Raw genomic sequence first — 56,992 nt, 5'->3', positions numbered from 1 at the left:
CGCTGCCAGCGCAGCGAGGCGCCCAGGCGCTGCACCGGCACCAGCGGGTCTTCGAAGACGCCCGGCAGCAGCAGCGCACCGTCGGCGATGGCCAGGCTGGCGGTGCCGCCGGTCTGCGTCAGGTCGAAGTCCACCGTGGCGCCGCGCACGCCCTCCACGCGCGGGATCGCGCTGGTGCCCTGCTCGGGCGCGGCCAGCGCCAGGCCGGAGACCCTGCCGCGCGCCTGGTATTGCAGGGGCGCGGTGAGCGGCCCGCGCCAGCTGGCCTGCACCGAGTCCACCAGGCCCTCGGGCGCGTAGGTGGCCAGCACGCGGTGGGCCTCCTCGCCCAGCGGCAGGCGGCTGGCGATCTCCGAGAGCGCGGCCAGGTCCAGCCGGTCGGCCTGCAGCTCGCCGCGGTCCTGCTGGCCTGCGGCGCCGCCCATGTGGCGCAGCATGAGGTTGCCGCCCGGCCAGCGCAGGCCGTCGTCGGTGAGGAACTGCAGTCCGGTGGTGGAGACCTCGAAGCCGTCGGCGAAGCGCCGCCCGCCCACGCGCCCGGCGACCGAGCGCAGCTCCAGCGGCTGCAGCCGTGCGCCCAGCGTGGTGTTGACGCCGGCCAGGGCCAGGTCGGCCGTGCCGCCCGCGAGCTGGCCGCGCTGCACGTCGGCCCAGGCGCGCACCGCGCCATGGCCGCCGGCCACGCGCGCGCCCAGCAGGTCCACGTAGCGGTTCAGGCGGGAGACGTCCACCCGGGCGAAGTCGGCGTAGAACTGGCCGCTCCAGCGTTCCCAGGCGCCCGCGTGGGCGCTCAGGAGCGGCGAGCGGAACTTGCCGCGCAGCGTGAAGCGGTCGCCCCATTCGGCCGGGGGCGTGGCGTCCAGCCGCATGTCGTGGCGCCAGTGGCCGTTGCGCAGCACCAGATCGACCTGCGAGAGCGCCAGCGGCGGCGCGCCGCGCAGCTCGTCGGTCCAGCGCACGGTGCCGCCGCGGATGGCGACTTCCTTTTGCGAGAAGAGCCAGTCGGCCGCGCTGCTGTTGCCGCTGCCGTCGTCGGCCGGGCTGCCGCCGAAGGCCATGCCGGCCACGAAGATCCGCCCGCGCGCATCGCGCCGCACATCGAGTTCAGGGCCTTCCAGATAGAGCTGCTCGAAGCCGAGCTTGAGCAGCGAGCGCGGCGAGATGGCCGCGACCACGCGCGGCAGCCGCAGCGCCTCGCGGCCCTGGGCGTCGAGCAGGGCAACATCCTGCAGCTCGATGGTGGGTATCAGCCCGTCCGATCGGGCGGCCAGCGCGCCGATGCGCACGGGAACCCCCAAGGCCCGCATGGCCCGGCTTTCCAGCTCGGGACGGAAATCTCCGATTCGCGGCACAATCCAGCCATGAAGCACGCCCCAAGCGGCTGCCAGCAGCAACCAGAAGGCCAGCAGCAGTCCCAGCGACCATCGAGCGAACACCGCAACGCATCTCAGCAGGCGTGTGGGGTGTGGTGGCGTCTCGGCGTCGGTCATGGTGGGTGTTGGCGGTGTCTGGAATTATGACCCGCGCCCTTCCCCCCGGTTCAGCGCAGAACCGTGTCAATCCGTACGCTCCGGCGCAGGCCCGGACTGCCACCGGACGTTCCCGCACCGCTTCCTGATCCTTTTCCATGCAGCAGTCGCCTCCGAACCCGCCCGGCAAGGGATTTGCCGAACATTCGCGTTTCCTGCAGCGTCTGCATCGCCGCTACGCGGACGAATTGCCCCTGCTCCCCGAGGGCCTACCCACGCGCGAGACCATGGCCGCCGCGCTGGAGGCCCTGGCCGCCCGCGGGCATGAAACCGGCGCCGCGCTGCGCATCCTGCGCCAGCTGGTGATGGAGCGGCTGATGCGGCTCGACTGCGAGCAGCAGGCCCCGCTGCAGGACATCACCCGCGCCATGACCTGGCTGGCCGAGCTGGCGCTGGACCGCGCCTGCGTGCAGGTGCGCGCCGAGCTGGACGCCCGCCACGGCACGCCGCGCGGCCCCGACGGCCAGCCGGTGGAGCTGTGGATCGTGGGCATGGGCAAGCTGGGGGCACGCGAGCTGAACGTCTCCAGCGACATCGACCTGATCTACGTCTACGAGCACGACGGCGAGACCGCCGGCAACGCCGAGGGGCGCGGGCGCATCTCCAACCACGAATACTTCGGCCAGGCGGTCAAGGCCATCTACACGCTGGTGGGCGACACCACCGAGCACGGCTTCGTCTTCCGGGTGGACCTGGCCCTGCGGCCCAACGGCAACTCGGGCCCGGCGGCCGTATCGCTCGCCGCGCTGGAGGAATACCTGCAGGTGCAGGGCCGCGAATGGGAACGCTTCGCCTGGCTCAAGAGCCGCGTGGTGGCCCCGCGCGACGCGGTGATCGGCGAGCCCGTGCAGGCGCTGCGCGGCGTGGTGCTGCCCTTCGTCTTCCGCCGCTACCTGGACTACAGCGTGTTCGACGCGCTGCGCTCGCTGCACCGCCAGATCCGCGAACACGCCGCCAAACGCAGCGCCGGCCACCCGGAGCGCGCCAACGACGTGAAGCTCTCGCGCGGCGGCATCCGCGAGATCGAATTCACCGTGCAGCTGCTGCAGGTGGTGCGCGGCGGGCAGTTCCCCGAGCTGCGCTGCCGCCCCACGCTGGAGGCGCTGCAGCGCATCGCCCGCGCCGGCCTGATGCCGCAGGAAACCGCCGACGCACTGGCCGACGCCTACACCTTCCTGCGCCAGGTGGAGCACCGCATCCAGTACCTGGACGACCAGCAGACCCACGTGCTGCCCACGCGCGACGACGACCTGGCCTGGATCGCCCAGAGCCTGGGCCTGGGCACCTGCGCCTTCCTGCACCAGCTGGATGCGCACCGCGAACTGGTGGCGCAGGAATTCGACACCCTGCTGGGCGGCGCCGGCAAGAAGCAGTGCAGCGGCGGCGGCTGCGGCGGCCCGCGCGCCGGCACCCCGCCCCCGCCGGAACTCGAATCGCTGCTGAACCAGCTGCCCCCCGCCGTGCGCGAGCGGCTGGCCGAGTGGCGCACCCACCCGCGCGTGCAGTCGCTCAGCGACGAATCGCGCGAACGGCTGCTGCGGCTGGTGCAGCGCACCGCGCGCTGGCTGGCCGACGGCCAGGTCAACGAAGACGCCGTGGTGCGGCTGATCGGCTGGCTCGAATCGCTGCTGCGGCGCGACATCTACCTGGCGCTGCTGCTGGAGCGCCCCTCGGTGCACGAACACCTGCTGCACCTGCTGGGCGCGGCCAAATGGCCTGCGCGCTACATGCTGCAGCACCCCGGCGTGATCGACGAGCTGGCGGGCGAAGCGCTGCTGGCCGAGCGCTTCGTGCCGCAGGATTTCGAGCGCGAACTGGCGCTGCGGCTGCAGTCCCTGCGCACCACCGGCGAGGACGACGACGAAACCCTGCTGAACCTGCTGCGCCGCGCCCAGCATGCCGAGACCTTCCGCACCCTGGCGCGCGACGTGGAGCACCGCATCACCGTCGAGCAGGTGGCCGACGACCTCTCCGCCCTGGCCGACAGCGTGCTGCGCGTGACCGCGCAGTGGTGCTGGAGCCGCCTGAAGAACCGCCACCGCGAGGTGCCGCAGTTCGCCATCATCGGCTACGGCAAGCTGGGCGGAAAGGAGCTGGGCTACGGCAGCGACCTGGACATCGTCTTCGTCTTCGACGACGACGACGAGCGCGCCTCCGAGGTCTATGCCGCCTTCGTGCGCAAGCTCATCAACTGGCTCACGGTGAAGACCGCCGAGGGCGACCTGTTCGAGATCGACACGGCCCTGCGGCCCAACGGCAACTCCGGCCTGCTGGTGACCAGCTTCACGGCCTATTCCAACTACCAGCAGCGGCGCGGCAGCAACACCGCCTGGACCTGGGAACACCAGGCCATGACGCGCGCGCGCTTCCTGCTGGGCACCGAAGACCTCGCGCCGCCCGGCGCCCTGCCGCTCGGGCCCGAGGGCACCGACGCACCCGCCGGCAGCGGACGCGGCCTGCGCGAACGCTTCGACGCCGTGCGCGAGGCCGTCATCACCGCGCCGCGCGACCCCGCCGCGCTGCGCGAGGAGATCGTCACCATGCGCGAACGCGTGCGTGCCGCGCACCCGGTGCCCGCCGGGCAGTTCGACGTCAAGCACAGCGCGGGCGGCATGGTGGACGCCGAATTCGCCGTGCAGTACCTGGTGCTGTCGCAGTCGGCCAGCCACCCCAGCCTGCGCGAGAACGTGGGCAACATCGCCCTGCTGCAGCGCGCCGAGGCCGCGGGCTTCCTGCCCGACGGCGTGGGCGCCGCCGCCGCCGCGGCCTACCGCACGCTGCGCCAGGTGCAGCACCGCGCCCGCCTGAACGAGCAGCCCACCCGCGTGGACCCGGCCACGCTCGCCGCCGAGCGGGACACCATCCTGGCGCTCTGGCGGGCGGTGTTCACGCCGGCCTGATCCAGGCCTGATACGAGCCTGGCCCGCGCCGGGCATCAGGCCGTATCGCCGCGTAGCCCTTGATCCGCAAGGGCTTTCAGCTACACAAACCATAGCAATCCGCCACCCCACCCGCGTGGGGCGCGGCGCGCGGCTGCGCGCGGCCCGCGCGGCGGCTGCGCGCGGCCCGCGCGGCGGCTGCGGCGCACGTGCGAATTTTCCGAATAAGCATGCGCCGAATCCTTTGCTGCACTCGCGCGGCAAACGGGCTTCAATGCACCTCAACCACCCGGCACGGCGGTCGTGCCGGGGTCTCTTACCGCATTCAAGGAAGGTGCTTTCCCATGACCCGCAAATACAAGGTAGTGGCCGTCTCCGGCAACGTGCAACGCCCCTCGCGCACGCTGGTGCTCGTCGAGGAACTGATCGCCGCCATCAGCGACGTGCTGCCCATCGAGGCGCGCACCATCGAGCTGGGCCCGCTCGCACCGCAGATCGGCGGCGCGCTCTACCGCAGCCAGCTGCCCGCGAGCGTGGAGGCGGATCTGGCCGCCATCGAATCGGCCGACCTGCTGATCGTGGCGAGCCCGGTCTATCGCGGCTCCTACACGGGCCTCTTCAAGCACCTGTTCGACTTCGTCCACCACGAGGCGCTGATCGACGTGCCCGTGCTGCTGGCCGCCACCGGCGGCAGCGACCGCCACGCGCTGGTGATCGACCACCAGCTGCGCCCGCTCTTCAGCTTCTTCCAGGCACGCACGCTGCCGCTGGGCGTGTATGCGTCGGAGCAGGACTTCGCGGGCTACGCCATCGGCAGCGAGGCGCTGAAGGCGCGCATCGCGCTGACCGCGCAGCGCGCCGCGCCGCTGATCGGCCTCGCCCAGGCCGAGGCGGCACCGGCCGCGCGGCTCGCCCGGGTGGCCTGAAGCCGCTGCGCGCCACCAGCCCGCCCCGCCCGATCACCGCCGCACCGCCGCACCGCCGCAGACCCAAGGAGCATGGCCATGAGCCAAGACCAAGACATCCACGCGCTCTCTTCGTCCAACCCTCTGAAGTTCGCCTACTGGGTGCCCAACGTCAGCGGCGGCCTGGTGGTCAGCACCATCGCGCAGCGCACCGACTGGAGCCTCGAATACAACCAGCGGCTGGCGCAGGTGGCCGAGCGGGCGGGCTTCGACTACGCCCTGAGCCAGATCCGCTTCACGGCCGGCTACGGTGCCGAGCACCAGCATGAATCGGTGTCGTTCAGCCAGGCCCTGCTGCACGCCACCACCAGGCTCAAGGTGCTGGCCGCCATCCTGCCCGGCCCCTGGAGCCCCGCCGTGGTGGCCAAGCAGATCGCCACCATCGATCACATCTCGCAGGGGCGCATCGGCATCAACGTGGTGAGCGGCTGGTTCAAGGGCGAGTTCCAGGCCATCGGCGAGCCCTGGCTGGAGCATGACGAACGCTACCGCCGTTCGGAGGAGTTCATCCGCGCGCTCAAGGGCATCTGGACGCAGGACGAATTCACCTTCAAGGGCGACTTCTACCGCTTCAACCGCTACACGCTCAGCCCCAAGCCCGTGCAGCGGCCCCACCCGGAGATCTTCCAGGGCGGCAGCTCGCGCGCCGCGCGCGACATGGCGGCGCGCGTGTCGGACTGGTACCTCACCAACGGCAACACGCCCGAGGGCGTGAAGCAGCAGATCGACGACATCCGCGCCAAGGCGGCCGAGACGGGCCACTACGTACGCATCGGCATCAACGCCTTCGTCATCGCCCGCGACACCGAGGAAGAGGCCCGTGCCGTGCTGAAGGACATCATCGACCACGCCCATGTGGAAGCCGTGCACGCCTTCGGCGAAGCGGCCCGGCAGGCCGGCCGCTCGTCGCCCGAGGGCGAGGGCAACTGGGCGAAGTCCACCTTCGAGGACCTGGTGCAATACAACGACGGCTTCCGCACCAACCTGATCGGCACGCCGCGGCAGGTGGCCGAACGCATCGTGGCGCTCAAGGCCGTGGGCGTGGACCTGATCCTCGCCGGCTTCCTGCACTTCATCGAAGAGGTGGAGTACTTCGGCCAGAAGGTGCTGCCGCTGGTGCGCGAGCTGGAGCTCGAAGCGGATCGCAAGCAGCAGCAGCAACAGCAGCACGCAGGCGGCAACCCCGCCGGCGCAGCGCGGGAACCCGCCGAGGCCGTCGCCGCCTGAGGGGGCGCGCGCTTTCCCCGTCACCTTCTCCTCACCAGCCCACAACCACCCATCAACGGCCCTGGCGCCACCCCACGCCGCCTGCCCTGCGCAGCGGCGCCGGGCGCAGCCTTGCCCGCCAGAACGCACAACACCATGTCCAGCACCATCCTGTTCGAAGGCTCGCTGGCGCCCCTGGGGGGCGCCGTCACTGCCGAAAAACGCACTACGGCCCTGCGCGGCCGCCCTGACGCACCCGCCCGGCAAGACGCCGCGGCGCTGGAGCTGCAGGGCATCGACCTTTCCTTCGGCGGCGTGCATGCGCTGAGCGGCATCGACCTGCGCGTGGCGCCGGGCGAGCTGCGCGCCATCATCGGGCCCAACGGCGCGGGCAAGAGCTCGCTCGTCAACGTCATCAGCGGGCTGTACCGGCCCCAGGCCGGGCAGATCCGCATCGCGGGCCAGGCCTTCGCGCAGGTGCCCACGGCACGGCTCGCGCAGCTGGGCGTGGCGCGCACCTTCCAGAACCTGGCGCTCTTCAAGGGCCTTTCCGTGCGCGACAACATCGCGCTGGGCCGCGTGCATGCGGCCCGCGCCAGCTTCGCCGAGCAGCTGCTGGGCTGGGGCCGGGCGCGGCGCGAATGGAACGCCGCGCGCGAAGAGGCGCGCGAGGCCATCGACCTGCTGGGCCTGGCCGCCGTGCAGGACCGGCTCGCGGGCGGCCTGCCCTATGGCCTGCAAAAGCGCGTGGAGCTGGGCCGCGCCCTGGTGGCGCGCCCCGGCCTGCTGCTGCTGGACGAGCCCCTGGCCGGCACCACCGTGTCGGAAAAGAACGAGATGGCCGCGCTGATCCGCCTGGCACGCGACCAGCACGGCGCGGCCGTGGTGCTCATCGAGCACGACATCGGCATCGTGCTGGGCCTGTCGGACCGCGTCGCGGTGCTGGACCATGGCCGCAAGATCGCCGACGGCACGCCCGCCGAGGTGCAGGCCGACCAGGCGGTGATCGACGCCTACCTGGGCGTGGCGCACGCGGAGGAAGCGTGATGGCCCAGGGCTTCGACTTCGCTTTCCTGGCCGAGGTGCTGATCGGCGGGCTGCTCTCGGGCGTGATGTATTCGCTGGTGGCGATCGGCTTCGTGCTGATCTACAAGACCTCGGGCGTGCTCAACTTCGCGCAGGGCGCGCAGCTGCTCTTCGCGGCGCTCACCTTCGTGAGCCTGGTCGAGCGCGGCCTGCCCTTCGTGCTGGCGCTGGGCATCACCTTCGCGCTGATGGTGGCGCTGGGCCTGGCCATCGAGCGCACCGTGCTGCGCCCGCTGGTCAACCAGCCGCCCATCACGCTCTTCATGGCGACGCTGGGCCTCTCCTACGTGATCGAGGGCGTGGCCCAGCTGGTGTGGGGCACGCAGGTGCATTCGCTGGAGCTGGGCGTGGCCGACGAGCCCATCGAGTTCGCGGGCGTGCTGGTGTCCACGTTCGATCTGTTCGCGGCCGGCGTGGCGGCGCTGATGGTGATCGCGCTCTCGGCCTTCTTCCGCTACACCCGCGTGGGCCTGGCCTTCCGCGCCGTGGCCGACGACACCTTCGCCGCGCTGGCCGTGGGCCTGCGCCTGCCGGTGATCTGGGCCACGGTGTGGTCCGCCGCCGGCGTGATCGCGCTGGTGGCCGGGCTGCTCTGGGGGGCGCGCCTGGGCGTGCAGTTCTCGCTCTCGCTGGTGGTGCTCAAGGCGCTGCCGGTGCTGGTGCTGGGCGGCTTCGATTCGATCCTGGGCGCCATCGTGGGCGGCCTGCTGATCGGCGCGCTGGAAAAGCTGGCCGAGGTCTATCTGGGCCCCTATGTGGGCGGCGGCATCGAAAGCTGGTTCGCCTATGCGGCGGCGCTGCTCTTCCTGCTCGTGCGGCCCGGCGGCCTCTTCGGGCAACGGCTGGTGGAAAGGGCCTGAAATCATGGCAACGCATACCGTGCAACTCTCCGGCAACTCCGCGCGCTGGCCGCTCTGGGCCACCCCCGTCCTCGTGCTGGCGCTGGCCTACGGCCTGGTGCCGCTGGTGGCCTCCGACTACGTCTTCGACGCGCTGCTGATTCCCTTCCTCGCGCTGTCGCTCGCCGCCGTGGGGCTCAACCTGCTCACCGGCTACGCGGGCCAGCTCTCGCTGGGCTCGGCCGCCTTCATGGCGGTGGGCGTCTATGCCGCCTACAACTTCCAGCTGCGCGTGCAGGGCCTGCCGCTGCTGGCGGCCATCGCCCTCGGCGGCGTGGCAGCCACGCTGGTGGGCGTGGTGTTCGGCCTGCCCAGCCTGCGGCTGCGCGGCTTCTACCTGGCGGTCTCGACGCTGGCGGCGCAGTTCTTCGTGCAGTGGGCGTTGACCAAGTTCGGCTGGTTCAGCAACGACAACCCCTCGGGCGTGATCGACGCGCCGCCGCTCGCCGTGGCGGGCGTGGCCTTCGACACGCCTGCGGGCCGCTACCTCTTCGCGCTCAGCGTGGTGGCCGTGCTCACCGCCGTGGTCTGGCGCGTGACGCGCACGCCCACCGGCCACCACTTCATCGCCGTGCGCGACAACGAACTGGCCGCCCGCGTGATCGGCGTGCCGGTGCTGCGCACCAAGCTGCTGGCGTTCGCGCTCTCGTCCTTCGTGATCGGCGTGGCGGGCGTGCTCTGGGGCTTCGTCTATCTGCGCACGGTGGAGCCGGCGGGCTTCAACCTGGACCGCTCGTTCCAGATCCTCTTCATCGTCATCATCGGCGGGCTGGCCACGCTGCGCGGCGCCTTCCTGGGCGCGGCGCTGATCGTGCTCTTCCCGCTGCTGCTCTCGCGCCTGGGCAGCCTGCTGCTGGGCCAGTGGTTCGATTCGGGCGTGCTGGAGCTGTGCCAGCGCATCGCCCTGGGCGCGCTCATCGTGGGCTTTCTCATCGCCGAGCCGCGCGGCCTGGCGGCGCTCTGGGAACGGCTGGTGGCGCGCTGCTGTCGCCGGCCCGCTGCCGCCCAGGGCGCCTGAGCGCTTCGGCGCCGCCCCTTTCCTTTCTTCCCCCTTTTTTCCGTTTCCTTTTTTTCCATCCTTCTTTCGACAGGAGCGCTTCGCATGTCTTTCGTTCGCCATCTGAAAACCGCCGCGCTGGCCAGTGCCATCGCGCTCACCGGGCTGCAGGCCGCGCAGGCCCAGACGGCCGCAGCCCCGGCCAAGCCGGCGCAGCAGCAGGAACAGTTCTTTCCGCTGCAGAGCTACCGCGTGGGGCCCTATGCCGCCGGCGGCACGGGCTTCTTCGGCGGCTTCATCGACTACCTGAACCTCATCAACACCCGCGACGGCGGCGTGGGCGGCGTCAAGCTGACCTGGGAGGAAGGCGAGACGCAGTACGAGGTCGAGCGCGGCGTGGAGGTCTATGAACGCCTGAAGACGCGCCCCGGCATCGCCGCGTGGAACCCGATGTCGGTGGGCATCGCCTACGCGCTGATCGACCGCGTGACGGCCGACAAGGTGCCGCTCATCACCATCAACCACGGCCGCACGGACACCACCGACGGCGCCGTGTTCAAGTACATCTTCCCGCTGCTGGTCAACCCGTACAGCGAGACCTCGGGCATCGTGAACTACCTGGGCACCAAGGTGGGCGGCATCGACCAGCTCAAGGGCAAGAAGATCGTGGTGCTCTACCACGGCTCGCCCTACGGCAAGGAGACGATCCCGATCTACGAGCTGCTGGCCAAGAAGTACGGCTTCACCGTGCAGCAGATCGAGGTGCCGCACCCGGGCAACGAGCAGCAGTCGCAATGGCTGGCCATCCGCCGCGCCAAGCCCGACTTCGTGGTGCTGCGCGGCTGGGGCGTGATGAACCCGGTGGCGCTCAAGACGGCGCAGAAGACCGGCTTTCCGGCCGACCGCATCGTGGGCAACATCTGGTCCAACTCCGAGGAAGACGTGATCCCCGCGGGCGACGCCGCCAAGGGCTACGTCGCCATCACCTCGGTGGCGCCCGGCACGCAGTACCCGGTGCTGCAGGACATCATCAAGACCGTCTATGGCGGCGGCCTGGGCAACCTGCAGGACAAGAAGCGCATCGGCACCGTCTATCACAACCTGGGCGTGGTCAACGGCATCCTGAGCGTGGAGGCCCTGCGCATCGCGCAGGCCAAGTTCGGCAAGCGCACCCTCACCGGCGACGAGGTGCGCTGGGGCCTGGAGAACCTGAAGATCGACCAGGCCCGCGCCGCAGCCCTGGGCGCCAAGGGGCTCTTCCACTCCATCAACGTGACGTGGGACAACCATGAGGGCGACGGCCTGGTGGCCTTCCAGCAGTGGGACGGCACGCAGTGGAAGGTCGTCTCCGACTGGATCGCCCCGGACTGGAAGCTGCTGCGCCCGATCATCGAAAAGTCCGCCCTGGCCTATGCCAAGGAAAAGAACATCAAGGTGCGCAAGAGCATCGACGACTGAGCGCGGCTGGCAGAACCCTTGCGGCGCCGTCGCCGCATCGGGCCGTGCGGCCCGTACTGCCTGCGATGCAGCGGCTCGCCAGAACCGCTTCGCTGGGTTTTGCCATCCGCCCATGAACCACCCTTCATCCGCAAGCATCAGGAGCGACACCATGACCGACGCCTACCGCGCCCCCTCTCCCTCCATCCTCGGCCCGGCCTACGAGGCCATCGCCGCCAAGTACCGCCCCATCTTCGCCCGCATCCAGGCCACGGCGCTCGAACGCGAGCAGCAGCGCCGCCTGGGCCATGAGGCCATCCAGTGGCTGAAGGAGGCGCGCTTCGGCGCCCTGCGCGTGCCCGTGGAGCACGGCGGCGACGGCGCCACGCTGCCGCAGCTCTTCCAGCTGCTGGTGGAGCTGGCCGAGGCCGATTCCAACATCGTGCAGGCGCTGCGCGGGCACTTCGCCTTCGTCGAGGACCGCCTCAACGCCCCGCTCGATGCGGCCAACGCCGTCTGGCTGCGGCGCTTCGCCGAAGGCGATCTGGCCGGCAATGCCTGGACCGAAGTGGGCAACGTGGCCATCGGCGACGTCATCACCCGCGTCACGCAAAAAGAAGACGGCCGCTGGGTCGTCAACGGCCGCAAGTTCTACAGCACCGGCAGCATCTTCGCGGACTGGATCGACCTCTACGCCCGCCGCGACGGCCCGGGCGATGGCGACGGGCTGGACGTGATCGCCGCCGTGCGCGCCCGCCAGCCGGGCGTGGCGCACCACGACGACTGGGACGGCTTCGGCCAGCGCACCACGGGCAGCGGCACCTCCGTCTATCAGGACGCCGAGGTCGATCCCGAGAACATCTTCCCCTTCACCGGCCGCTTCAAGTACCAGACGGCCTTCTACCAGCTCTTCCACCTCGCCACGCTGGCCGGCATCGCCCGCGCCATCACGCGCGACGCCGCCGCCCAGGTGCGCGCGCGCAAGCGCATCTTCAGCACCGGCAACGCGCCCAGCGTGGCGCAGGACCCGCAGGTGCTGCAGGTGGTGGGCGAGGTCTCGGCCGTCGCCTACGCGGCCGAAGCCACCGCCGTGCGCGCCGCCTTCGCCGCCCAGCGCGCCTACGACGCGCACTGGCACGGCACGCCCGAAGAGGAGCGCCAGGCCAACATCGAGGCGGAGCTGGAATCCGCCCAGGGCCAGGTGGCGCTGGGCGAGCAGGTGCTGCGCGCCGCGGGCCAGTTCTTCAACGGCCTGGGCGCCTCGGCCGCCAGCAGCGCGCAATCGCTGGACCGCCACTGGCGCAACGCGCGCACCGTGGCATCGCACAACCCGGTGATCTACAAGGCGCGCATCGTGGGCGACTGGGAAGTCAACGGCACCGAGCCGCCCTATGTCTGGCAGATCGGCGCCGGCCCCGGCCGCCCGGCCAGCGCAGGCGGCAACGAGGCCGGCACGGCGGCCGACGCCGCCAACGCCGCACAGGCCCGGCCGCTGGCCCGGGCCGCCTGAAGGCGGAGCACGCCATGGCCGATTCACCCGCCCCACACGCGCCACCCGCGCCTTCCGGCGCCAACGACGCCACATTCAATGACGCCGCCGCACCGGCCGCCGTGCCTGCACTGCTGTCCGTGCAAGGCGCGCACGCGGTCTATCAGGGCGCCATCGCTGCGCTGCACGGCGTGAGCTTCGACGTGCAGCCCGGCGAGATCCATGCCCTGCTGGGCGCCAACGGCGCGGGCAAGTCCACCACGCTCAAGGCCGTGTCGCACCTGCTGCCGGCCGAGCGCGGGCAGCTCACCGCCGGCCGCATCACCTACGGCGGCCAGGACGTGGCCCGCGCCAGCCCTGCCGCCCTGGTCCGTGCCGGGCTGGTGCAGGTGCTGGAAGGCCGCCACTGCTTTCCCAGCCTCTCGGTCGAAGAGAACCTGATCACCGGCGGCATCGGCCGCAGCGCCCGGCGCGCGGAGATCGCCGACGGGCTGGAGCGGGTCTATGCCCTCTTTCCGCGGCTGAAGGAGCGGCGGCGCAGCGCGGCCGGCCTCACCTCCGGCGGCGAGCAGCAGATGACCGCCATCGGCCGCGCGCTGATGTCGCGCCCGCGCCTGCTGGTGCTCGACGAGCCCTCCATGGGCCTGGCGCCGCTGGTGGTGCAGGACATCTTCCGCCAGCTGCGGCGCCTGAACCGCGAGGAGGGCCTGACCATCCTGGTGGCCGAGCAGAACTCCACCGTGGCCCTGCAGTACGCCGACCGCGCCACCGTGCTGGAAGCCGGGCGCAGCGTGCTCGGCGGCACGGCGCAGGCGCTGCGCGAGCGCGAAGACATCCGCCACTTCTATTTCGGCCAGAGCGTGCAGCAGCAGCAACAGCCGCCGCAGGTGCTCGCAGCCTGATCGCCGAGCCCCGCATTCCATCCATCACCGGGAGATACCAGCCCATGACCACCAACCTCAACACCGAAGAAGCGCTGCGCCGGACGCTCTGGAAACACCAGCCCCTGCCCGCCAGCCCCGAAGCCTGGCTGGCCCGCGCCGCCGAGGTCTCCGCCATCCTGGCGACCGACCAGGTCGCGCGCGACCGCGCCCAGGCCGTGCCGCACGCCGAAGTGCAGCTGCTCAAGGACTCCGGCCTCACCCTGCTGCTGGGCCCCGTCGCCCACGGCGGCGGCGGCCAGCGCTGGGAAACGGCCTACCACGTCGTGCGCGAAGTGGCGGCCGGCGACGGCTCCATCGGCCAGCTGCTGGCATACCACTACCTCTGGGCCTGGGCCGTGCGCCTGGTGGGCACGCCCGAACAGATCGACGCCGTGGAAGCGCTCTACACCAGCGGCAACCTCTTCTTCGGCGGCGCGGTGAACCCGCGCGACGGCGATCTGACCATCACCGAAGTCGATGGCCGGCTGCGCTACAACGGCCGCAAGAGCTTTTCCACCGGCTCCAAGGTCTCGGACCTGACCGTGCTCGAAGGCGTGCTGCAAGGCACCGACCAGCACATCTTCGCCATCGTGCCCTCGCAGCAGGACGGCATCCGCTACCACGGCGATTGGGACCACCTGGGCCAGCGGCTCACCGAATCGGGCGGCGTCACCATCACCGATGTCGAAGTGGAGTGGAGCGGCGCGGCCGGCTACGTGGACAAGGCCTATACCCAGAGCCGCCCTTATGAAACCCTGAACCTGCCGGCCATCCAGCAGCTCTTCACCGAGTTCTACCTGGGCATCGCCCGCGGCGCCCTGCGCACCGCCGCCGCCTACACCCGCGCCAAGACCCGCCCCTGGCCCTACGGCGGCGACAACAAGGCCAGCGCCACCGAGGAGTGGTACATCCTGGAAACCTACGGCACCCTGCAATCCCGCCTCTGGGCCGCCGAAGCTTTGGCCGACGCCGCCGGCGCAGAACTGGCCCGCCTGCTCCACGCCGACCGGGGCAGCGTGACCGCCCAGCAGCGCGGCGAAACCGCCGTGCGCGTAGCCGCCGCGAAACAGGTCGCCGTGGACGTGGGCCTGGAGATCGGCAACCGCGTCTTCGAGGTGACCGGCGCCCGCGCCACCGCCAACACCGTCGGGCTGGACATCTTCTGGCGCAATATCCGCACGCATTCGCTGCACGACCCCGTCGCCTACAAGCGGCGGGAAGTGGGGGAATATGCGTTGCTGGGGCGGGTGCCGGAGGCGAGCTGGTATACGTGAAGTCGGGAATCGAGAAAGGCTCGGTTGCGGAACCCAACCGCTGGCGTGATTCCCCAGGCCCCAGGCGCACGCATGCCACAGCGACCGTGACAGGCGCGCCCAGGGCGGTGAAGCGGTCGAGCAGCGCAACGCGCACATGCCGCTCCACCACCCGGTGCGCAAAGCTGCGTGCCGTCACCCTCTCGCTCGCGGCATCTTAGAACGTGTTTACGATCTCGCAGGGGATCGCGTTGGAACGCAATCGGGATGAGTGGATGCCTCGGATGCGCCGCATGGACTCATGTCCATGCAAGCAGCCGGGGCGTCAAAACGCGTTGCCATGGCCCGATTTCGCTCCAACCCGAAGGGCAGCTACGTCGGCGGGCGGTCTGCGGCGTTGCGGCGCTTGTGGATAGCAGTGCTATCCACTGCGCACCGCGCCTTGCATCCCATCCCGCCGACGTAGCTGCGCGCCCCCTGGGAGATCGTAAACACGTTCTTAGAGGGTCGGATTGCGGCTGGTTCGCCCCTCGGCTCTGCCAGCCACTGCATGTCTCGGTCGAGCCATATCGTCAGCGGCCCACGCGGCTTCAGCGCCGCGCTGTACGCCGCCCCATTCGCCGTCCGGTACGTGCCCTGCTTCCTCGTCCCCTCCCTCCCCTGGGAGCGGCCAGCTCTCAGGACAAGCGGCAGGACGGGGCCGGGGAATCAGGGGCGACCCCACTCAGAATCTGTAATTGAAGTACGTTTCCAATGTCGTGAAGTCGCGATTCATTCCGAAGGCTTGCCGTGCAGCTGCCTTGGGCTTGGTACGGTTGAGCGAGACCGAAACATACCAATTGGGTGTTGGCGTCCAGTCCATGTAGATCGCAAACTCGTCGGCGAAACGCCGGTCACTGACGGGAATTCCGTTGTAGCTTGGCTTGTCGAGCCAGAACTGATAGTAAATACCACCGAGCGTCAGCGTCTCGCTCAGTTGCATCTTGAGAGAGTACTGCTGCACCCGTTCGTTGCTGTTGAAGAGCAAGTAGTTGCCCACGATATCCCCGACCAGCCAAGTGCTCCAACCTGTGAAGCCCTTGCTCAGTGAATCCCAGTCCTGGCGTTTGTTGTCGGCAGGGTCGCCATCGCCGGAAAAGCGGGCACGGCGGAAGCTCAGCACAGGCTTGAGCGGCAGGTCGTCGAATGCGTAATCCACCTGGCCGTACCAGGCGCTGGCGTCGTAGGTGACTCCGCCGCCACTGCCGCGTTGGATCGCGTATTCGGCATTGAATGTGAGCGCGGGAATCTGGGGGAGTTTTCCTTGCAGCGCGCGCAAGTTGTAGACCTCCATGCCATCGCGCTGAACCCTGCCGCCACTGGGTGCGTTGACCTTGAAGGCCATGGCGCCCAAAGTGACGTGTCCGTCGAAATCGAAATCCAGATTGCCACCCGTCAATCGGAAATTGCCGAAGTTTTCATCGGACTTGAGCGAGAAGGCCTGCGTCTTCAGCGCTCCGCCGTCCCAGGCCAGCACCGCGGAATCCTTGAAGGCCGAGCGCGGACTGAGGAAGTAGGCGCCCCCCTTGAATATGTCGAGATGGCCGTCCATGACGATGAAGCCTGTTCCCACCATGAAGTTCTGCCGGCCGGCGGTGAACTTCCAGTTGCCGGCACGCACGCCGGCGTAGAGTTCCTCCGTGGCGACGCGGCCGTCGGAGCTGCGCGTGAAGCCGCCGGCGTCGCCATCGCCGAATGTCTTCGCCCCGACCACCGAAGCTCCCGCCAGCAGATCGAAATCGGGGCGCAGCATGTAGTTGAGCGTGAGGGATGGCTTCACGAAGGCCTCCTGCCAAGTCACATGGGGGCCTCCGTTTTCAGTGCTTCGCAAATCGATTCGGCCGCTGCCGAAATTGACGTTGCGGGCATTCACGTAACTCGCTCCGGCCGCCAGGCCGAGCTCGCCCTTGAGATCACCCGCCTCGAAGCCGTAGCCCGCCATGGCCGACTGGGCCATCCAGGGCAGGCTGAGAGCCATCAGGGTGCGTGACAGTCTTGTTTGCTTGATAGAAGTCATGAAACCGCCTCAATCGTCGTGTCTAAGTGGGAACGGAGGATGAACAGCCAGCCGAGAAAACGCTGGCCATGGAATCGCCTGATGAACGCGCGAGTGCCATCGCAGCCATCGGCCTCAGATGGGATATTTCTGCCGGCCGGACTGCAGCGTGACACTGCACAGGTCCGTGAATTCGTGGATGCCCGCGGGTCCGCCAAAACGGCCCCAGCCACTCGCCTTGACTCCACCCATGGGCAGCTGCGGTTCGTCGTAGAGGGTCGCGCCGTTGATGTGGCAAGCGCCGCTTTGAAGACTGCGGGCCACGCGCATGGCGCGAGACGTGTCGCGGCTGAAGACCGCCGCCGTCAGCCCATATGCGCTGTCGTTGGCCACGCGGATCGCTTCGTCGTCGTTGGCCACCCGAATAATGGAGACCACCGGCCCGAAAGATTCCTCTCCATAGAGACGCATGCGGGAATCGACGCGATCGACGATGCAAGGCTGCATGCAGGCGCCCTCCACGGCGAGGTCCAACGGCAGTTCAGCGCCCAGTTCCATTGCGTTGATGACCAATGCCTGCACGCGCTGGGCCGACCTCGCGCTCTCCAGCAAGCCCAGCACCGCACCTGGCGTGCCGGGCGGGCCGGCTTTCAGCGAGCGAGCCTTGCTTGCGAGCTTGGCCACCAGTTCGTCAGCCACCGCATCGGCCACCACCACGCGTTCGGTGGACATACATATCTGGCCTTGATTGAGAAAGGCCCCGAAGGCGATGGCGGCCACGGCAGCATCCACATCGGCGTCATCGAGCACCAGCAGCGGCGCCTTGCTGCCAAGCTCCAGGAGCGAGGGTTTCAGGTGCTCGGCCGCGTGGTGCGCAATGATCCGCCCGACTGCGGCCGAACCCGTGAAATTCACGCGCCGCACGGCAGGGGCGGCGATCAGCCGCTCGACCAGCGCGGGGGCATCGGCAGGCGCATTCGTCAACACGTTGACCACGCCGTCGCCCAGGCCTGCCTCGTGCATGGCGCGGCCCACCAGCGCATGCGTGGCCGGGCACACCTCCGAGGCCTTGAGCACCACCGTGTTGCCACAGGCCAGCGCAGTCGCGATCGCACGCACCGCCAGGATGACCGGCGAGTTCCACGGCGCGATGCCCAGCACCACGCCGCACGGCCGGCGCACCGACAGCGTCATGGCGTCGGACAGATCCGAAGCCACGACGGTGCCGCTGACCTGCGTGCTCAGCGAGGCGGCCTCGCGCATCATGTTGGCCGCATAGCTGGCGTTGAACCCCATCCAGTCGGCGGTGGCGCCCGTTTCGGCCACGCCAGCCTCGATGAAATCGGGGATGCGCGCTTCCAGCGCGTCGGCGGCCTTGAGCAGTCGCGTACGCCGCACGCTCGGGCCCAGTGCCGACCACGCGGCAAAGGCGCCAGCGGCCGCTTCCACCGCAGCGTCGGCATCGGCCAGGGTCGCAGCAGCGGCCCGTGTCACCAGCGCGTTCGATGCAGGGCCCAGGCGCTCGAAGGTACGACCGTCGCTGGCACCGGAAAAGGTACCGCCGATATACAAAGGAATGGTTTGAGGCGTCTTTTGCACGATGTTTTCCTCTTTCTCTTTGTGTCGTAGTGGGATCAGCCGTTGGCCAGCGCCGCGACTACCTCGGCGGCAGCGCGTTCGCCCGATTGCAGAGCGCCTTCCATGTAGCCGCTCCATTCGGTGGCGGTTTCAGTGCCGGCCCAGTGCAGGCGCCCGACGGGTTCGCGCACCGCACGGCCGTAGGACGTCCAGGCCCCCGGCGGCAGGTAGCCGCCGTAGGCGCCACGGGTATAGGGCTCTTCTGCCCAATCCTGTTCGACGTACTGCGTGTAGTTGGCGACCGCTTCGCCGAAGTAGCGGCGCATGCAGTCCACCACCATGTCGCGCCGCTGTGCCGCGTCACGCTGGCCCCATTCGCGGCCGGCATCGGCTTCGAGGAAGCCGACGAGCACGCCTGCCGAGCCGTCGGCCGGCGAGTTGTCATAGGTCAGGCTGATGGGCAATTCCTGCGACGAGGCCAGGCCGGAAAGCCCCTGATCGCGCCAGAAAGGGCGGTCGTAGACCAGCATGGTCTTGATCACCGATCCCATGGCCGCGCGCTGCGTGTACTGGTCTCGCAGGCCCGGCAGGGGCGGGGCGTAGGTCAGACGGCCGGCCAGTGTCGGCGGCAGCGTCACGATCGCGCGGCGAGCGCTCAGCCGCAGGCCGCGTGCGTGGACCACGACGCCACCGGCATGTTGTTCGATGGACACGACGGGCGCGTTGCAGATGACGCGCTCGCCCAGCGCCTGCGCCATGCGGATCGGGAGTTGCTGCGCCCCTTCCACGAAGCGCAGTTCCTGCGCGCCGCCGTGCGTATTGATCAGGTTGTCGATGCCGCCCGCTGCACTCACGTAGAAGAGGAAATGCAGCAGCGACAGATCATGTGCCTCGATCGAGAACACCGACAACGCGATGTAAGCCAGCGCATCACGTGCTGCCTTGCTGGGAACATGCTCGCGCAGCCACGATGCATAGGTTTGCCCGTCCAGCAGGCGGGCATCTTCCGCCGCCCACGGCCGCTGTGGATCGATGGTGCGGCGCAGCGCGTCGAGCGCCTCCATCCCTCTGTCGATGTCTTGCTGGGTAGAGGCATCGAGTTCGGGAAACAGTCCAGGACGGCGCCGCACCTGGCCGTCGATCAGGAATACGGAGTCTCCTTCCACGTAGGTCGGAAACAGCGTCAGCCCGTGGGTCTTTGCCGTATCCAGCACACGCTGGTGCATGGAGCCGACCCATTGGCCCCCGAGGTCGATCGTCGCACCGCAATCCAGGCGTTGACTCAGCAGCCGCCCGCCGATGCGGTCACGCGCTTCGAGAACGCGGCAGCTGAGGCCGGCCGCGGCCAGCCGCTCGGCCGCGCGCAGACCCGCCAGTCCTGCGCCGATGATGGCGACGTCGCAATCGATGTCTTGGATGGGAAGAGTGGATGACATGGCAAAGGCTCCAGAAGGCTTAAACGTTGCTCAAGTGGTTGAATGAAGGCGCTGCAAACGGGTTCAGCCGTTGGGCTGCCAAGGTGGCGAAACGCAGCGGCGTGCGGTCCTCCGCCAATGGCCCGACAACCTGCACCCCTGCGGGCAAGCCCTGCACGAGGTGCCCGGTGGGCATGGCCGTGGCGGGCAGGTTCGCCACGGTGACAAGCCCTGGCCATGAGAGGTTGTCGAGATAGGGAAGAGATGCGCCGCTGACGTCTAGCCGGCGCTGCAGCTGAGCGGCCGGGCCTTCCCCGCCAAGATGGTCGTGAGGAAACGCCACCGTGGGCGTGACGGGGCAGATCAGCACGTCGAAGTCACGGAAGAACGCTCGCCAGGCCTGGGCCAGTCGCGCTCGCGCCGCCTGGACGGCGGGCGCGAGGTGGCCATTGCCGCGTATGTAGCGCGACAGCTCGTCGGCGTAGGGGACGGGGCCGGCTGCGCGCACCTGCCGTTCAAAGGACGCGAGGGCCTCGGCGGTCATTCGGCTGCCGATGACGCCAAACAGTGTTTCCAGGTAGGTGTCGTGCGACCCGGCAGGATCGATGACCGGGCGGGCGGTCGTATCGACCCGCACGCCCACGCGGCGCAAGTCGTCCACATAGTCCAGGATCGCGGCACGGTAGTGGTCGTCCAGCGGATACGCATCGAGCCACAGTGCAACGCGAAAGTCCTCCAATCTGTCATGCCGTGCCGGCGGCAGCGGGTCGGCACCTCCCTGGTCATGCAGGCCCAGCAGCACATCGAGTGCCAACGACAGATCGGCCGGATCGCGCGCCAATGGGCCGATGACGCTCAACTCCGAACCTTGCGTGCCGTGCGGCGATGGCGGTATGTGGCCGGCCGCCGGCAGCAGCCCGTGCGTGGTCTTGTGGCCATAGACCCCACAGAAGTGGGCCGGGCATCGAATCGAGCCGCCGATGTCGCTCCCCAGTTCCAGAGGCGTCAGGCCAGCCGCCAGTGCCGCCGCTGATCCGCCAGAGGAGCCTCCAGGAGTGCGCGCCGGGTTCCATGGATTGCGGGTGACTCCATAGACCTGGTTATAGGACTGGTGGTCGCCGCAGGCCTGAGGCACGTTGGTTTTGCCGTAGATGACGGCACCCGCCCGGCGCAGGCGGCCGACAGTCAGGGCGTCGGACGTCGGCCGATGGCCCGCCAGGCTCGCAAGGCCGCAAGTCGCCACCATGCCCGTGACCTCGAAAGAGTCCTTGATGGTCATCGGCAGTCCGGCGAGCGCGCCCAGACTGGCGCCGCGTGCGCGGGCTTCGTCGATACCCCTGGCCGTTGCCAGTGCGCCATCACGGTTTTGGTCCACCACGATGTTGAGCACAGGGTTGAGACGGTCGGTGCGTGCCCAATGCAGCTGCAGCAGTTCCTCCGCGCTGATGCGGCGCTGTTCGAGCGCCTCCAGCATGGCATGCGCTGAACCCGACAGCAGAGCATCGTCGCCCACCGATAAGTGGGATGGCTCAGCGGTTGAAGTTTCGGATGAATTCATGAGGTTTCCGGTAGAAAGACGGGAGAGTCGAAGTGGCGCGAACGTGGTCAGAGGTCGAGCTTGGAGCGCCCCCTGGAGCGCAGCCATGCGCCATAGGCCAGGCCGATCAACAGCCAAACCAGGCCGACTTCGACAGCGGTGCGATGCATGCCTGTGAAGACAGCCAGCACGACGACGATCCCGAAGAGCGGCACCAGCACGTGCGGCACGATGCGGCGTTGCGGATTGCGCACACCCAGGCGAACCAGCACCGACAGGTGCAGCAGCAGAAAGGCCGACAGCGCGCCGAAATTGACGAACGAGGCCAGCAGCTCGATGTCGTCGCGCAATGCCAGCGCGACCAGCAACGACAGCGCCGTCGAGACCACCATGGCTACGTGCGGCGTGCTGTGCTTCGGGTGAAGCCGCGCAAAGAAGGCCGGCAACTGGCGGTCGCGCCCCATGGCGAACAGCACGCGAGCGACGCCCACCTGCATGGGCAGAGCGTTGGCGAAGCCGACGGCAATGGCCAGCAGCCACGCCAGCGCCACGGCCGACCAAGGGCCGACTTGCGCCGCCAGCAACTCGAAGATGGCTGCGGCGGGATCGTGAATCTCGACCCCGGGCAAAAGGTTGCCGAGCACCCACGTGGTCACGAAGAAGATCGAAGCGGAGATCAGCAGCACGCGCATGATGGCTCGGCCGATGAGCTTCGGGTCGTTGCTGCGCACTTCCTCCGACAGGGTCGATATGGCGTCGAAACCAAGGAAGGAGAGAACGCAGATCGACGTGGCGGTGAACACCTTGGCGGGATCGAATGCCGCGGCGCTGTAGATCGGCGCCAGCGTCAGCCCCCCCGTACCCTTGCCGTGATAGAGCGCCCATACGGCCAACCCCAGCACACCCGCGACGATGAAGCCCTGGGCGATGACCGAGAGCAAGCTCACGCGGGTCGTGATGGTGACGCCGAACCAGTTGATTACGAAGGACACGCCGACGAGAATGACCAGCCAGGTGGGGCGGTCGATGCCGGGTATCAACGTTTGCGCGCTCACCGACATGAGCGTGAAGACCAGGGCCGGAATCAGCAGGTAGTCCAGCAGGATGAGCCATCCGGCGATGAAGCCGGGCAAGGCCCCCAGGCTATGGCGCGCGTAGCCGTAGACGGAGCCAGCCTGAGGCACGATCTCACCCATCATCGCGTAGCTCTTGGCGGTGAGGTACATGCACAAGGCGCCCAGCAAATAGGCCAGCGCCACCAGTCCTCCGGAGGCATCCCAGACGAAGCCCAGCGTGGTCAGCGGCGTGATCAAGGCGATATAGGCCAAGCCATATGCGACGAGGTCGCGCAGACCCAGCGTACGCTTGAGGCCACTCGGCGACAGCTGATCCATTCCGGCATTGGATAAAGACGTGCTCATGGTGTTGCTCCTAATGAAGACGAGGCAGTCCGGCCGGTCGCGCGGCTGCGCCATCGGCTGCTGCAAATCACAAGAAAATCGGGACAGGCGCTGCGCGCGGGCGCAGCGACTCCTAGCCCGCTGCGTGGCGGCAGCGGGGTGACTCGGCGTGGCTCAGGAAGGCGGACCGCTTGTGCGGCGCGCTCAGAAGGGAGGAGTGATCATGGGGATCGCTTGTCTCCGGTTGTCTTGGCGTGAGCGGCGGCATCGGCCTGCAATGCCGCGTCGAGGTCGGACTGCACCTTGGCGGTCATCTTCTCCAAGGCGATTTCGAAGATCTCGCGCTCGTGCGGTGTCAGCACCGACAGCATGTCCTCGATACCAGTACGTGCGATGGCGCTGGCCGTGCGCGCTGCGGTTTGACCCTTGCGCGTGAGCCGAAGGCCGATCTGGCGCGCATCGCGCGCGTCGGCGCGACGTGCGGCCAACCCCAACCGGCAGAGCTGCGTGACCCCCTTGGAAACGAGAGTCCGTTCCAGGAAGGAAATCGCCACCAGCTCGCTGACACTCAGGTCGGGATGCTCCTGGATCAGGAGCAGCAGCCGAACCTCGCGAAGGGTCAGCCCCAGCGCAGCCTCGTGACTGCGCGAGCCAAGCTGCTTGGCCATGCTGTTGAGCGCATCCAGACGCAGGGTCATGTAACCAGGTAGAGCGCTGGGGAGTTTTTCCGTCATCCGATTGACCTCCGCGCCACTTTCGGTGGCTCGATCATTTACGTGAAAAAAACACATATATGCCCAATTCAGCAATTTCGGTGCCAGCATCAACCAGGCATAAAAGCCCGGGAAAAGCACGTTATGCGGGCCATGGAGCACAACAGTAGTGCACGCAGGCCTTGGGCTTCGGACCAATTGTGTGAAATTTGCACAGATTTGGCGATGAGGGCAATCCCGGGGCTCAGTGGCGGGCGCCTTCGCGCCGCACGCAGGCCCGATGCTCCGGAAGTCTGGCCGGGCCAGGCGAACAGGCCGTCGCCCGGGAGACGGGTTGCGGGGCCAAGCTGCGGTCGAAGAGTCTCAGAACCAGATCGGCTGAGCAGTGCCATGCCCAACGAATCCCGCATATCGATACGCCGATTCCTTCGCACCACGCCGCAGCGTCCCGGTCTCCAATCGCGGCATGACCGCAAGACCCGCACTGCAACAACCCTTTCCCGACATCCCCACCGACGTGGCGCGCATCGCCACCGACGCCGAAGCCATTGCCGCCGCGCACCGGCTGGCGGCTGAATTCTCGCCCGGCGCGTCCGAGCGCGACCGTGAGCGGCGCCTGCCGTGGGACGAGCTCACGCGCTGGTCGGCCAGCGGCCTGGGCGGGATCACCGTGCCGCGCAGCCATGGCGGGGCGCAGGTGTCCTACGCCACGCTGGCCGAGGTGTTCGTGATCCTCAACGCGGCGGACTCGTCCCTGGGGCAGATCCCGCAGAACCATTTCGGCGTGCTGGGCGTGCTGCACGAGCTGGGCACGCCGGCGCAGAAGGCGCGCTTCTATGCCGAGGTGCTGGCCGGCCGGCGCCTCGGCAATGCGGGGCCGGAGCGCAAGGCCGATGGCGCCGCCACCACGCTGCAGGGCCGCACGCGGCTGTTGAGCACGCCCGGCGGCCTGGTGCTGACGGGCAAGCGCTTCTATTCCACGGGCGCGCTCTTCGCCCACCGCATTCCCGTGCGCGCCATCGACGACGCCGGCCGCAGCGTGCAGGTGTGGGTGCCGCGCGAGGCGCCGGGCCTGGCCGTGGTGGACGACTGGGACGCCTTCGGCCAGCGCACCACCGCCAGCGGCACCGTGGTGTTCGACGACGTGCCGGTCGATGAGGCCGATGTGCTGCCGCTCTGGCAGCTGGCCGACCGGCCGGGCCTCTACGGGCCCACCTCGCAGCTGCTGCAGGCGTCCATCGACCAGGGCATTGCCGAGGCGGCCGTGGCCGATGCGCAGCGCTTCGTGCTCGAACGCGCCCGTCCCTGGGTGGATTCGGGCGTGCAGCACGCGCATGACGACCCCTACCTGATCGCCGACGTGGGCCGCCTGCAGATCGACCTGCACGCAGCGCGCGAGGTGCTGCGCGAGGCAGGCGAGCTGCTCGACGCGCTGGCCGGCCGGGCTGCCGCTGCCGCGAACGGCGCGGTTCTCAGCGCCGAAGAAAGCGCCCGCGCCTCCGTCGCCGTGGCCGAGGCCAAGGTGCTCACCACCCGCATCGCGCTGGAGGCGAGCGAAAAGCTCTTCGAGCTGGCGGGCTCCTCCGCCACGCGGGCCGCGCACAACCTGGACCGCCACTGGCGCAACGCCCGCGTGCACACGCTGCACGACCCGGTGCGCTGGAAGCTGCACCTCATCGGCAACCACCTGCTGAACGGCGTCCTGCCCCAGCGCCATTCCTGGAACTGAGCGCGGCGCCCTGCCCCCGCCGCCCCGCCCGAACAGACCGATACCGAGACCCGAGCATGTCCCTGCTGTCCCCCGAATCCCCCGCCAGCGCCCTCTTCACCGCAGCCCCGGTGCCGCCCACAGAGGCCACGCCCGCGCCGCCCCCGGCCGGCACGCCGCAGCGCATCGCCAACGATGCCGAGGCGCTGGCCGCCGTGCAGCGCCTGGCCGACCGCATCGCGCCCGGCGCCGCCCGGCGCGACCGCGAGCGCCTGCTGCCCTGGGCCGAGCTGGATGACTTCGTCGCCACCGGGCTCTGGTCCATCACCGTGCCGCGCGAATACGGCGGCCCGGGCGTGGCCGCCGGCACGCTGGCCGAGGTGATCGCCCGCGTGAGCGCGGCCGACGGCTCGCTGGGCCAGATTCCGCAGAACCATTTCTATGCGCTGGAGGTGCTGCGCGTGGGCGGCAGCGATGCGCAGAAGCGCTTCTTCTACAGCCGCGTGCTGGCCGGCGAGCGCTTCGGCAACGCGCTGGCCGAGATCGGCCACAAGGACTTCCAGCGCCGCACGCGGCTGGTTCCCGATGGCGACGGCTTTCGCGTCATCGGCCGCAAGTTCTATTGCACCGGCGCGCTCTACGCGCACTGGATTCCCACGCTGGTGGTCGCCAAGGAGGCGGACGAGCGCGAAGTCACCTACCTGGCCTTCGTGCCGCGCACGGCGCCGGGCGTGCGCATCACCGACGACTGGGACGGCTTCGGCCAGCGCGTGACGGGCAGCGGCTCGGTGGAGTTCGACAACGTGGCCATCGAGGCCGGCTGGGTCGTGCCCTTCCTGGCCTCGTTCGAGCGGCCCACGCCCATCGGCCCGCTGGCGCAGCTGCTGCACGCCGCCATCGACCTGGGCCAGGCCCGCGCGGCGCTGGCCGCCACGCTGCCCTTCGTGCGCGAGCACGCCCGGCCCTGGATCGACGCGCAGGTGGACCGCGCGGCGGACGACCCGCTGCTGATCCAGCAAGTGGGCGAGATCGCGGTGCGCGTGCGCGCCGCCGAGGCCCTGGTGCGCCGCGCCGGCCGCTTCGTCGATGCGGCCCAGGCCGAGGCCACCGAGCGCAGCGTGGCCGAAGCCTCCATCGCCGTGGCCGAGGCGCGCGCGCTCACCACCACGGCCTCGCTGGATGCGGGCTCGCGGCTCTTCGAGCTGGGCGGCACTGCGGCCACCACCGGCCGCCAGGGCCTGGACCGTTTCTGGCGCAACGCCCGCACGCACACGCTGCACGACCCGGTGCGCTGGAAATACCACGCGGTGGGCAACTTCCATCTCAACGGCCGCTTCCCCCCGCGCCACGGCGCGCTCTGACCGCGCCTTCGCCACGCACGCACCCCAAGCCCCGTCCAACCGTCACCGACCGATACCGCAAAACACCACACCCCATGAAGCCACGCCCGTTCCTGCTGCGCCTGCTAGGCCCCTTCCTCGCCCTCGCGGGCGCCCTGCTGCTGGCCGGCGGCGCCCAGGCCAGGCCGCTCAAGATCGGCGTGGTGCCGGGCATCTTCGCCGACTCCGTCGAGGTGGCGGCCAAGGAGGCCAAGGCCCGGGGCCTGGACATCCAGATCGTGGAGTTCACTGACTGGACCACGCCCAACGTAGCGCTGCAGGCCGGCGACATCGACCTGAACTACTACCAGAACAGCAACTACCTGGCCAACGCGGTGCGCAGCCAGGGCTTCGACTTCGTGAGCGTGCAGCCGGGCATCCTCTCGTACCTGGGCCTCTATTCCACGCGCCATGCCTCGCTGGCCCAGGTGCCGCAGGGCGCCAAGGTCGCGATCGCGAGCGACCCGGTCAACATCGGCCGCGCGCTGCGCCTGCTGCAGCACGCGGGCCTGATCACGCTGCGGCCGGACACGGGCCTGCTGGGCACGCTGGCCGACATCCGCTCCAACCCGAAGCACCTGCAGTTCATCGAGGTGGAAGGCCCGCAGCTGGTGCGCGCCGCGCAGGACGTGGACCTGGCCCAGGGCTTTCCGTACTTCATCATCCCGTCGAAGGCCTTCGACGCCACCAAGGCGCTGGCCTACACCAGCTACGAGGACGATTCCTGGGCGATCCAGTTCGTGGCGCGCAAGGACCGCGCGGCGGACCCGCGCATCGCGCAGTTCCTGGACATCTACAAGACCTCCCCGGCCGTGCGCCAGGCGATCCACGCGTTCTATCTGAACGATGCCCGCCTCTACCGCCTGACCTGGCTGCAGCCGCGCTGAAGAGGGGCAACGCCATGACGCAGCCACGCCAACACATCCTGCTCAACGCCTTCGACATGAACTGCGTGGGCCACATCAACCACGGCCTGTGGACGCACCCGCGCGACCGCGCCACCGACTACCGCCGGCTGGAGTACTGGACCGGCCTGGCCCGCACGCTGGAGCGCGGCCTGTTCGACGGCCTGTTCCTCGCCGACATCGTGGGCACCTACGACGTCTATCGCGGCAACGTCGATGTGCCGCTGCGCGAATCCATCCAGCTGCCGGTGAACGACCCGCTGCTGCTGGTGCCCGCCATGGCCGCTGCCACGCAGCACCTGGGCTTCGGCGTGACGGTGAACCTGTCGTATGAAGCACCCTACCTGCTCGCGCGCCGCTTTTCCACGCTGGACCACCTCACCGGCGGGCGCGTGGGCTGGAACATCGTCACCGGCTACCTGGACAGCGCCGCCCGCGCCATGGGCCAACCGCAGCAGCTGCCGCACGACGAGCGCTACGACCGTGCCGACGAGTACCTCGACGTGCTCTACCAGCTCTGGGAAGGCAGCTGGGAAGACGGCGCCGTGCGCCGCGACAAGGCCGCGCGCGTGTTCGCCGACCCGGCGCGCGTGCACAAGGTGCAGCACCACGGCCGCTACTTCGACGTGGAGGGCTACCACCTCAGCGAGCCCTCGCCGCAGCGCACGCCGGTGCTGTTCCAGGCCGGCAGCTCGGGGCGCGGCCTGCGCTTCGCGGCGCGCCATGCCGAATGCGTGTTCATCTCGCCGCCCAGCAAGGAAGCGGCCCGCCAGTCGGTGCAGGCGCTGCGCCAGCAGCTGGTGCAGGCCGGCCGCCGGCCGGACGACGTGAAGGTCTTCATGGGCACGGCCGTAGTGACCGGCGCCACCGCCGCCGAGGCGCGCGACAAGCACGCCGACTACCTGCGCCACGCCAGCCGCGAGGCGGGCCTGGCCCATTTCGCGGCCAGCACGGGCATCGACTTCGCGCGCTACGACCTGGACGAGCCCGTCGATTACTCGCCCGGCAACGCCATCGAATCGGCCAGCCGCACGGCCCAGCAGCACGGCTGGACGCGCCGCAAGCTGCTCGACCTCTTCGCCCTGGGCGGGCGCTACCCGGCCATCGTGGGCGATGCACAGCAGGTGGCGGACGAGCTGCAGTCCTGGGTGGCCGAGACCGGCGTGGACGGCTTCAACCTGAGCCGCACGGTGGTGCCCGAGAGCTACGAAGACTTCATCGACCACGTGGTGCCCGAGCTGCAAAGCCGCGGCGTCTACAAGACCGCCTATGCCGAGGGCACGCTGCGCCAGCGCCTCTTCGGCGAAGGCGACCGCCTGCCCGCCCGGCATGCGGCCGACGCCTTCCGCCGCAAGCCGGCCGCCGTGCCGGCAGCGCCTTCGATCCGCGACGCGCTGGAGGCGCAGCTATGAAGCACTTTCACGAGCAACACCCCGCCCTGCCGCCCGCCGGCTCCGCACTGCCGCGCCGGCACGCCCTGCTGTGGGCGCTGGCGGCTACCGCCTTCTGCGCGGCTTCGCCCGCCGGAGCGCAGACGCCCGCCCCGGCGCCGCTGCGCATCGGCGTGACGCCCGGCTCGCTGGCCGACTCCGTCGAAGTAGCGGCGAAGGAGGCGCGCCAGCAGGGGCTGGAGGTGCAGGTCATCGAGTTCACCGACTGGACCACGCCCAATACGGCGCTGGCGGCCGGCGACATCGATTTGAACTACTTCCAGCACCAGGCCTTCCTGAACAACGCCATCCAGGAGCGCGGCTATCCGCTCGTGAGCGTGGCGGTGGGCCTGCTGCCGAACATCGGCCTCTATTCGCTCAAGGTGCAGCGCTTCGCCGACCTGAAGGACGGCGCCCGCGTCGGCGTGGCCAACGACCCGGTGAACCAGGGGCGCGGCCTGCTGTTGCTGCAGAAGGCCGGGCTCATCCAGCTCAAGCCCGGCGTGGGGGACCGCCCCGGCCTGAACGACATCGCCGCCAACCCCAGGAAGCTGCGCTTCTCGGAGATCGAGGGGCCGCAGCTGGTGCGGGCGCTCGACGACCTGGACCTGGCCCAGGGCTACCCGGCCCACTTCGTCAACGCGGGCCGCCCGCAGGTGGCGGGCAGCGCGCTGCTGTATTCGGGCATCGACGACCTGAACTACGCGATCCGCTTCGTGGCCCGCAAGGACCGGGCGCAGGACCCGCGCATCCAGCGCTTCGTGCAGATCTACCAGCAGTCCCCCGCGGTGCGCACGCGCATCCACCAGTCCTTCGCGGGCAACGACCGGCTCTACAGCCTGCCGTGGCTGTCCCAGGCCCGCTCCGGCTGAGGGGCCGGCCGGCACCACACCCCTCCACCCCTGTCTCCAACGCCTTCCATTCGCCACCGCCTCACCATGCCATTGCTCCGCAACCTCCTCGCTCCCCTTCTCTCCCTGCTGGCGCTGGCCGCCCTGCCCGCCCACGCGGCAGACAAGCTGCGCATCGGCGTGCTGCCGGGCGTCTATGCCGATGCCATCGCCGCCGCCATTCCGGACGCCAAGGCCCAGGGCATCGACGTCAGCGTGACCGAGTTCACCGACTGGACCACGCCCAACGTGGCCGTGAATGCGGGCGACCTGGACCTGAACTTCTTCCAGCACCAGCCCTTCCTGGACAACGCCATCCAGAAGAACGGCTTCAAGCTCGCCAGCGCGGGCACCAGCTTCCTGGCGAACATCGGCCTCTATTCGCTCAAGCACAAGTCGGTGGCCGATGTGCCGGTGGGCGGCAAGGTGGCGCTGGCCAACGACCCGGTGAACCAGGGCCGCGGCCTGCTGCTGCTGCAGAAGGCCGGGCTCATCCAGCTCAAGCCGGGCGTGGGCTTCCTGGGCACGCTGGACGACATCGTGCAGAACCCGAAGAAGCTGCGCTTCGTCGAAGTGGAAGGCCCGCAGCTGGCGCGCATCACGGGCGACGTGGACCTCGCCCAGGGCTACCCGCACTTCATCGTGGCGTCCAAGGCGTTCGACCCGTCCAGCGGGCTGGCGTATTCGGGCATCGAGGACGCGCGCTTCGCCATCCAGTTCGTCGCCCGCGCCGACCGCACGAAGGACCCGGTGATCCAGAAGTTCGTGAAGGTGTTCCAGAACTCCGCCGCCGTGAAGACCGCCATCGACCGCGCCTTCGCGGGCGACAAGCGCCTCTACGTGCTGACCTGGACGCAGCAATGATGGCCCCGGAGCAGAACGCAACGATGGCGGCGCGCGGCACGGCGCTGCTGCGGCGCGGGGCCCTGGCGGCGCTGGGCGGCCTGCTGGCCCTGGCGGCCGGCACCACGCTGGCGGCCGAGGTGATCCGCATCGGCTCCACGCCGGGCGTCACCTCCGACGCGGTGCAGGCCGTGGTGGCCGAGGCCCGCGCCCAGGGCCTGGAGGTCCAGGTGACCGAGTTCACCGACTGGACGCTGCCCAACGAGGCGGTGAACCACGGCGACATCGACCTGAACTTCTTCCAGCACCAGGCGTTCCTGAACAACGCCATCAAGGAACGTGGCTACCAGCTGCAGATGGTGGGCCTGGGCCTGCTGCAGAACGTCGGGCTGTATTCCAACCGCATCCAGCGGCTGCAGGACGTGCCCGTGGGCGCCAAGGTCGCTGTGGCCAACGACCCGGTGAACCAGGGCCGCGGCCTGCTCCTGCTGCAGCAGGCCGGGCTGATCAAGCTGCGCCAGGGCAAGGCCGTGGGCGCCAGCCTGAACGACGTGGCCGAGAACCCGAAGAAGCTGCGCTTCTACGAGATCGAAGGACCGCAGCTCATCCATTCGCTGCAGGACGTGGACCTGGCCGTGGTCTGGCCCAGCTACTTCGTGAACGCCGGCCGCAAGGAGCAGGCCAGCCGGGCGCTGCTGTATTCGGGCATCGACAACAGCTTCTACGCCATGGGCTTCGTGGCGCGCAAGGACCGCGCGCAGGACCCGAAGATCACCCGCTTCGTGCAGCTGTTCCAGCATTCGCCCAAGGTGCGCGAAGTGGTCTCCGCGAGCTTCAACAACGACCCGCAGCTTTACACGCTGCCCTGGAAGACACCATGAGCCTGAGCGCCGCATCCCCTGCCACCCTGTGGCGCACCGCTGCAGGCACACCGCCCTCCGGCGCGCCGGCCACCGCTATCCAACGCCCCGAACCCGGGGCCCTGCCCGCACGGCAGGCGCCGGCAGCCGGCACGCCTGCCGGCTCGGTGGTGTTCGACCGGCTGGGCAAGCAGTACGACTCGTCCGCCGGGCCGGTGGCGGCGCTGCAGGACATCAGCCTGGAGATTCCCACGGGCAGCATCTTCGGCATCATCGGCCGCAGCGGCGCGGGCAAGTCGAGCCTGCTGCGCACCATCAACCGGCTGGAGTCGCCCACCTCGGGCCGCGTGCTGGTCGATGGCATCGACATCGCCGGGCTGGACGACGACGGCCTGGTGGCGCTGCGCCGGCGCATCGGCATGGTGTTCCAGCACTTCAACCTGCTGGCCGCCAAGACGGTCTATGAGAACGTGGCCCTGCCGCTGCGCGTGGCGGGCGTGCGGCCGGCCGAGCTGCGCCGCCGCGTCGATGAGCTGCTGGCGCTGGTGGGCCTCGCGGACAAGCACCGCACCTATCCGGCGCGCCTCTCGGGCGGGCAGAAGCAGCGCGTGGGCATCGCACGGGCGCTGGCCACGGGGCCGGAGATCCTGCTGTGCGACGAGGCCACCTCGGCGCTGGACCCGGAGACCACGCATTCCATCCTGCAGCTGCTGCGCGACATCAACCGGCGCCTGGGGATCACCGTGATCCTCATCACGCACGAGATGAGCGTGATCCGCGAGATCGCCGACCAGGTGCTGGTGCTGGAGCAGGGCCGCATCGCCGAACAGGGCGAGGTCTGGCGCGTGTTCGGCGATCCGCAGCACGACGCCACCCGCGCACTGCTGGCGCCGCTGCAGCACGGCCTGCCCGACGACCTGCGCGCCCGGCTGCAGGCGGCCCCGCCGCCCCACGGCGGCTTCGAGCGCGTGCTGCGCCTGGACTACACGGGCCAGGGCGGGCTGGAGCCCGACTTCGCGCGCATCGCCGAGGCGCTGCGCAGCCCCGTGCGGCTGCTGCACGGCGGGGTGGACCGCATCCGCGGCCATGCCCAGGGCCGGCTCATCGTTTCCGTTCCCGGCGCGCTGGCGCTGCCGGAGCTTTCCCCCCTGGTGCAAGGCCCCGGCGCCATTGCCCATTCCATCGAGGTGATCGGCCATGTCGCTGACGTTGAGCATTCCCTTTGAGCGCTACACCCAGGCCTTGGTCGATACGCTGACCATGGTGGGCGCCTCCGCCGCCATCGCCCTGGTGGCGGGCATTCCGCTGGCGGTGCTGCTGATCGTGACGGCGCCCGGCGGCTTTCTGGCGGCGCCGCGCCTGCACCGGGCGCTGGGCAGCGTGATCAACGGCTTTCGCGCCACGCCCTTCATCGTGCTGCTGGTGGCGCTGATCCCGTTCACGCGGCTGGTGGCGGGCACCACCATCGGCGTGTGGGCGGCGGTGGTGCCGCTGGCCATCAGCGCCACGCCGTTCTTCGCGCGCATCGCCGAGGTGAGCCTGCGCGAGGTGGACCCGGGCCTGATCGAGGCCGCACAGGCCATGGGCTGCCGCAAGTGGCACATCGTGCGCCACGTCTATCTGCCCGAGGCGCTGCCCGGCATCGTGGGCGGCTTCACCATCACGCTGGTGGCGCTGATCAGCTCCTCGGCCATGGCCGGCGCCGTGGGCGCGGGCGGGCTGGGCGATCTGGCCATCCGCTACGGCTACCAGCGCTTCGACACGCAGGTGATGCTGATCGTGATCGCCGTGCTGATCGCGCTGGTGTCGCTGGTGCAGTGGAGCGGCGACCACTGGGTGCGCCGGCTGCGCAGCCGCTGAGCGCCTGCCTGGCTGCCTGCCCGAGGGCGGCCTCAGCGGGGCCGCCCAGGCCCCGCAGCGGTGCGGGAAGGCAGCGGGCGGTGCTCGGAAGCCATGGGCGTGCCGCAGCGCTTCCAGCAGCCGGATCACGAACCGCATAAGCAAGCGCGAATTCCGCAGATGGCGAGGCCGCCCGACTCAGCACACTCGCAGCATCCCCGCGCCCCGGGCCGCGCCGCCTCCCAGGCCGCCACGCCCTGCGCCCCTCATCCAACGCCGACGCTGAAAGCCCCGCTCCATGAGTCCCGACATCTTCTGGTTCCTGCCCACCTCGGGCGACACCCGCTACCTGGGCACCTCCGACTTCGGCCGCGCGCCCACCAACGCCTACATGCGCCAGATCGCCGTGACCTGCGAGCAGCTGGGCTACGACGGCCTGCTCATCCCCACCGGCAGCTCCTGCCTGGACCCCTGGGTGACCGCGGCCAGCCTGGTGCCCGTCACCCAGCGCATCCGGCTGCTGGTGGCGCTGCGCACCTCGCTGGGCAACCCCACCGCCTCGGCGCGGCAGGCCGCCTCGCTGGACCAGGCGCTGGGCGCCGGCCGGCTGCTGCTGAACGTGGTGCCCGGCGGCGACGCGACCGAGCTAGCCGCAGACGGCGTGTTCTACGACCACGACACGCGCTATGCCGCAGGCGACGAGTTCCTGACCATCTGGCGCCGCCTGCTGCAGGGCGAGAAGGTGGACTTCGAAGGCCGGCACCTGCAGGTGAGGGGTGCGCAGAACTTCTTCGCGCCGGCCACGCAGCCCTACCCGCCGCTCTACTTCGGCGGCTCGTCGCCGGCCGCGCACGATCTGGCCGCCCGGCATGTCGATGCCTACCTGACCTGGGGCGAGCCGCCCGCCGCTGTGGCCGCGAAGATCGCCGACGTGCGCCAGCGCGCCGCCGCCCAGGGCCGCGACCTCGACCGGCACCCGCTGCGCTTCGGCGTGCGTCTGCACGTCATCGTGCGCGAGACCAGCGAAGAGGCCTGGGCCGATGCCGACCGCCTCATCAGCCGCCTGACCGACGACGACATCGCCCGGGCGCAGCAGAACTACGCGCGCATGGATTCCGAAGGCCAGCGCCGCATGGCCGCGCTGCACGGCGGCCGGCGCGACCGGCTGGTGGTAGGGCCCAACCTGTGGGCCGGCGTGGGCCTGGTGCGCGGCGGGGCCGGCACCTCGCTGGTGGGCAATGCGCAGGAGGTGGCCGAGCGGCTGCAGGAATACGTGGACGTGGGCGTGGACCGCTTCGTGCTCTCGGGCTATCCGCACCTGGAAGAGGCCATCCGCTTCGCCGAGCTGGTGTTTCCGCTGCTGGGCGGCAGGCAGTCGGTGACGCTGCGCGACCAGTCGCTGACCGGCGGCGCGTTCGACATCCGGGCGGCCCGCCCCGCGCCGGCGGCCGCACAGCCCGCCGCCGAGGTCGCCGAGCTGGAGGCCGTGCGATGAGCGCCGCGACGCCACCGGCTTCTTCCAGCGCGCATCCGCGCGTGATCGACATGCGCTGCAGGCCCGCCTACCTGCACGACTTCTTCGGCAGAACGCCCGGCTCGCCCGGCGAAGACCTGGCGCGCTGGCTGAACCGGCGCGTGGGCACGCGCGGCGACGACGCGCACTTCGCCCGCTCGCGCACGCCCGAAGGCTTTCTGGCCGAAGTGCGCGATGCGCAGCTGTCGCACGCGGTGGTCGTGGGCCGGCACACGCCCGGCCAGCACCTGCCCAACGACACCATCCACGCCATCGTGCAGGGCCACCCGGAGCTGATCGGCATCGGCGCGGTGGACCCGGCGCTGCAGGGCGAGGCCGCCGCGCTGGCCGAAGCCGAGCGCGCCGTGAAGACGCTGGGCCTGGCGGGCATCGACATCGAGCCGGGCTTCGGCCAGCCCCCGCGCCACCCGGACGATCCGGTGTACTTCCCCCTCTACGACCTGGCGCAGCAGCTGGGCGTGCCGGTGTTCCTGATGACCGGGCCCACCTCGCCCGACCTGCGCTTCAACGACCCCGCCCCGGTGGCGCGCGTGGCGCAGGCCTTCCCGCGGCTGCCCCTGGTGGCCTACCACGGCTGGTGGCCCAACGTGCAGCAGGCCATCGGCCTCGCCTTCCGCTACGACAACGTCTTCCTGGTGCCCGACATGTACCTGTTCCAGCCCGGCAGCCAGGCCTACGTGGAAGCCGCCAACGGCTTCCTGGGCGACCAGCTGCTGTTCGGCTCCTCGTACCCGTTCCGGCCGATCGGCCAGTCCATTGACGACGCGCTGGCGCTGGGCCTACGCGAAAGCGTGATCGACCGGGTGCTGTACGGCAACGCGGCCCGGCTGCTGGGCATCGGCAGCGCCTAGAGCGGCGGGGGGCGCCCTCCCGGGGCCGGGCCTCCGCAGGCCATCGGGCTCCGGGGATTTCGAGCCTTACCGGCCTGCAGCGCTTGATAATCAAACGCCTATAGCTACCAATTTCATAGCATACCCAGGCATTCGCCCAGAAGCGAACCATGGCGCCGCCCCGCCCGGGCGGCGGCGCTGGCGCCGGCCGCGGGCCCCCGCCGCCAGCGCTTGACCCTGGTTAAAACAAACGTTTGATTCATCGTGATCTAATCCACCGCGATGCCTGCCCACAGCCCCTCCCCTGCCCCGGACGCCCCGGACGCCCCGGCCGCCGAAGCGCCGCCCGCCCGCGAACGCCTGCTGCACGCGGCGCTGCAGCTCTTCGCCGAGCACGGCTACGCCAAGACCTCCATCCGCGCCATCGCCCAGGCCGCGCAGGCCAACGTGGCGGCGGTGAGCTATTACTTCGGCGACAAGGCCACGCTGTATGCAGCGCTGTTCAGCGAATCCTTCGGCGACGTGCAGCCGCTGGTGGATGCGTTTTCGAGCGAGCGCCTCAGCCTGCGCGAGGCGATGGCCTGCTACTTCGGCGGCATGCTGGAGCCGCTGCAGCACGGCGAACGGGCGCGCCAGTTCATACGTCTGCACATCCGCGAGATGCTGGAGCCCACCGGCCAGTGGGAGCGCGAGGTGCAAGCCAGCGTGCGCGTGCCGCACGAGGCCCTGGTGCGGCTGCTGGCCCGGCACCTGAATCTGGCCGCGTCCGACGACGGGCTGGAGCGGCTGGCCTTCAGCATCTCGGGCCTGGCGATGCAGATCTGGTGCCAGCAGGACGTGCTGATCGCCCTGCGCCCGCAGCTGCTGGACGCGCCCGACGCCGTGCAGGCCTGGGTGCACCGCCTGACCGCCTACGCCCTCGCCCTGGTGGCCGCCGAAGCCGCGCTGCGCGGCGTGGCCCCGCCCTCCATGTAGCACCCGCCATGACGACCACCATTCAACGCCCCCGCCCGCCCGCTCCATCCGCAGCCGCCCAGGCCCGCCCTGCGCGGCTCGCGGCGATGGCCGCCGCCCTGCCCCTGGCGCTGCTGCTCACGGCCTGCGCCGTGCAGCGCCCGCCCGCGCAGGTGGCCGCCCCCGCGCCCGCCGCCTGGCAGGCGCCGCTGCCGCACCACGGCCAGGTGGCCGATCTGGCCCGGTGGTGGGAACAGCAGGGCGACCCGCTGCTGCCCGAGCTGATCCGCGCCGCGCAGAACGTGAGCCCCACCGTGGCCCAGGCCGGCGCGCGCATCGCCCAGGCGCGGGCCACGCAGACCGCCGCACGCGCCGCGCTGCTGCCGTCGCTGGACGCGCAGGGCAGCGCCAGCCGGGGCTTCAACCAGTCGGTGAACGGCCTGGCCACCACCGCCCAGGGCGCGCTGCAGTCCAGCTGGGAGATCGATCTCTTCGGCGGCAATGCCGCCGCCAGCGATGCCGCCGCCCAGCGCCTGGCCGCGGCCGGCGCGCAGTGGCACGAGGCGCGTGTCTCCGTCGCGGCCGAGGTGGCGCAGCAGCTCAGCGACTGGCGCCACTGCACGCGCCAGCTGGCGGTGGCCGAATCGGATGCCCGCTCGCGCGGCGAGACGGCGCGGCTGACCGGCGAGAGCGAGCGCGCCGGCTTCACCGCCCCGGCCACGGCGGCCCTGGCCAGCGCCAGCTTCGCCGACGCCCAGGTGCGCGCCGCGCAGCAGCGCATGCAGTGCGAGATCGGCGTGAAGACGCTGGTGGCGCTGACCGGCTGGGACGAGCCCGCCCTGCGCCAGCGCCTGGCCGCCACGCCCGCGCCCGAGGCACCGGACGCGCTCTTCGACATCCCCGCGCTGCCCGCGCAGACCATCGCCCAGCGGCCCGACGTGTATGCGGCCGAGCGCGAGGTGGCCGCCGCCAGCGCCGAGGTGGGCAACGCCCGCGCGCAGCGCTATCCGCGCCTGTCGCTCACCGGCTCCATCGGGCGCGGCATGGTGCGCATGGGCGGCAACGAGGTGACGAGCAACACCTGGTCCATCGGCCCGCTGGCGCTGTCGCTGCCCCTGCTGGACGGCGGCCGCCGCGCCGCGCAGGTGGATGCGGCCAGCGCGCAATACGAGCAGGCCGTGACGGCCTACCGCGCCACCGTGCGCAAGGCGGTGAGCGAGGTCGAGCAGGCCCTGGTGCGGCTGGACAGCACCGCCCGCCGCAGCGCCGATGCGCAGCGCGCCGCCGCCGGCTACCGCCAGTCGTTCGAGGGCACGCAGGCGCGCTGGCGCGCGGGCCTCGCCAGCCTGGTGGAGCTGGAAGACGCGCGCCGCACGGCGTTGGCCTCCGAAACGGCGCTGGTCGGGCTGCAGCAGGAGCGCATGGCCGCCTGGGTGGCGCTCTACCGCGCCGCCGGCGGGGGCTGGGACCGCAGCCTGCCCGCCGCCACCCCATCGCCCCCCACCGCCCCGGCCACCCCGCCGGCCCCCGGCGCCTGAGCCGCACGCCGCCCCGGCCCCGCCCCACCGACCGCCTCTTTCCGGGCCGCATGGCCCGCACGAACGGAACACATCCCATGCAGCGCAAGACTCTCACGCTTTCCCTCGTCGCCCTGGCCCTGGGCGCCCTGCTGGGCGCCGGCGGGGCCTGGCTGGCCGCACGCCCAGCGCCCGGCCAGCAGGCCCCGGCCGCCAAGACCGCAGCGCCGCGCCCGGCCCTGGTGGTGACGCCGGTCCGCCCGGTCACGTCGGCCGTGGACCTGCGGCTGGAGGCCAACGGCAGCGTCGCCGCCTGGCAGGAGGCCATCGTCGGCGCCGAAAGCAGCGGCCTGCGGCTGGCCGAGGTGCGCGTGAACGTGGGCGACGTGGTCGCCAAGGGCCAGGTGCTGGCCGTGCTCGCGCCCGAGACGGTGCAGGCCGACGTGGCCCAGGCCCGCGCCAGCCTGATGGAGGCGCAGGCCAGCGCGGCCGAGGCCGCCGCCAATGCCGAGCGCGCCCGCACGCTGACCGAATCGGGCGCCTTGAGCCGCCAGCAGATCCAGCAGTACGCCACGGCCAGCGCCACGGCCCAGGCGCGCGTGGAGGCGGCGCAGGCCGCGCTGCAGGTCCAGCAGCTGCGGCTGCGCCACACGCAGGTGCTGGCGCCCGATGCCGGCGTGATCTCCTCGCGCACCGCCACGGTGGGCGCGGTGGTCAACGGCGGCGCCGAGCTGTTCCGCCTGGTGCGGCGCGGCCGGCTGGAGTGGCGCGCCGAGGTGACTTCGGCCGACCTGCCGCGCATCCGCCCCGGCCAGACGGCCCTGGTCACCTCCGCCAGCGGCGTGCAGGTGCGCGGCACGGTGCGCATGGTGGCGCCCACGGTGGACCCGCAGACGCGCAACGGCCTGGTCTATGTGGATCTGCCGGGCCGCGAAGACGCCGACGCCAGGCCAGGCCGAGCCAGGGCGGCGGGCGCGGCACAGGCCGGCGCAGGCGCCTTCTTCCCGGGCATGTTCGCCCGCGGCGACTTCCTGCTGGGCGCGCGCGAGGCGCTCACCGTGCCGCAGTCGGCCGTGGTGGTGCGCGACGGCTTCAGCTATGTGTTCGAGCTGCCCGCCGGCGACCGCGTGGCGCTGCGCCGCGTGCAGACCGGCCAGCGCGTGGGCGACCGGGTGGAGATCACCTCGGGCCTGGCGGCCGGCAGCGTGCTGGTCGAGCGCGGCGGCGCCTTCCTCAACGATGGCGACCGGGTGCGCGTGGAGGCGGCTGCTTCTGCAGAAAAACAGCCTGCAGCGCCCGCCGCACCTGCGCAGCCCGCTAGCAAATAAGGAGCGAACCGCCATGCCCTGCCGCGCTCCATCCGCCCTCCTTCGGGGGCCCTGCCCATGAATCTCTCCGCCTGGTCCATCCGCAACCCCATTCCGGCCGCGATGCTGTTCGTGCTGCTCACGCTGGCCGGGCTGCTTTCCTTCCACTCCATGAAGGTGCAGAACTTTCCCGACATGGATCTGCCGGTGGTGATGGTCACTGCCGCGCTGCCGGGCGCGGCGCCCGGGCAGCTCGAATCCGACGTGGCGCGCAAGATCGAGAACGCCATCGCCACCACGCAGGGCCTCAAGCACATCACCACCACGCTGACCGACGGCAGCGCCAGCATCGCCGCCGAATACCAGCTGGAAAAGCCGGTGCAGGAGGCGGTGGACGACGTGCGCTCGGCCGTCAGCCGCGTGCGCGCCGACCTGCCGGCCGACCTGCGCGACCCCATCATCACCAAGCTGGAGCTGTCGTCGCAGCCCATCCTGGCCTTCGCCATCGCGTCCGACCGCATGGATGCCGAATCGCTCTCGTGGTTCGTGGACGACACGCTCGCGCGCCGGCTGCTGGCCGTGCGCGGCGTGGGCGCGGTCAACCGCGTGGGCGGCGTGAGCCGCGAGGTGCGCGTGGCGCTGGACCCGCTCAAGCTGCAGGCGCTGGGCGTGACGGCGGCCTCCGTCTCGCGCCAGCTGCGCGCCGTGCAGCTGGAAAGCGCGGGCGGCCGGGCCGACCTGGGGAATGCCGAGCAGCCGCTGCGCACCATCGCCACCGTGCAGACGGCCCAGCAGATCGGCGCGCTGCAGATTCCGCTGGCCGACGGCCGCAGCGTGCGGCTGGACCAGGTCGCCACCGTGAGCGACACGGTGGCCGAACCACGCAGCGCGGCGCTGCTGGACGGCAAGCCGGTGATCGGCTTCGAGGTCTCGCGCAGCCGCGGCGCGAGCGAGGTGGAGGTGGGAGCGGGCGTGCAGGCCGCGCTGGACGCGCTGCTGGCCGAGCACCCGGACCTGCACCTCACGCGCACGGCGGACTTCGTCTCCATCGCGCAGGGCGAGTACGACAGCTCCATGCGCCTTCTGTACGAAGGCGCCATCCTGGCCGTGGTGGTGGTCTGGCTCTTCCTGCGCAACTGGCGCGCCACCATCGTCTCGGCCGTGGCGCTGCCGCTGTCGGTGATTCCGGCCTTCATCGGCATGCAGATGCTGGGCTTTTCCATCAACATCATCACGCTGCTGGCGCTGTCGCTGGTGGTGGGCATCCTGGTGGACGACGCCATCGTGGAGGTGGAGAACATCGTGCGCCACCTGCGCATGGGCAAGAGCCCCTACCAGGCGGCGATGGAGGCGGCCGACGAGATCGGCCTGGCCGTGATCGCCACCACCTTCACGCTGATCGCGGTGTTCCTGCCCACGGCGTTCATGAGCGGCATCGCCGGGCGCTTCTTCAAGCAGTTCGGCTGGACGGCGGCGCTGGCGGTGTTCGCCTCGCTGGTGGTGGCGCGGCTGCTGACGCCGATGATGGCCGCCTACCTGCTCAAGCCCCTGGCGGGCGAGGAAAAGGAGCCGCGCTGGCTGGCCGCCTACATGCGCGCATCGGCCTGGTGCCTCAGGCACCGCATCGTCACCGTGGCCGGGGCGCTGGTGTTCTTCGCCGCCTCGCTGGCGCTGATCCCGCTGCTGCCCTCGGGCTTCATCCCGCCCGACGACAACGAGCAGACCCAGGTCAGCCTGGAGCTGCCGCCCGGCAGCCGCCTGGCCGACACCGAGGCCGCCGTGGCCCAGGCCACCGAGCGGGTGCGCCGCGTGGGGCACATCGAGAGCATCTACACCGCCATCGGCGGCGGCTCCACCGGGGCCGACCCGTTCGCGGGCGGCGGCGGCGCGGGCGACCCGCGCAAGGCCACGCTGACGCTGCGGCTGGCGCCGCGCGGCGAGCGCCCGCGCAAGCAGGTCATCGAACGCGAGCTGCGCGCCCAGCTGGCCGACCTGCCCGGCGTGCGCGTGAAGATCGGCCTGGCCGGATCGAACGACAAGTACGTGCTGGCGCTGGCGAGCGAAGACCCGCAGGCGCTGGCCGCCGCCGCACGCGCCGTGGGCACCGAGCTGCGCACCATCCCCGGCGTGGGCGGGGTCAGCTCCACCGCCAGCCTGGTGCGCCCGGAGATCGCCGTGCGCCCGGACTTCGCGCGCGCCGCCGACCTGGGCGTGACCAGCAGCGCCATCGCCGAGACGCTGCGCGTGGCCACCGTGGGCGACTACGACCAGTACCTGCCCAAGCTCAACCTCGCGCAGCGGCAGGTGCCCATCGTCGTGCGGCTGGACGACGCCGCCCGGCGCGACCTCTCGGTGCTGGAACGGCTGGCCGTGCCCGGCGCGCGCGGGCCGGTGCGCCTGGGCGAGGTCGCCACGCTGGAGGTGGCGGGCGGGCCGGCCGTCATCAGCCGCTACGACCGATCGCGCAACGTCAATTTCGAGATCGAGCTGGGCGACTCCGGCCTGGGCGAGGTGGCCCAGGCCATCCAGGCGCTGCCTGCCGTGCGCGGCCTGCCTGCCAGCGTGCGCCTCATCAACGTGGGCGACGCCGAGATGATGGGCGAGCTGTTCTCCAGCTTCGGCCTGGCCATGCTGACCGGCGTGGTCTGCATCTACATCGTGCTGGTGCTGCTGTTCAAGGACTTCCTGCAGCCGGTCACCATCCTGATGGCGCTGCCGCTGTCGCTGGGCGGCGCGTTCGTGGGCCTCCTGATCGCGGGCAAGAGCTTCTCGATGCCCTCGCTCATCGGGCTGATCATGCTGATGGGCATCGCCACCAAGAACTCCATCCTGCTGGTGGAATACGCCATCGTGGCGCGGCGCGAGGGCAAGGGCCGGCTGGAAGCGCTGCTCGACGCCTGCCACAAGCGCGCCCGCCCCATCATCATGACCACGCTGGCCATGGGCGCGGGCATGATGCCCATCGCCCTGGCGCTGGGCAGCGCGGACATGAGCTTCCGCTCGCCCATGGCGGTGGCGGTGATCGGCGGGCTCATCACCTCCACCGTGCTCAGCCTGCTGGTGGTGCCGGCCGTGTTCACCTATGTGGACGATTTCTCGCAGTGGTTCGGGCGCGTGGTGCTGCGCCGCAAGCCCGGGGCGCCGGCCCCGGCCGGCCACGGAAACGGCCGTTAGCAGGTGCATGGATGCCCACGAACCCAATCTCCGACTGCGCAGTGCGCTATTCATTCTGTAGCGGCACGGCAGGCGGCACACGGCCGGGGCCGGCCCGCCATCGCCGGAACAGCCGGGGCTTGCTCCGGGTTTGCCGCCCATCGCCGTCGCCGGGGACCGGGATAATCCCCAGCCTGCCTCCCGCAGTCCCGCCATGCAACTCACTCCGCTGAACCTCAACACCATCCCGCTCGGCCAGCCCCTGCCTTTCAACCTGCGCGACGAAGCAGGCGCGCTGCTGGCGCACAAGGGGTTCGTGGTGCGCAGCCGGGAGGACCTGGAAGCCATGCTCGGCCGGGGGCTGCAGCTGTGCGTGGACACCGAGGAATCGGGCGACAGCTACCGCGCCTACCTGGCCCAGCTGCAGCGCATGCTGCTGACGGCCGACTCGCTGGGCCAGATCGCCGCAGTGAAGATGGAAAGCGCCGGCCAGCGGGCGCGCACCGCGGCCGCGCCCGGCCCCGTGCAGTGGGACGAGCTGGAGCAGCGCACCGCCCAGCTGCTGCGCACGCCCTCGCAGGCCGACTTCCTCGACCGCTTCTACGTGCTGCACGACGAGCTGGAGCGCCAGGTGCTGCAGTCGCCCAACGCCAGCCTGCTGGCGCTGATGCACATGTCGTCGCTGGAAACGCGCACCTACAGCGCCACCCATGCGCTGCTGGTGTCCTGCATCGCCATGCTGGTGGCGCGCGAGACGCTGGCCTGGCCCGAGGAGCGCGTGCGCACCGTGGGCTGCGTGGCACTGTCGATGAACGTCGCCATGACCGCGCTGCAGGACCAGCTGGCGCTGCAGACGCAGCCGCTCACGTCCGAGCAGATCCACGCCATCGAAACCCACAGCGAACGCTCCAGCGCGCTGCTGCGCAGCCTGGGCGTGGCCGACCCGCTCTGGCTGGAGGCCGTGGCCCAGCACCACCACCGCCTGGCCGGCCCGCTGGCCGCGCTGACCGAGGCGCAGCAGATGGCCCGCCTGATCCAGCGCGCCGACGTGTTCGGCGCCCGCATCGCGCCGCGCGCCACCCGCCAGCCGCTGCCGGTGACGCTCGCCATGCAGGGCGTCTATCGCGACGAGGAGCAGCGCGTGGACGAGGCCGGCGCCGCCCTGATCAAGACGCTGGGCATCTTCCCGCCCGGCGCCTACGTGCGGCTGGCCTCGCAGGAAGTGGGCGTGGTGCTGCGCCGCGGCGCCAGCGCCACCACGCCGCGCGTGGCCGTGGTGCTCAACCGCAGCGGCATGCCCACGGGCGAGCCCATCCCCCGCGACACGGCCCAGGCCGCCTGGAAGATCGCCGCCCCCATCGCCCAGCGCGACGTGCGGGTGCAGATCCCGCTGGAGCGCCTGCTGGCCCTGGCCGAACGCGGCTGACGCCGCCTCACCCGCCGCGCCCCTTGCGGCCAGCGCGCCGGCGGGCGACCATGCGGGCCTGCCCGCCTGCCGCACGCTGCTTGCCGCACGGCGGCGGATGATCCAAGCCCCTGCGGGCCGCGTAGAACCCTCTGCGTCGCCCTGCAGTCCCCGCGCCTTCCGGCTCCCGCCGCCGCGCACGCTCCTAGAGGAACCTGCCCATGCCCCGCTCCCGCCTGACCCTGCCCGCCGCCCTGACGCAGGGCCTTGCCCTCGCCGCCGCCCTGCTGCTGGCGCCTGCGGCCTTCGCCGCCGATGCGCCGGGGGCTGCCGCATCCGGCGCGGGCCCCTCCGCCGCCGCGCCGGCGGCCTGCCCCGCGCTGCTGAACCACCGTTTCGACCGCCTGCAGGACGAGGCGCCCCAGTCGCTCTGCCAGTACGCCGGCAAGGTGCTGCTGGTGGTCAACACCGCCAGCTACTGCGGCTTCACCGGGCAATACAAGGGGCTGGAGGCGCTCTACGCCAAGTACCGCGACCGCGGCCTGGTGGTGCTGGGCTTTCCGTCCAACGACTTCGCGCAGGAGCGCGACAGCAACGCGCAGATCGCCCAGTTCTGCGAGAACACCTACGGCGTGAAGTTTCCGATGTTCTCCAAGAGCGCCGTGCGCGGCGCCGATGTCTCGCCCTTCTACCGCCAGCTCGCCGAACAGGGCGGCCAGGCGCCGCGCTGGAACTTCCACAAGTACCTGATCGGCCGCAACGGCAAGGTGGTGGGCAGCTTCGGCAGCTCGGTCGATCCGCAAAGCCCCAAGGTGGTGGAGCTGATCGAGCAGCAGCTGGCGGCGCGGCCCTGACCGGGGCGCCACGTCAGCCCGCCCCAACATGGGATGCTGACGGCAGCTTTACAACAATTTGTTTTTTTGTCAAAAACGCTGGAACTTCCGGGAAACCACCCCACTCTATGAACCAGGAGTTGCGAGAAAGCGACTCACCCCATTGCCTGACAACGATCCGACACGCCACCCACGAGACCGATTGCCACCGTTTACTGTTGCGAAGCCTTTCATGCCCTGGCGCCTCTGACTGAAATCCCCTAGCGCTTCTCCTCCCTCCCTCTCTTCATTCGCTTCGGGACGCTTCGCAACTTTTTTATGCCGCGCCACAACGCGCCGCCTGCCTCGCAGGTGGCGCGTTGTGCTTTGTGGGGTCCGCCGGGCGGGTAGAGGGAGCGGAAGGGGTCAGCGCGGCCGGGTGTCGGCGAAGCTCGGGCGCTGGGCCAGCTTGTCCATCAGGCGGGCCAGGTTGGGGTGGCTGGCGCGCCAGTCGATGCGGTCGGGGAAGCGGAACGTGAGCCAGTCCAGCGCGCAGCCCACGGCGACGTCCGAGAGGCTCAGGTGGATGCCGCTGCAGAACGGCTTGTCGCCCAGGCCCAGCGCCATGGACTGCAGGCCGGCGCGGACCTTGTCCAGCTGGTAGTCGATCCAGGCGGCGCTGCGCTCGCCCTCGGCACGGCCGCTCCAGACGGATTCGAGCCGCGCCAGGATGGCCGCGTCCATCACGCCGTCGGCCAGCGACTCCCAGGTCTTGACCTCGGCGCGCTCGCGGCCCTGGGTGGGGATGAGCCGGCCCACGGGCGAGAGGGTGTCCAGGTATTCCACGATCACCCGCGAATCGAACACGGCCTCGCCGCCGTCCATCACCAGGCAGGGCACCTTGCCCAGCGGGTTGGCCTGGCCGATGGTGGTGCCGGGCGCCCAGACGTTCTCTTCGACGAAACGGTAATCGAGCTTCTTTTCGGCCATCACCACGCGCACCTTGCGCACATAGGGGCTGGAATGGGTACCGATGAGTTTCATGGCGAGACCGGATGGGGCAGATTGGCGGGGCCGCCGATTCTAGGGGCTGCGCCGGCAGCGCGCGCACGGCTGCCTGGCTCTGTCGGCAGCCGCCTACAATCACGCGCCATGAGCCTCTCCACGATCACCGCCCTTTCGCCGCTCGACGGCCGCTACGCCGCCAAACTCAGCCTGCTGCGCCCCATCATGAGCGAGCACGGCTACATGCACCGCCGCGTGCAGGTGGAGGTGGCGTGGTTCATCGCGCTGTCGGACGCCGGCTTCGAGCAATTCAAGCCCCTGACCACCGGCGCGCGCGCCTACCTGCTGAGCCTGGTGAAGAACTTCTCCGAGGCCGATTCGCAGGCCATCAAGGACATCGAGAAGACCACCAACCACGACGTGAAGGCGGTCGAGTACTGGATCAAGTCCAAGTTCGAGGCCCGGCCCGAACTGGAGCGCGCCGCCGAGTTCGTGCACTTCGCCTGCACCAGCGAAGACATCAACAACACCAGCCACGCGCTGCAGCTGCGCTCGGGCCGCGACCAGGTCATCCTGCCGGGCCTGGACCGCATCGTCCTGAAGCTGCGCGAGATGGCCCATGCCTACGCCGACGTGCCCATGCTGAGCCGCACCCACGGCCAGACCGCCAGCCCCACCACCGTGGGCAAGGAACTGGCCAACGTCGTCGTGCGCCTGCAGGGTGCCTGCGAGCGCATCTCCAGCGTGAAGATGCTGGGCAAGATGAACGGCGCCGTGGGCAACTACAACGCCCACCTCTCGGCCTGGCCCGACTTCGACTGGGAAGCCTTCAGCAAGAAGGTCGTCGAGACGCCCGAGCCGCTGGGCCTGGGCCTCACCTTCCAGCCCTATTCCATCCAGATCGAGCCGCACGACTACATGGCCGAGCTGTTCGACGCCATCGCCCGCGCCAACACCATCCTGGTCGATCTCTCGCGCGACATCTGGGGCTATGTGTCACTGGGCTACTTCAAGCAGCGCCTGAAGGCCGGCGAGATCGGCTCGTCCACCATGCCGCACAAGGTCAACCCGATCGACTTCGAGAACGCCGAAGGCAACCTGGGCCTGGCCAACGCGCTGCTGCGCCACCTCTCCGAGAAGCTGCCGATCAGCCGCTGGCAGCGCGACCTCACCGACAGCACCGTGCTGCGCAACATCGGCGTGGCCATGGGCTATGCCGCCCTGGCGTACACGTCGCTCATGACCGGCCTGAACAAGCTGGAGCTGAACGAGGAAGCCCTGGCCGCCGACCTGGACTCCAGCTGGGAAGTGCTGGCCGAGCCCATCCAGACCGTCATGCGCCGCTACGGCGTGCAGGGCGCCTACGAGAAGCTCAAGGAAGTCACCCGCGGCAAGACCGTGACGGCCGAGGCGCTGCACGCGCTGATCGCCGGCCTGGAGATCCCCCAGGCCGACAAGGACCGCCTGCTGGCCATGACGCCGGGCAGCTACATCGGCAAGGCCGCCGAACTCGCCCGCCGCGTCTAACCAGCATTTTTCACCCCCAATAGCTGCCAGCGCTTGTGAATCAAGCGCTGGCAGCTATTGTTTTATGAGCAAGTGAGCGCCGCATGGCCATCAAGTCCACCATCTTCAAGGCGAACCTCGCCATCGCCGACATCGACCACGGCTACTACGCCGACCACGCCCTGACCCTGGCGCGCCACCCCAGCGAGACCGACGAACGCATGATGGTGCGGCTGGCCGCGCTGGCGCTCAACGCCTGGCAGCTGCAGGCCGTGTGCCAGGGCGACGGCACGCTGGCCTTCGGCGCGGGCCTGTCGGACCCGGACGATCCGGACGTCTCCATCACCGACTTCACCGGCCGCAAGCGCCTGTGGATCGAGGTCGGCCAGCCGGAAGACAAGCCGCTGGCCAAGGCCTCATCCAAGGCCGACGCGGTGCTGGTCTATTGCTTCAACCACGCCGCCGAGATCTGGTGGAAGGGCATCCAGACCAAGCTCACGCGGCAGGACAAGCTGCAGGTCTGGCGCATTCCGACCGAGGCATCGCAGCAGCTGGCCAGCCTGGCCGAGCGCAGCATGCAGCTGCAGGCGACGGTGCAGGAAAACGGCCTCACGCTCAGCAGCAACCTGGGCAGCGTGCAGGTGGAGCCGGTACGCTGGAAGTGATCCGGCCCGGGCCGGCGGCCACGAGTCAAACTGGCCGTCAGCCCGCGCAGCATCTGCGCAGATCGCTATCGGAATAGAAGCAAAAGCACAAGCGGAAGCGAGAGCTGCCCGCTACACAGGCATCAGCGCCCCGCACTGCCAGCACTGCTCGAAGCCGCCTTCCACCTCTTCGCCGCAGGCCGGGCAGCGCCAGCGCCGCTGCGGCAGGTTCTGCAGCTCGGCCAGCAGCAGGCGGGCGCGCTCGGCATGCTCCTCGTGCTCCAGCCAGATCTCGGGCAGGCATTCGCTGGGCGGCAGGTGGCCGGCCGCCGCGTTCAGGTAGAGGCGCTGCACCGAAGCGGGCATGCCGGCCTCGCACAGCAGATCGCTCCACAGCATGGCGATGGCGGCATTCGGGGCCTGGGTGAGCCGCAGCATGGCCGTCGTCGTCGTCGTCGTTGCGTGCGCTGGTGAAGCGGGCGTCAGCGCCGCTCGGCGGCCCGCTCGGCATAGCGGGTGAAGCGCCAGGCCGTGCCTTCCTGCGTGATGCGCCGCCACACCATGCGCTTTTCGACCGGGCCCATCGCCAGCCAGTGTTGCACCTCGGCGAAGCTGCGCCCGCAGCCCTTGCACTGCTCGTCGCCCTGGCTGGTGGAGCAGATGGCGATGCAGGGCGTGTCGGGCGTGGTGTCGTACCAGTGCAGCCAGGCCTGCAGCGCGGCGGGGGGCATTGCGGCCTCGGCGATCTCTTCCTCGTGGCGATAGACCATCAGCGCATAGACCTCGGCCAGGGCCAGCAGCTCGGGGCACAGCGCCGCGCCCTCGGCATGGGCCGGCGGACGCAGGCCGCGCCAATGGTTGATGGCCGCCTCCACGTCGGTGATGTGGATGCGGGCAGCGGCGGAGGGCGGAGGGCTGGAAGACAAGGAGAACGGAACCATGGGCACGCAGAAGGGGGGCCGATCATACCGTCGCCCCCGCCCAGCCACCCTCCTGCCGCTGCAGCGGCCCTGCCCGGCTCGTTGCTTCATTTTTAATAGCATCCAGCGCAATGCCGGCCAGGGCTGCGGCCCGCTATGGGCCTGCATCGTGGGCGCATGGGCACCGCCACGGCTTGCCGGCCCGCGGCGGCCTGTGTTCCAATGCGCGCTTCGAAGGGGAGTAGCTCCCGACCCGTTCCTCCGGCAGCCAGCGCGGCCTGCAGAGGATGGGCTCGACGGGTCTGTCGTCAATACGAAGCGCACAGCTTCCGGCAACCCGGGCCTGGTGGCATGCATCGCCACCGGCTGAGCAAGACCTTTGATGGGGCCTCCTGGGGGCCCGATCAAGGCCGGCCTCCTCTTTTCGCCCACCGCGCACAGCGGGCGCAGACGCCAGATCGAAGTCCCCACCACCGCCCCCGGAACGCCGCAAGGCGCTCCAGGTCACCGGAAGGACTCGGCACTGCGGGGCAGCGGGTCTCTTCCTTTTTTCGCCGTTGGTTCTAACGATCGTTTGAGGGAATTTATGGACTTCTTGACTTCACCCGAGTTCTGGGTGGCGCTGGGTCAGATCATCATCATCGACATCCTGCTGGGTGGCGACAACGCGGTGGTGATCGCCCTGGCCTGCCGCAAGCTGCCGCCTGCGCAGCGCACCAAAGGGATCATCTGGGGCACGGCCGGCGCCATCGTGCTGCGCGTGGTGCTGATCGCCTTCGCCATGACGCTGCTGAACCTGCCGTTCCTGAAGTTCGTCGGCGCCATCCTGCTGGTGTGGATCGGCATCAAGCTGCTGGCGCCCGACGAGGAAGGCCACGGCGACGTGGCCGGCAGCGACAAGCTCTTCGCCGCCATCAAGACCATCATCGTGGCCGACCTGGTCATGAGCGTGGACAACGTGATCGCCATCGCCGGCGCCGCGCAGAACGCGGGCGAGCACTCGCTGCTGCTGGTGGTGCTGGGCCTGCTGATCTCCATCCCGATCATCGTCTGGGGCAGCCAGCTGGTCATCAAGCTCATGGAGCGCTTCCCCGTCATCATCGTGGTGGGCGGCATGCTGCTGGGCTGGATCGCAGGCGGCATGCTGGTCACCGACCCGGCCTTCGTCAACCCCGACCGCTGGACCTGGGCGCCCAAGCTGGGCACCCTCGATGCGCAGGGCATGGCCGTGATCTCCGACACCCTGTACTGGACCGCGCACATCGCCGGCGCGCTGCTGGTGCTGGTCGTCGGCAAGCTCGTCGTCGCCCGCCGCGCCAAGGCCGGCGCAACCACCGGCCACTGAAGCTCGGGCAGAGCCTGCGCCCCTGCCGTGCCCCGGGAACCCGGAGGCCTGGCAGGGGTTCACACCAGGCGATGCCCGCAGTCCGGACACACTCGGGCCTTCAGCCCGCCATTCCGCCAGTCCGACAACTCAAGGAGCCCCACCATGAACCAGAAGATCATCGTGTACGTGGACGACGCCGCACACGCGCAGCACATCCTGCGCCCGCTGTCGGCCCGGCCATCGCGGGATGCTGGCAGTGCCGCCACGCACTGGGTGCTGGTCGCCTGCGCGCCGCGCATGACCCACCGCATCAGCAAATGGGTGAGCCACAGCGCCCGCGAGAACTGGCGCGCCAAGTGGGCCGACAAGCTCTTCGCGCAGCTGGTGCCGGGGCTGCAGGCCGCCGGCGCGGAGGTCTCCACCGTGCTGGCCAAGGGCCCGCTGCCCGAACTGCTCACGCAGCTGCAAGCCGAGCACGGCGCCGACGCCCAGGTGGTGGATGCCCGCCGCCCCAAGCAGGAAGCCATGGCGTCTGCCGTGGCGGCCCCCGCCCCCGTGGTGGTGGTGAAGAAGCCCCTGCGCAACTGGTCGCTGCCCGGCACGCTCGCCAGCCTGGCGGCGGTGCTGTTCCTGGTCGCGGAATGACCTTGCCGGCGCGCGGCCGGCGGCTGAGCCGCTGAGCCCGATCTGCCTTGGCGCCCCCTGGGCCGCCCGCCGTGCGAACGGCGCGGCGGCCTTCTGTTTTGCGGACCGCTTCTTGGCCACGTCGCCCGCGCGTGTCCGGCCACAGCCATGCCGGCCGCCATGGGACACACGCTGCTGCTATCCTTTCGCGCATGAAAATGCTTCTCAAATGGCTGCTGAGCGCAGTCGCCCTGCTCTGCGTGGCCTACATCTATAACGGCGTGGAGGTGCGCAGCTTCCCGTCGGCGCTGCTGGCCGCCTTCGTCATCGGGCTCTTCAACGTCGTGCTGCGGCCGGTGCTGGTGGTGCTGACGCTGCCGGTCACCATCGTCACCGTGGGCCTCTTCCTCTTCGTCATCAACGCGTTGATGTTCTGGGCCGCCGCCAGCGTGCTGGGCAGCGGCTTCCAGGTGCACGGCTTCGGCGCGGCGCTGATCGGCTCGCTGCTGTACTCGCTGCTGGGCCTGGTGATCGAATCAGCGCTCGGCGGCCTGTTCCTTAAGAAGTGACTGCATCGCACGCAGCCGCGTGTCGATGATCGACGCCTCGACATAGTCGGACGCCGCGGCGCTCTTGCGCGACAGGTCCTGGCCCGCCCTGAAGCGGTCCACCGCCGCCTGGTAGTCGTAGCGCGCGGCCTGCGCCTCGGCCTCGGCGCGCACCGAGCGCAGGGTGTCGCCCTGCTGCTGCCACACCGCCGCCAGCAGCTGCCACACCGTGGCGTCGCGCGGATAGGTCGCCACCCAGGTCTGCAGCGGCCCGATCATCTCGGCGCTCGCATTCGCCCGCAGCAGCGCCTGGGTGCGCAGGATCAGCTCCGGCCGGCCGACACCCGAAGCCCCGACCGAGGCGCCGGCACCGCCCATCACGCCCCCGCGCTCCGCCCGTTCCAGATCGGCGATCGACAGGGAAGCCGATGCTGGGGCGGAAGGCGGTTCCGCAGCAGCGCCCCCAGGGGCACTGCCCGGAGCGCCTGCCGCGCCCGCGCCGGCTGCAGGCGCCTGGGCCAGCCGCTGCGCCGCCATGCGCACATCGCCGGCGGCCATGTCCACCTCGGCCGCGAGCAGGCGCGCCTGCCGTTCGGCGGCCGGGTCGCCCCGCACCACGGCATCCAGGCTCTTCAAGCCTTCACGCGCCGCCGACACCTCGCGCAGCTGCACGGCGCTCAACACGGCGGCATACCAGGCGGCGGCCCGCTGCGCCGCCGGCCGCGACGCGAAGCCGGTCGTGCGCGGCTCGGCCTCCCACTGGCGCCAGGCATCGACCCCGGGGCGCATCAGCACCCGGGCACGCGCGGCGACCATGGCATGCTCCAGCGTGGGCGGCGGCGCGGGCGGTGTGCCCGCCGGCACGCGCGAATGCATGTCGGCAATGCGCTGCGTGGTCAGCGGGTGGCTGCGCAGATACGGCCAGCTGCCGTTGTCGTTGAGGCGGTTGGCCTGCTGGAGCTTGTCGAACATGCTCACGAAGCCCTGCGGCGCGAAGCCGGCCGGCGCCATGATGCTGTAGCCCACCCGGTCGGCCTCGCGCTCCATGTCGCGCGAGAAGTTCAGCTGGTTCTGCACCGCCAGGGCCTGGCCGCCCACCATCATCGCCTGCGCCGCACCCGGGTTCTTGCTGGCGGCCAGGGCCCCCAGCACCATGGCGCCGAGCACCAGCGGCGTCTGCCGGCTCTGCTGCGCGATCAGGCGCGAGATGTGGCGCTGCGTGACGTGGCTGAGCTCATGCGCCAGCACCGAAGCCAGCTCGTCGCGCGTGGACACCACCGCCACCAGCCCCAGATGCACGCCGAAGTAGCCCCCGGGCAGCGCGAAGGCATTGACGGTGCGGTCGCGGCCCAGCAGCACCTCCCAGGCGAAACGTTCCTCCAGCTCGGGCGAGAGCTCGCCCCGCTCCCGCGAGGCCTTGAGCAATTGCATGAACAGGTGCTGGACGTATTCGTTCAGCACCGCATCGTCGATGTAGTCCGGGTCGCGGTAGAGCTCCCGGATGATGCGATCGCCCAGCCGGCGCTCCTCGCTGGTCGTCATGTCGGCGCCGTCTCCCATGGAGGGCAGGCCGCGCTGGGACTGCGGTGACGCCTGCGCCGGAGCCTGGGCCGATGCCGACCCCGCCGCCATGGCCTGGATCGCTATCAAAAAAGAAGCTGCCAGCGCTTGCCTGGCCTGCGCTGACGCCCGTTTTCGCATGGAATCCGGGGGCACCGGCGCCCGGGACACGCCTGCGGCAGCGGACAAAGGACGGGCTCGGAAGAAAACAGGCATGCGCCGTATGATGCCCCGATCCGCAGTTGGTTTCGCGGCAGTGGCATCTGGACCTTGCGCGGGCCGCAAGGCAGCGTTCCGCTCCGCGCCCGGATTCGTCGCCACCGGCCGACCCCATCGGCCGGCGGAAAACCACGCTGGCGGACAGGCCGACGCAGCGCCGCCCCTCCATCGGGCCCCGCGTCAGCCGAACAACCACACCACTCTTCTTCTCCTACCCAGCGACCCATCGATCAGACGGGCCGACCGAGCGATCGGCGCCCCATCCAGCCATGAGCGACAAGCACTCCGCCCCCCCGACCCCCACGTCTTCCCCCCTCACCCACTTCGACGCCCAGGGCCAGGCCCACATGGTGGACGTCGGCGCCAAGCCCGCCACCCACCGCACGGCCATCGCCAGCGGCCGCATCGAAATGCAGCCCACCACCCTGGCCCTGATCGAATCAGGCACCGCCAAGAAAGGCGACGTACTGGGCATCGCCCGCATCGCCGGCATCATGGCCGCGAAGAAAACCAGCGATCTGATCCCGCTGTGCCACCCCTTGGCGCTGACACGGGTGGCGGTGGAATTTGCCGTGCTGAGCGAAGGAGGCACGCCCGGCATCCAATGCACCGCCACCGTGGAAACCGTGGGGCCGACAGGGGTGGAAATGGAGGCGCTGACGGCGGTGCAGGTGGCTTTGCTCACGATTTACGATATGTGCAAGGCGGTGGATCGGGGGATGGTCATGGGAAAGATCCGTGTTGATGAGAAGCGGGGAGGGCAATCTGATTTTCGGACGTCTGCAAAAATCCGCTGAATCAAGCTTAGGATAAAAAAGCATGAAAAAAGAGCGCCGAAGCGCTCTTTTTACGGGACCCTAATTAGGGATATGTGCCACGGCAAGAAGCGGGCAGATACTTGGCTGGAATGGTGGTGCCATCAGTAGTAGAGCCGCAGCGCCAGCCGGCGATATTCTTACCGCCATCAGTGGTGCCCACGAGGGCTGTAGTGCCAGTTTGAATCGGTACCAGGGTCAACACATTGGCCCCGTTCAGTTGCGTGATGTTAGTGGCATTAGCAACGATCCAGATCTTGCCATTGGCGTCCGCGCCACTCAGAGTTGCGCTGCCAGCATTGGGAACACCATTAGTTTCGGTGCCTGCGGTGACGAACTTGCTTTCTTTCACGGTACACGCCTTGGGAAGCTGAGCAGATGCATCAGCCACACCAGAGTTTTGTACCGCTTCGGTAATACCAGTGCGGCATGCCGAGGCAGCCAGCACCACCTCCGACACTTTCGCACGCACCGTGTAATCCTGATAAGCCGGCAGTGCCACGGCAGCCAAAATACCGATGATCGCCACGACGATCATCAGTTCGATCAGGGTAAAACCCTTTTGCAGATTACGCTTCATGAATACTCCAAAGAGTCGTTGAAAAAAGAGAAACCTGCCGAAGAGTTCTTCAGGTTCGCGGAAGTCCAGCAGGTTGCATGCCAGCCGGGCCCTCGGTCGCGCGCCCCTACATTCGGCAACACGCACGCACGACGGGTTACACGAAGGAGAGAATACCGCCAAAAGTGACAATCCTGTCAGACGGATTTGTCATTTCGAGGGCCGCCAGCGCGTCAGCTACGCGAGCTCAGCTCACGACGACGAACTCCATTGCCGTACCTGCGAGTTCGATGCGGTCGCCGTGCCTGAGCGGCATCCCCTCCGCGCCCAGCGTCGTGCCGTTCAGGGTTGCCGGTTGCAACCCTTCCACATGGGCCAGCGCAAACGATTCGTCATGCCGCCGGGTGATCGAGGCCACCGCCACGCCGGGCTTGCCCAGGGTGGTGACGACCTTGGTCAGAGCCACTTCGCGTCCGGCAGCGGGGCCGGTCAGCACCCGGATGGCAGCAACGGTGGGTGCGGCCACGGCGGGCGGCGGGGTGGCGGTGAGGGGCATGGCGCCAGCCAGGGGGGCCGGGCGCGTGGACTGGTTGCGTGGCGGGGCCATGCCGGGCTTGAACACCAGGGTGTGTTCGTAGGCGTCGGCCTGACCCTCGTCCTGCATGAAGCGGATCTTGTACTTGCCCATTTCGATGACGTCGCCGCTGCGCAGCACCTGCCGCTGGATGGGGGTACCGTTGACGTAGGTGCCGTTGGTGCTCTGCAGGTCTTCGATTTCCACCAGGCCGCCCGGCGCGGGCATGTGCAGCACGGCGTGTTCGCCGCTGATGGCCAGGTTGTCGATTACCACGTCGTTGTAGGGGCGGCGGCCGAGGGTGGTGCGCTCCTTGGCAAGCTCGACCTCGTTCATCACGACGCCGTCGATGGCGATGATCATCTTGGGCATGGGGCGCTCCTCTCCAGGGCCGGCTCGTTGCGGCGGTCGTTGGCAGTCATTTCTTGCATTGGATGATTGGGGGGCAGGCCTGTGTGCCAGGCCCGCCTGGGATTGGGATGGGGTTCGCCAGGAGCGGCCGAGCGCGCCGGCATGTCGTCTAGTCTCGCCGGTCTTCTACGCGGGAGCGGCGCCGCCCGGCGGTGCCGGACTCAGGAGCCGGGACATCAGGCTCCGCAGGCGGCCGTTCGGCCCTCCGCCGCCGCCGGCGGTAGCCGGCGGGCCTTGCACGGCCACCAGCACGACGCTGATATTGTCACGGCCACCCATCAGGTTGGCCAACTCCACCAGGCGGGTCGCCATGTCGGGCAGCGCCAGCGGCATGGCCATCAAGCTGGCCAGGGTGCAGTCGTCCGCCATGTCGGTGAGGCCATCGGAGCACAGCAGGAACAAATCGCCCGCCTGCACGGGAAATTCGTTGACTTCGATCTGCACGACGGCATCCACGCCCAGCGCCCGGGTGACGAGGTTGCGATAGCCCGACACCGCGGCCTGCTCGGGCGTCAGCAGGCCCGCGTCGATCTGCTCCTGCAGCCAGGAATGGTCGCGCGTGAGCTGATGCAGCACGCCATTGCGCCAGCGATAGCAGCGCGAGTCGCCGACATGGCCGAGGACGAGCCGTTCGTTCAGGAAGACGCCCACCACCAGGGTGGTGCCCATGCCCGAATACTCCGGGTGCGAGAGCGCTGCGCTCAGGATGGCGTAGTTGGCATTGGCGACGCTGCGCTCCAGCGCGCGGCCCACGCTGTCGCCGGGCTGCGGCGCACGGCTCAGCCAGTCGGCCATGTCGGCGGCGATGGACTGGACCGCCATGCCGCTGGCGACTTCGCCTGCGTTGTAGCCACCCATGCCATCGGCCAGCACGGCGATGCGGGCGTTCTCCATCACCAGGACGGCATCCTCGTTGTTGCCGCGCACACGGCCGCAGTCCGACAGCGCGCAGAACTCGTAGGTCAGCGGGGCAGCCAGGGTGGGCTTCATGGGAGGGGATGGCGCTCGGGCGGGGCCGATGCGGCGGACCCCTGCGCGCCTGCCCGTGCGGCCGGCCGGCCAAGGCCGTGCGGAGTGTGCCGGGCTGGTCGCGCCGCAGAAAGGGTGAGGGTCGCCGCCATTGTGATGCTCTGGAGTCTCCTGCGCATCATAGACGAGGGGCCGAGGCCAGCAGTGCCCCTCGTAGCCGATGCCACGGCGCCTCGGCGGGTGAGGCGCAAGACGCAACGCAAGGCGCTGCGATGCGCTCCCAGGCATCGCAGCGACGGGGGCTTTCGGGCCCTCTTCTACCTCTTCAGGCGGCCGCAGCGCTGCGGCGCTGGGCGCGTGCCTGCATCCACTTGCCGGCACCCACCACCAGCAGGGCGCCGAGCGCGGCCGCGACGTAGTGCAGCCACGGGTGGGCGATCACGTAGCCGTGCAGCGCCACGTCGCTGACGATGGTTTCGCCACCCACCCAGCCGATCAGGCCGGCGCCCAGCAGGACGATGACGGGGAAGCGCTCCATCAGCTTGATCATCAGCGTGCTGCCGAAGATCACCAGCGGAATGCTGATGGCCAGGCCCAGGATCAG

General features: G+C 69.9%; 48 protein-coding genes and 1 pseudogene (2 of these 49 running past the window's edge). 33 read left to right on the top strand and 16 right to left on the bottom strand.

Features of this window, described 5'->3' with window-relative positions; genetic code table 11:
• Nucleotides 1–1,490: the start of a YhdP family protein gene (locus BM070_RS15470; RefSeq protein ID WP_092940313.1), read on the bottom strand. The gene continues 2,653 nt to the left of window position 1, outside the view; only the first 1,490 of its 4,143 coding nucleotides appear in the window; the start codon lies at nt 1,488–1,490; its stop codon lies beyond the left edge, outside the window.
• Nucleotides 1,491–1,627: 137 nt separating this feature from the next.
• Between BM070_RS15470 and glnE the strand changes: the two genes are divergently transcribed.
• The 10 genes from glnE to BM070_RS15420 all read left to right on the top strand — a co-directional run bounded on the left by glnE (nt 1,628) and on the right by BM070_RS15420 (nt 14,684).
• The gene (gene glnE, locus BM070_RS15465; protein WP_092940312.1) at nt 1,628–4,429 is read left to right on the top strand and encodes a bifunctional [glutamate--ammonia ligase]-adenylyl-L-tyrosine phosphorylase/[glutamate--ammonia-ligase] adenylyltransferase; all 2,802 of its coding nucleotides are present in this window, start codon (nt 1,628–1,630) and stop codon (nt 4,427–4,429) included.
• A 323-nt stretch (nt 4,430–4,752) separates the two neighbouring features.
• On the top strand, nt 4,753–5,334 hold the full coding sequence (gene msuE / locus BM070_RS15460) for an FMN reductase (RefSeq protein WP_092940311.1): 582 nt from the start codon (nt 4,753–4,755) through the stop codon (nt 5,332–5,334).
• A gap of 78 nt (nt 5,335–5,412) precedes the next feature.
• Nucleotides 5,413–6,600 (top strand): dimethylsulfone monooxygenase SfnG, encoded by a 1,188-nt coding sequence (gene sfnG / locus BM070_RS15455; protein WP_092940310.1) that lies wholly within the window; start codon nt 5,413–5,415, stop codon nt 6,598–6,600.
• A 135-nt stretch (nt 6,601–6,735) separates the two neighbouring features.
• Nucleotides 6,736–7,626, top strand: coding sequence for an ABC transporter ATP-binding protein (locus tag BM070_RS15450; protein WP_092940309.1), 891 nt, complete (start codon nt 6,736–6,738; stop codon nt 7,624–7,626).
• Nucleotides 7,626–8,525, top strand: a complete 900-nt coding sequence (locus BM070_RS15445) for a branched-chain amino acid ABC transporter permease (RefSeq protein ID WP_092940308.1) — start codon at nt 7,626–7,628, stop codon at nt 8,523–8,525. Before BM070_RS15450 ends, BM070_RS15445 begins: the two co-directional genes overlap by 1 nt.
• A 4-nt stretch (nt 8,526–8,529) precedes the next feature.
• On the top strand, nt 8,530–9,582 hold the full coding sequence (locus BM070_RS15440) for a branched-chain amino acid ABC transporter permease (protein ID WP_092940307.1): 1,053 nt from the start codon (nt 8,530–8,532) through the stop codon (nt 9,580–9,582).
• An 84-nt stretch (nt 9,583–9,666) separates the two neighbouring features.
• Nucleotides 9,667–11,019, top strand: coding sequence for an ABC transporter substrate-binding protein (locus BM070_RS15435; RefSeq protein WP_092940306.1), 1,353 nt, complete (start codon nt 9,667–9,669; stop codon nt 11,017–11,019).
• Nucleotides 11,020–11,170: 151 nt separating this feature from the next.
• Nucleotides 11,171–12,508, top strand: coding sequence for an acyl-CoA dehydrogenase family protein (locus tag BM070_RS15430; protein ID WP_092940305.1), 1,338 nt, complete (start codon nt 11,171–11,173; stop codon nt 12,506–12,508).
• A gap of 14 nt (nt 12,509–12,522) precedes the next feature.
• Complete coding sequence (locus BM070_RS15425; protein WP_092940304.1) at nt 12,523–13,389, top strand: ABC transporter ATP-binding protein; 867 nt, start codon at nt 12,523–12,525, stop codon at nt 13,387–13,389.
• A gap of 44 nt (nt 13,390–13,433) precedes the next feature.
• Nucleotides 13,434–14,684, top strand: coding sequence for an acyl-CoA dehydrogenase family protein (locus BM070_RS15420; RefSeq protein ID WP_092940303.1), 1,251 nt, complete (start codon nt 13,434–13,436; stop codon nt 14,682–14,684).
• A 67-nt stretch (nt 14,685–14,751) separates the two neighbouring features.
• Here the strand turns inward: BM070_RS15420 and BM070_RS25175 are convergent.
• The 7 genes and pseudogenes from BM070_RS25175 to BM070_RS15385 all read right to left on the bottom strand — a co-directional run.
• Nucleotides 14,752–14,868, bottom strand: a pseudogene (locus BM070_RS25175) (IS5/IS1182 family transposase); the annotation flags it as partial.
• Between the two features lie 519 nt (nt 14,869–15,387).
• Nucleotides 15,388–16,719 carry an alginate export family protein gene (locus BM070_RS15410; protein ID WP_092940301.1) on the bottom strand — a complete coding sequence of 444 codons (1,332 nt, stop codon included), beginning with the start codon at nt 16,717–16,719 and terminating at the stop codon, nt 15,388–15,390.
• A 114-nt stretch (nt 16,720–16,833) separates the two neighbouring features.
• Nucleotides 16,834–18,414 carry an aldehyde dehydrogenase family protein gene (locus tag BM070_RS15405; protein ID WP_092940332.1) on the bottom strand — a complete coding sequence of 527 codons (1,581 nt, stop codon included), beginning with the start codon at nt 18,412–18,414 and terminating at the stop codon, nt 16,834–16,836.
• Nucleotides 18,333–19,712: a flavin monoamine oxidase family protein gene (locus BM070_RS15400; RefSeq protein WP_092940300.1), complete on the bottom strand. Its 1,380-nt coding sequence runs from the start codon at nt 19,710–19,712 to the stop codon at nt 18,333–18,335. Before BM070_RS15400 ends, BM070_RS15405 begins: the two co-directional genes overlap by 82 nt.
• A 19-nt stretch (nt 19,713–19,731) precedes the next feature.
• Complete coding sequence (locus BM070_RS15395; RefSeq protein ID WP_217648951.1) at nt 19,732–21,249, bottom strand: amidase; 1,518 nt, start codon at nt 21,247–21,249, stop codon at nt 19,732–19,734.
• 47 nt (nt 21,250–21,296) lie between these two features.
• Nucleotides 21,297–22,649 (bottom strand): APC family permease, encoded by a 1,353-nt coding sequence (locus BM070_RS15390; RefSeq protein ID WP_245785248.1) that lies wholly within the window; start codon nt 22,647–22,649, stop codon nt 21,297–21,299.
• A gap of 200 nt (nt 22,650–22,849) precedes the next feature.
• Entirely contained in the window at nt 22,850–23,326 is a 477-nt protein-coding gene (locus BM070_RS15385) for a MarR family winged helix-turn-helix transcriptional regulator (protein WP_175518514.1), read from the bottom strand.
• Nucleotides 23,327–23,807: 481 nt separating this feature from the next.
• On the opposite strand from BM070_RS15385, the gene BM070_RS15380 reads away from it, so the two are divergent.
• The 17 genes from BM070_RS15380 to BM070_RS15300 all read left to right on the top strand — a co-directional run bounded on the left by BM070_RS15380 (nt 23,808) and on the right by BM070_RS15300 (nt 44,749).
• Nucleotides 23,808–25,070: an SfnB family sulfur acquisition oxidoreductase gene (locus BM070_RS15380; protein WP_092940296.1), complete on the top strand. Its 1,263-nt coding sequence runs from the start codon at nt 23,808–23,810 to the stop codon at nt 25,068–25,070.
• Between the two features lie 56 nt (nt 25,071–25,126).
• Nucleotides 25,127–26,410, top strand: coding sequence for an SfnB family sulfur acquisition oxidoreductase (locus BM070_RS15375; RefSeq protein WP_092940295.1), 1,284 nt, complete (start codon nt 25,127–25,129; stop codon nt 26,408–26,410).
• 74 nt (nt 26,411–26,484) lie between these two features.
• A complete protein-coding gene (locus BM070_RS15370; protein ID WP_092940294.1) occupies nt 26,485–27,315 on the top strand; it encodes a MetQ/NlpA family ABC transporter substrate-binding protein in 831 nt (276 codons plus the stop codon).
• A gap of 14 nt (nt 27,316–27,329) precedes the next feature.
• On the top strand, nt 27,330–28,745 hold the full coding sequence (locus BM070_RS15365; protein ID WP_092940293.1) for an LLM class flavin-dependent oxidoreductase: 1,416 nt from the start codon (nt 27,330–27,332) through the stop codon (nt 28,743–28,745).
• Nucleotides 28,742–29,635, top strand: coding sequence for a MetQ/NlpA family ABC transporter substrate-binding protein (locus tag BM070_RS15360; RefSeq protein WP_092940292.1), 894 nt, complete (start codon nt 28,742–28,744; stop codon nt 29,633–29,635). Before BM070_RS15365 ends, BM070_RS15360 begins: the two co-directional genes overlap by 4 nt.
• A 66-nt stretch (nt 29,636–29,701) precedes the next feature.
• Nucleotides 29,702–30,517 (top strand): MetQ/NlpA family ABC transporter substrate-binding protein, encoded by an 816-nt coding sequence (locus tag BM070_RS15355; RefSeq protein ID WP_092940291.1) that lies wholly within the window; start codon nt 29,702–29,704, stop codon nt 30,515–30,517.
• Nucleotides 30,514–31,377, top strand: coding sequence for a MetQ/NlpA family ABC transporter substrate-binding protein (locus BM070_RS15350; protein ID WP_245785247.1), 864 nt, complete (start codon nt 30,514–30,516; stop codon nt 31,375–31,377). The genes BM070_RS15355 and BM070_RS15350 overlap by 4 nt, the downstream gene beginning before the upstream one ends.
• Entirely contained in the window at nt 31,374–32,582 is a 1,209-nt protein-coding gene (locus BM070_RS15345; protein ID WP_092940290.1) for a methionine ABC transporter ATP-binding protein, read from the top strand. Before BM070_RS15350 ends, BM070_RS15345 begins: the two co-directional genes overlap by 4 nt.
• Nucleotides 32,554–33,216: a methionine ABC transporter permease gene (locus BM070_RS15340; protein ID WP_092940289.1), complete on the top strand. Its 663-nt coding sequence runs from the start codon at nt 32,554–32,556 to the stop codon at nt 33,214–33,216. Before BM070_RS15345 ends, BM070_RS15340 begins: the two co-directional genes overlap by 29 nt.
• A 277-nt stretch (nt 33,217–33,493) precedes the next feature.
• The gene (gene ssuD / locus BM070_RS15335; protein WP_092940288.1) at nt 33,494–34,690 is read left to right on the top strand and encodes an FMNH2-dependent alkanesulfonate monooxygenase; all 1,197 of its coding nucleotides are present in this window, start codon (nt 33,494–33,496) and stop codon (nt 34,688–34,690) included.
• Nucleotides 34,687–35,580 carry an amidohydrolase family protein gene (locus BM070_RS15330; RefSeq protein WP_092940287.1) on the top strand — a complete coding sequence of 298 codons (894 nt, stop codon included), beginning with the start codon at nt 34,687–34,689 and terminating at the stop codon, nt 35,578–35,580. Before ssuD ends, BM070_RS15330 begins: the two co-directional genes overlap by 4 nt.
• A 261-nt stretch (nt 35,581–35,841) precedes the next feature.
• The gene (locus tag BM070_RS15325) at nt 35,842–36,534 is read left to right on the top strand and encodes a CerR family C-terminal domain-containing protein (RefSeq protein WP_092940286.1); all 693 of its coding nucleotides are present in this window, start codon (nt 35,842–35,844) and stop codon (nt 36,532–36,534) included.
• Nucleotides 36,535–36,620: 86 nt separating this feature from the next.
• Nucleotides 36,621–38,051, top strand: coding sequence for an efflux transporter outer membrane subunit (locus tag BM070_RS15320; protein WP_092940285.1), 1,431 nt, complete (start codon nt 36,621–36,623; stop codon nt 38,049–38,051).
• 77 nt (nt 38,052–38,128) lie between these two features.
• Entirely contained in the window at nt 38,129–39,358 is a 1,230-nt protein-coding gene (locus tag BM070_RS15315; protein WP_092940284.1) for an efflux RND transporter periplasmic adaptor subunit, read from the top strand.
• Nucleotides 39,359–39,415: 57 nt separating this feature from the next.
• Nucleotides 39,416–42,511: an efflux RND transporter permease subunit gene (locus BM070_RS15310; RefSeq protein ID WP_092940283.1), complete on the top strand. Its 3,096-nt coding sequence runs from the start codon at nt 39,416–39,418 to the stop codon at nt 42,509–42,511.
• Nucleotides 42,512–42,704: 193 nt separating this feature from the next.
• Nucleotides 42,705–43,916 carry an HD-GYP domain-containing protein gene (locus BM070_RS15305; RefSeq protein WP_092940282.1) on the top strand — a complete coding sequence of 404 codons (1,212 nt, stop codon included), beginning with the start codon at nt 42,705–42,707 and terminating at the stop codon, nt 43,914–43,916.
• Between the two features lie 200 nt (nt 43,917–44,116).
• Nucleotides 44,117–44,749, top strand: coding sequence for a glutathione peroxidase (locus BM070_RS15300; protein ID WP_092940281.1), 633 nt, complete (start codon nt 44,117–44,119; stop codon nt 44,747–44,749).
• Nucleotides 44,750–45,133: 384 nt separating this feature from the next.
• On the opposite strand, the gene BM070_RS15295 is transcribed toward BM070_RS15300, so the two are convergent.
• Entirely contained in the window at nt 45,134–45,751 is a 618-nt protein-coding gene (locus BM070_RS15295; RefSeq protein ID WP_092940280.1) for a glutathione S-transferase N-terminal domain-containing protein, read from the bottom strand.
• 108 nt (nt 45,752–45,859) lie between these two features.
• On the opposite strand from BM070_RS15295, the gene purB reads away from it, so the two are divergent.
• The gene (gene purB / locus BM070_RS15290) at nt 45,860–47,239 is read left to right on the top strand and encodes an adenylosuccinate lyase (protein ID WP_092940279.1); all 1,380 of its coding nucleotides are present in this window, start codon (nt 45,860–45,862) and stop codon (nt 47,237–47,239) included.
• 83 nt (nt 47,240–47,322) lie between these two features.
• On the top strand, nt 47,323–47,883 hold the full coding sequence (locus BM070_RS15285) for a YaeQ family protein (RefSeq protein WP_092940278.1): 561 nt from the start codon (nt 47,323–47,325) through the stop codon (nt 47,881–47,883).
• Between the two features lie 111 nt (nt 47,884–47,994).
• On the opposite strand, the gene BM070_RS15280 is transcribed toward BM070_RS15285, so the two are convergent.
• Together BM070_RS15280 and BM070_RS15275 are read right to left on the bottom strand one after the other, a co-directional pair.
• Nucleotides 47,995–48,300 (bottom strand): DUF7577 domain-containing protein, encoded by a 306-nt coding sequence (locus BM070_RS15280; protein WP_092940277.1) that lies wholly within the window; start codon nt 48,298–48,300, stop codon nt 47,995–47,997.
• A gap of 44 nt (nt 48,301–48,344) precedes the next feature.
• Entirely contained in the window at nt 48,345–48,788 is a 444-nt protein-coding gene (locus tag BM070_RS15275; RefSeq protein ID WP_245785246.1) for a DUF3717 domain-containing protein, read from the bottom strand.
• 580 nt (nt 48,789–49,368) lie between these two features.
• On the opposite strand from BM070_RS15275, the gene BM070_RS15270 reads away from it, so the two are divergent.
• From BM070_RS15270 to BM070_RS15260, 3 genes are all read left to right on the top strand, one after another.
• The gene (locus BM070_RS15270; RefSeq protein ID WP_092940275.1) at nt 49,369–50,127 is read left to right on the top strand and encodes a TerC family protein; all 759 of its coding nucleotides are present in this window, start codon (nt 49,369–49,371) and stop codon (nt 50,125–50,127) included.
• Between the two features lie 144 nt (nt 50,128–50,271).
• Nucleotides 50,272–50,754 carry a hypothetical protein gene (locus tag BM070_RS15265; RefSeq protein ID WP_092940274.1) on the top strand — a complete coding sequence of 161 codons (483 nt, stop codon included), beginning with the start codon at nt 50,272–50,274 and terminating at the stop codon, nt 50,752–50,754.
• 191 nt (nt 50,755–50,945) lie between these two features.
• Nucleotides 50,946–51,302: a phage holin family protein gene (locus BM070_RS15260; RefSeq protein WP_092940273.1), complete on the top strand. Its 357-nt coding sequence runs from the start codon at nt 50,946–50,948 to the stop codon at nt 51,300–51,302.
• Here the strand turns inward: BM070_RS15260 and BM070_RS15255 are convergent.
• Nucleotides 51,270–52,982: a M48 family metalloprotease gene (locus tag BM070_RS15255; RefSeq protein WP_092940272.1), complete on the bottom strand. Its 1,713-nt coding sequence runs from the start codon at nt 52,980–52,982 to the stop codon at nt 51,270–51,272. The two genes, BM070_RS15260 and BM070_RS15255, sit on opposite strands and share 33 nt — an antisense overlap.
• Before the next feature lie 347 nt (nt 52,983–53,329).
• Here BM070_RS15255 and moaC point away from each other — a divergent pair, with 347 nt between their 5' ends.
• Entirely contained in the window at nt 53,330–53,857 is a 528-nt protein-coding gene (gene moaC, locus BM070_RS15250; RefSeq protein ID WP_092940271.1) for a cyclic pyranopterin monophosphate synthase MoaC, read from the top strand.
• Between the two features lie 64 nt (nt 53,858–53,921).
• On the opposite strand, the gene BM070_RS15245 is transcribed toward moaC, so the two are convergent.
• The 4 genes from BM070_RS15245 to BM070_RS15230 all read right to left on the bottom strand — a co-directional run.
• Nucleotides 53,922–54,455 carry a pilin gene (locus BM070_RS15245; protein ID WP_092940270.1) on the bottom strand — a complete coding sequence of 178 codons (534 nt, stop codon included), beginning with the start codon at nt 54,453–54,455 and terminating at the stop codon, nt 53,922–53,924.
• Between the two features lie 226 nt (nt 54,456–54,681).
• Nucleotides 54,682–55,380, bottom strand: coding sequence for an FHA domain-containing protein (locus BM070_RS15240; RefSeq protein ID WP_092940269.1), 699 nt, complete (start codon nt 55,378–55,380; stop codon nt 54,682–54,684).
• A 165-nt stretch (nt 55,381–55,545) separates the two neighbouring features.
• The gene (locus tag BM070_RS15235; RefSeq protein WP_092940268.1) at nt 55,546–56,409 is read right to left on the bottom strand and encodes a Stp1/IreP family PP2C-type Ser/Thr phosphatase; all 864 of its coding nucleotides are present in this window, start codon (nt 56,407–56,409) and stop codon (nt 55,546–55,548) included.
• Nucleotides 56,410–56,713: 304 nt separating this feature from the next.
• Nucleotides 56,714–56,992, bottom strand: the end of a protein-coding gene (locus BM070_RS15230) for a TerC family protein (protein ID WP_092940267.1). It continues 414 nt past the right edge of the window; the window shows 279 of its 693 coding nt (coding positions 415–693); its start codon lies beyond the right edge, outside the window; the stop codon is at nt 56,714–56,716.

The sequence above is a fragment of the Paracidovorax wautersii genome (assembly GCF_900113035.1).
Lineage (GTDB): Bacteria > Pseudomonadota > Gammaproteobacteria > Burkholderiales > Burkholderiaceae_C > Paracidovorax > Paracidovorax wautersii.
Note: the sequence above shows the minus strand (reverse complement) of the source record. Positions and strands in the feature narration are given on the sequence as shown.

Excerpts from the sequence above, each read along its gene's own strand:
- glnE (WP_092940312.1), top strand. The coding sequence starts at position 1,628 with ATGCAGCAGTCGCCTCCGAACCCGCCCGGCAAGGGATTTGCCGAACAT.
- BM070_RS15345 (WP_092940290.1), top strand. The coding sequence starts at position 31,374 with ATGAGCCTGAGCGCCGCATCCCCTGCCACCCTGTGGCGCACCGCTGCA.
- BM070_RS15245 (WP_092940270.1), bottom strand. The coding sequence starts at position 54,455 with ATGAAGCGTAATCTGCAAAAGGGTTTTACCCTGATCGAACTGATGATC.
- BM070_RS15315 (WP_092940284.1), top strand. The coding sequence starts at position 38,129 with ATGCAGCGCAAGACTCTCACGCTTTCCCTCGTCGCCCTGGCCCTGGGC.
- BM070_RS15355 (WP_092940291.1), top strand. The coding sequence starts at position 29,702 with ATGCCATTGCTCCGCAACCTCCTCGCTCCCCTTCTCTCCCTGCTGGCG.
- BM070_RS15300 (WP_092940281.1), top strand. The coding sequence starts at position 44,117 with ATGCCCCGCTCCCGCCTGACCCTGCCCGCCGCCCTGACGCAGGGCCTT.
- BM070_RS15410 (WP_092940301.1), bottom strand. The coding sequence starts at position 16,719 with ATGACTTCTATCAAGCAAACAAGACTGTCACGCACCCTGATGGCTCTC.
- BM070_RS15310 (WP_092940283.1), top strand. The coding sequence starts at position 39,416 with ATGAATCTCTCCGCCTGGTCCATCCGCAACCCCATTCCGGCCGCGATG.
- BM070_RS15385 (WP_175518514.1), bottom strand. The coding sequence starts at position 23,326 with ATGACCCTGCGTCTGGATGCGCTCAACAGCATGGCCAAGCAGCTTGGC.
- BM070_RS15320 (WP_092940285.1), top strand. The coding sequence starts at position 36,621 with ATGGCCGCCGCCCTGCCCCTGGCGCTGCTGCTCACGGCCTGCGCCGTG.
- BM070_RS15265 (WP_092940274.1), top strand. The coding sequence starts at position 50,272 with ATGAACCAGAAGATCATCGTGTACGTGGACGACGCCGCACACGCGCAG.
- sfnG (WP_092940310.1), top strand. The coding sequence starts at position 5,413 with ATGAGCCAAGACCAAGACATCCACGCGCTCTCTTCGTCCAACCCTCTG.
- BM070_RS15360 (WP_092940292.1), top strand. The coding sequence starts at position 28,742 with ATGAAGCACTTTCACGAGCAACACCCCGCCCTGCCGCCCGCCGGCTCC.
- purB (WP_092940279.1), top strand. The coding sequence starts at position 45,860 with ATGAGCCTCTCCACGATCACCGCCCTTTCGCCGCTCGACGGCCGCTAC.
- BM070_RS15270 (WP_092940275.1), top strand. The coding sequence starts at position 49,369 with ATGGACTTCTTGACTTCACCCGAGTTCTGGGTGGCGCTGGGTCAGATC.
- BM070_RS15370 (WP_092940294.1), top strand. The coding sequence starts at position 26,485 with ATGAAGCCACGCCCGTTCCTGCTGCGCCTGCTAGGCCCCTTCCTCGCC.
- BM070_RS15420 (WP_092940303.1), top strand. The coding sequence starts at position 13,434 with ATGACCACCAACCTCAACACCGAAGAAGCGCTGCGCCGGACGCTCTGG.
- BM070_RS15450 (WP_092940309.1), top strand. The coding sequence starts at position 6,736 with ATGTCCAGCACCATCCTGTTCGAAGGCTCGCTGGCGCCCCTGGGGGGC.
- BM070_RS15340 (WP_092940289.1), top strand. The coding sequence starts at position 32,554 with ATGTCGCTGACGTTGAGCATTCCCTTTGAGCGCTACACCCAGGCCTTG.
- BM070_RS15445 (WP_092940308.1), top strand. The coding sequence starts at position 7,626 with ATGGCCCAGGGCTTCGACTTCGCTTTCCTGGCCGAGGTGCTGATCGGC.
- BM070_RS15440 (WP_092940307.1), top strand. The coding sequence starts at position 8,530 with ATGGCAACGCATACCGTGCAACTCTCCGGCAACTCCGCGCGCTGGCCG.
- moaC (WP_092940271.1), top strand. The coding sequence starts at position 53,330 with ATGAGCGACAAGCACTCCGCCCCCCCGACCCCCACGTCTTCCCCCCTC.
- BM070_RS15405 (WP_092940332.1), bottom strand. The coding sequence starts at position 18,414 with ATGGAGCGGCTACATGGAAGGCGCTCTGCAATCGGGCGAACGCGCTGC.
- BM070_RS15330 (WP_092940287.1), top strand. The coding sequence starts at position 34,687 with ATGAGCGCCGCGACGCCACCGGCTTCTTCCAGCGCGCATCCGCGCGTG.
- BM070_RS15425 (WP_092940304.1), top strand. The coding sequence starts at position 12,523 with ATGGCCGATTCACCCGCCCCACACGCGCCACCCGCGCCTTCCGGCGCC.
- BM070_RS15365 (WP_092940293.1), top strand. The coding sequence starts at position 27,330 with ATGACGCAGCCACGCCAACACATCCTGCTCAACGCCTTCGACATGAAC.
- BM070_RS15235 (WP_092940268.1), bottom strand. The coding sequence starts at position 56,409 with ATGAAGCCCACCCTGGCTGCCCCGCTGACCTACGAGTTCTGCGCGCTG.
- BM070_RS15350 (WP_245785247.1), top strand. The coding sequence starts at position 30,514 with ATGATGGCCCCGGAGCAGAACGCAACGATGGCGGCGCGCGGCACGGCG.
- BM070_RS15435 (WP_092940306.1), top strand. The coding sequence starts at position 9,667 with ATGTCTTTCGTTCGCCATCTGAAAACCGCCGCGCTGGCCAGTGCCATC.
- BM070_RS15260 (WP_092940273.1), top strand. The coding sequence starts at position 50,946 with ATGAAAATGCTTCTCAAATGGCTGCTGAGCGCAGTCGCCCTGCTCTGC.
- BM070_RS15240 (WP_092940269.1), bottom strand. The coding sequence starts at position 55,380 with ATGCCCAAGATGATCATCGCCATCGACGGCGTCGTGATGAACGAGGTC.
- msuE (WP_092940311.1), top strand. The coding sequence starts at position 4,753 with ATGACCCGCAAATACAAGGTAGTGGCCGTCTCCGGCAACGTGCAACGC.
- BM070_RS15400 (WP_092940300.1), bottom strand. The coding sequence starts at position 19,712 with ATGTCATCCACTCTTCCCATCCAAGACATCGATTGCGACGTCGCCATC.
- BM070_RS15255 (WP_092940272.1), bottom strand. The coding sequence starts at position 52,982 with ATGCGAAAACGGGCGTCAGCGCAGGCCAGGCAAGCGCTGGCAGCTTCT.
- BM070_RS15395 (WP_217648951.1), bottom strand. The coding sequence starts at position 21,249 with ATGAATTCATCCGAAACTTCAACCGCTGAGCCATCCCACTTATCGGTG.
- BM070_RS15285 (WP_092940278.1), top strand. The coding sequence starts at position 47,323 with ATGGCCATCAAGTCCACCATCTTCAAGGCGAACCTCGCCATCGCCGAC.
- BM070_RS15295 (WP_092940280.1), bottom strand. The coding sequence starts at position 45,751 with ATGAAACTCATCGGTACCCATTCCAGCCCCTATGTGCGCAAGGTGCGC.
- BM070_RS15280 (WP_092940277.1), bottom strand. The coding sequence starts at position 48,300 with ATGCTGCGGCTCACCCAGGCCCCGAATGCCGCCATCGCCATGCTGTGG.
- BM070_RS15430 (WP_092940305.1), top strand. The coding sequence starts at position 11,171 with ATGACCGACGCCTACCGCGCCCCCTCTCCCTCCATCCTCGGCCCGGCC.
- BM070_RS15305 (WP_092940282.1), top strand. The coding sequence starts at position 42,705 with ATGCAACTCACTCCGCTGAACCTCAACACCATCCCGCTCGGCCAGCCC.
- BM070_RS15325 (WP_092940286.1), top strand. The coding sequence starts at position 35,842 with ATGCCTGCCCACAGCCCCTCCCCTGCCCCGGACGCCCCGGACGCCCCG.
- BM070_RS15375 (WP_092940295.1), top strand. The coding sequence starts at position 25,127 with ATGTCCCTGCTGTCCCCCGAATCCCCCGCCAGCGCCCTCTTCACCGCA.
- ssuD (WP_092940288.1), top strand. The coding sequence starts at position 33,494 with ATGAGTCCCGACATCTTCTGGTTCCTGCCCACCTCGGGCGACACCCGC.
- BM070_RS15380 (WP_092940296.1), top strand. The coding sequence starts at position 23,808 with ATGACCGCAAGACCCGCACTGCAACAACCCTTTCCCGACATCCCCACC.
- BM070_RS15390 (WP_245785248.1), bottom strand. The coding sequence starts at position 22,649 with ATGAGCACGTCTTTATCCAATGCCGGAATGGATCAGCTGTCGCCGAGT.